Here is a 54,119-nt window from a genome sequence, read left to right as displayed (position 1 = left end):
TTCCTGCGCGGATGGATGGCGATCCGCCGCAATCTGGGCGTCGCCGCCTTCTGCTATGGCGCGCTGCACCTCGCCTTCTATTTCATCGACATGGGCGCACTCGCCTATGTGATCGACGAACTGCCCCTCCCCTCGATCTGGACGGGCTGGTTATCCTTTGCCTTCATGCTGGCAGCGGCGTCGATCAGTACCGACCGGGCCATGCGAAGGCTGGGCCGCAGTTGGAAACGCATCCAGCAAGGCGTTTATCCCGCATACCTTCTCGCCTGCATCCACTGGTGGCTGCTCGACCGCGATGCCGGGCCAGCGCTGGTTCACCTTGCACCTCTATTGATCGTCTGGACGCTGCGGCTGGACCTGCGCCGCATTCGCAAACATCGGAACAGGGAACAGACCGCATGAACCGCTTCTCCAGGAACAGCCTCGCGCTCGCCGCCGCGGCAAGTGCGCTCGCTTTCGCGCAACCGGCTCTTGCGGATGGCGACGTGACTTGCGGCGCCGGACCGCAGGAGAACTGGGAGCCCGAACGCGCCGTCAGCCGCAAGGCCTGGCAGCGCGGGTGGGAAGTGCTCGAAGTGCTGGTGCAGGGCGATTGCTACGAGGTCTATGCCCGCAACGAGCAGGGACAGGCGATCGAGGCCTTCTTCCACCCCGAGACGCTGGAGCTTCTGGTGATGTTCCGCCGCGGCCGCGAAATCTTCCGCAAGGACGGCTTCACCGGATAGGAACACCGCCTGAAAAGGGTGACCGTTTGCGGAAGCAGATGGCGGAGCGGGAAGCCGTGGGGCAGCTCGTCTCTTATGGACAAATCCCAGCTGGGGTCAGGGCTGTCGGCTGGCGCCAGACCAGGCCCAACGGGTATTTCGGGCGATTTTGGCCTCGACGGGAGAAACGACATCCATTCTTATATCTTTGTGTATATAATTTAGGTCCGGTCAGACCGTAGCTCTCCACCGGCCCGAAACCCAGATTCTGTGCACCTGCAGCATCTTATCTGTCGGACGATTTCCCTCTTGATATGCAGGGAATCGTGACCAAGAACACCCTCTATTGCTGCAACGCAACAGGTCGAACATTCTTGTCGATCACCACTTCCCGTCTTGAGCCCATCTGTATATACGCTCAGATATCATGCGTAGCACCGGCATACTGCCCTTCCTCCTTGCGCTCCTCCTCGCTGGCTGCAGCGCCGGGTCGCAGCCGCAATCGGGTCCGCTGATCCTGGCAGCGGCAAGCCTGCAGGAAGTGCTGGAGGAGGCTGCAGATAGCTGGGAGGCGCAGGGCCATCCACGCCCCTCCCTTTCCTTCGCCGCATCGTCCGCGCTGGCCCGCCAGGTCGAGGCCGGCGCACCGGGCGACCTGTTCATTTCGGCAGATGAGCAATGGATGGATGCGATCGAGGCTAACGGAAGCCTCGCTGCCGGCACGCGCGCCACGCTTGCCGGCAACCGTCTGGTGCTGATTGCTCCTGCAGCAGAGGCGCGATCGATCGCGCTTTCCCCCGGCTTCCCGCTCGCCCGCGAGCTGGGCGAGGGACGGCTGGCCATGGCCGATCCCGATTCCGTCCCCGCGGGCCGCTACGGCAAGGAGGCGCTATCCACCCTGGGTTTATGGGAGGAGGTTTCCGGCAAGCTGGCCGTGGGCGAGAATGTCCGCGTGGCGCTGACGCTGGTCAGCCGCGGCGAAGCACCGCTGGGCATTGTCTACGCGACCGATGCAAGGGCGGATGCAAAGGTGCAGGTCGTCGCGATCTTTCCGGCCGACAGCCACAGCCCGATCACCTATCCGGTCGCCCGCCTCGCCCAGTCGGCGCATCCAGATGCGGCGGCTTTCGAGGACTTTCTCCTTTCCGATGAAGGCCAAGCCATTTTCCGCCGGTTCGGCTTCGAGCCCGGCTGACGCGCATGGGCTGGCTGACACAAGAGGAATGGGCAATCGTGCTGCTCTCGCTGAAGGTCAGCGCGGTAGCCATGGCGGCTGCGCTGCCGCTTGCCTTTGCGCTGGCCTGGCTGCTCGCCCGCATGCGATTTCCGGGCAAGATCCTGCTCGATGCGCTGGTCCACCTGCCGCTGGTCGTGCCGCCGGTGGTGACCGGCTGGCTGCTGCTGATCGCTTTCGGCAGCAACGGTCCGATCGGACGCTTCCTCGAAGAGTGGTTCGGCGTGACGCTGATCTTCCGCTGGACCGGCGCGGCGGTGGCGGCGGCTGTCATGGCGTTGCCGCTGATGGTGCGCGCGATCCGGCTTTCGCTCGAGAATGTCGATCCCCGGCTGGAAGGCGTGGCGCGCACGCTGGGCGCCGGGCCATGGCGCACCTTCTTCTCGATCACCCTGCCCCTGGCGTTGCCCGGGGTGATAGCGGCGCTGGTGCTGGGCCTCGCCCGTTCGCTGGGGGAGTTCGGCGCCACGATCACCTTCGTCTCCAACATTCCAGGGGAAACGCGCACCCTGCCGCTCGCCATTTACACGGCCCTGCAAGTGCCCGGCGGAGAGGCTGCGGTGACACGGCTGGCGCTGATTTCGGTGGCGATCTCGCTAGCGGCGCTGGCATTGTCCGAATGGCTGTCGCGCCGGTCGGATCGAAAAGGTGGCGACCATGTCGTTTGAAGTCGATGTCGAGCTGCCGCGCGGCGGCCGCACGATTGGAGCCAGCTTCGCGTCCGATGCCGGGCTGGTCGCCCTGTTCGGCCCCTCGGGTGCCGGGAAAACCACGCTGCTCGACATGGTCGCCGGGCTCGTCAGGCCGAAGCGCGGGCGCATCGCGGTTGCGGGGGAAGTCCTGTTCGACAGCACAAGCGGGATCGACCTTGCGCCCGAACGCCGCGCCTGCGGCTATGTGCTGCAGGATGGGCGGCTGTTCCCGCACCGGCGCGTGCGCGACAATCTGCTGTTCGGCTGGAAGCTGGCCCCGCCCGAACGGCGCTGGCTGGCACTCGATGTCGCGGTCGGCTTCCTGGGGATCGGGCATTTGCTGGAGCGGATGCCGCATACGCTTTCGGGCGGCGAGGCGCAGCGCGTCGCCATCGGCCGGGCGCTATTATCCGGTCCGCGCTTCCTGCTGATGGACGAGCCGCTCTCCTCGCTCGACATGGCCCGGCGAGGCGAGATCATGGGGCTGATCGAGCGGATCCGGGCCGAACTCGCCATCCCCATCCTCTATGTCAGCCATGACCGGACCGAGGTCGACCGGCTCGCCGGCGAGGTTATCGAGATCGCCTGACTCAGGCCTTCTGGCTCGGTCTTGGCTCGGCCAGCAATTCAGCGCCCAGCCGCTCCCAGTCCCTGCCGCCCTGCGCGCGCCCAGCGGCCTTTTGCAGCATGCGGAAATGATGCAGCACCTCGTGCCCATAAGCGGTGACACGCGCGCCCTTCCCGCCCGCTCGCGTCTCGACCAGCGGCTCGCGCCAGCAGCGGTTCATCGCATCGACCAGCAGCCAGGCCCGGCGATAGCTCATCCCCAGCGCGCGCCCGGCGGCCGAGATCGACCCCTCATGCCCGATCGCATCGAGCAGGTCGGCCTTGCCCGGCCCCATTGCAATCTCATCCCCGCAGATGACCTGCAGCTTGATCTTCAGTGCATCTTCCCCGGCCATGACGCCTTTCTAGGCGTGTAGGGCCGGAAGGCGCAATCAGATCCGCTTCACCTCGATCCCGTATTTGCGGATCGCATAGCCGATCTGGCGCGGCGTGAGGTTGAGCAGGCGCGCGGCTTTCGCCTGCACCCAGCCCGTCCGCTCCAGCGCATCGACCAGTTCGCGCTTGCCGATCTTGGTATTGCCCTGCCCCTCCTCCGTGGCAGGGGCCGCCTCGTCGCCCGCCCGGCGCGTGAGCAGATCGCGCTCTGCCTGCTGCACTTCGGGTTCGGCCATGGGCTGGAAGACGGGCAATGGCGCCGAAATCGAGCGCTGGATCGCGGCCCGAAAAAGCGGAGCGGGCAGCCCGGCGACAACCTGAGCGCAGAACGCGAGCGCGGACCTCGGCAGCGATGAGCACCAGGCCTAACCTGGTGATCCCATGCCTCTCGCCGCCAGCACATGGATGGGCACGCATTGCCTCCGCTTCCTGGTAGGTGCGGCTTCGGTGCGCTTGTCGATGCACCCTGCGATGTCCTCCAAGAAAGCCCAGCCTATCGGCAAACTTCCGCTTTTGCTGGGCTCTCTCGCTCTATGCCCCCAAGCGTCGTCGCAGTTCCGCCGCCGATGCCCTGGAGACCGGAGTGGATTCAGGAAGACCCGTGACTAGCAGTTCCAGGTCCTGCCCCCCTTGCCGCCGCCTGAGCATCTCCACCAGCCGGACATTGATGAGCGCCGAGCGATGGACGCGCAGGAAGTCCTGTTCGGGAAGGACGGATTGCCACCATCGCAACGGGCGATCGTCGTCCAGCGTCACACCATCGCGCAGGCATACGATCGCACCGTCCCGGTCCGCGCGGATCGCGGCGATGGAGGCCAGCGGCACGCCGCGGATCGTCCTGCCCGAACGGAGATAGACCGGCACCGAGAAGTCCTCGCCCACTGGCCGTCGGCTCGGCGCGCCCTCGGTATTCGCCACGCCCATCAGCGCGGCGATCTGGATCAGCGCATGAACCTCATCGACAGTCCACCGGCGCTCGGCACGGGTTGAATCGAGCCCGATACAGGCGATCAGCCGCCCATCGTCATTGCGCACCGGCACCGTAAGGGTGCTCTGGATCTGCTGGTGCCTGAATTCGACCTGCATGCTGCGCAGGCTGCGCGGCAGCAGGGACACGTCGTTGACGGCGATGCTGCGCCCCTCCCGCAGCGGTGCAAGCATCTCGCCCAGTATGGTCACCGGCACGTTCTGCAGGTCCGCAACATGAGACGAGACGCCTTCCCGGCACCACTCGTTCGAATTGCGCAGCAGAGAGACCTCGTCATTGAAGCGCAGCATCCAGGCCCGGTCGGCCCCGGCCGCTTCACCGACGAATTCGAGCAGGCGCGGGACCGCCTCCTCATAAGGCAGCGAGAGCAGGTATCGCGCCGCCATAACTGCCCAGCAAGGCGGGCCCAGCGGGTCCGGCACCTCACCGATCTGCCAGATGTCCACGCCGCTACCGAACCTCTGGGCAGAGGTATCGATCACGATCAGATCGTCACTCCATTCAGTTGCAATGCTTGCCATTCACCGGAATCCGCTTGTTTCGATCAATCCGCACCTGTTGGGCTCCCACGTGAAATTACTTAGCCGTCCGGCCCGTCTCGGGGATCGCACACAAACAAGTAAATGAGGTGAACGAGGGGGGCAAATACTTGGGCGCTGCGGGGCAAGCCGCCGCCTGCCAGAACGAATTCCAACCAGCAAGCTCACCGCCCGTGCTGCCACGCCGGAGCGGCAACGCCTGTCGGCCACAACCATTCCAGTCTGACTATCTTGGGGGATAATCATGTCAATTTCATCCATCGCGCTGCGGCGCAGCCTTCTTGCCGCAGCCAGCTTCGGTGCAATCGCAATCGCCACTCCGGCAATGGCCGAGGATTGCCTGCTCGACCGGAACGACAATGGCACCATCGATGCCGGGACCGACAATGACGGCGGGGCCAACTCGAATGACAATGACGACAATGTCGCTTGCGGTGTCGGCGCGATCGCGACGGGCGCGGATAGCACCGCAACCGGGGCAAACAGCTCGGCAACCGGCTTCAGCAGCACGGCCACCGGATCGGAAAGCGTCGCCAACGGCACGCAGAGTACGGCAACCGGGCGGCAGAGCCAGGCCAGCCAGATCAACAGCACCGCCACCGGCTACTTCAGCCGAGCCACCGGCCAGAGCAGCACGGCCACTGGCGCGAACAGCACGGCAAACAACCAAGATAGCACCGCCACAGGTGAGGGCAGCTCAGCCACCGGACACTCAAGCACGGCGACCGGCCAGGACAGTTCGGCAGCCGGCACAGACAGCACAGCCACCGGCCAGAGCAGCTCTGCCGGCTATACGTACAGCACCGCGACAGGCGCCGGCGCCACTGCCAGCAATGTCCAGGCCACGGCAACCGGCGCTCACAGTCAGGCGAGCGGGTATAATGGCACCACGACGGGCGCCTACAGCACCGCTACGCAGCATAACGCCACGGCGACGGGTTTCAGCGCAGACGCCACCGGTATCGGTAGCACGGCCACCGGCGCATCCAGCCAGGCGAGTGGCGAGAATGCGACCGCTACCGGCATTACCAGCGAGGCCAGCGGCCAGCGCGCAACGGCAAACGGATATAACAGCAGGGCGACCGGCCAAGACAGCACAGCCCTGGGTTCGTCCAGCACGGCGAGTTCCACAAGGGCCACCGCTGCCGGTGTCAGCAGCGTCGCCAGCGCGGTACAAAGCACCGCCATCGGCTTTTCCAGCCAGGCCACCAAGCTAAACACCATCGCCGCCGGTGCATATAGCGTCGCCACCGGCACGCGCAGCGCGGCCTTCGGCGGCTATGCCGAGGCGACCGGCCAGGACAGCACCGCCGTCGGCTATGACAGCACCGCAAGCGCCGTAGCCAGCACGGCCACGGGGACCAGCAGCTCCGCCACCCAGTCAGACTCGACGGCGACTGGCGCCTTCAGCCAGGCGACCGGCCAAGGCAGCACAGCGACCGGCACGGGCAGCCTCTCCAGCGGAACCAACAGCACTGCTACCGGCGCAAGCAGCTTGGCCAGCGGCACTCAAAGCGCGGCCCTCGGCGCGGGCAGCAGGGCAACCGGCTTTGATGGAACCGCCATCGGCTTTGCCAGCCAGGCAACGGCCCAGTTCAGCACAGCAACCGGTGCCTTCAGCCAGGCGACCGGCACGGGCAGCACTGCCAACGGCACTTACGCCACGGCAAGCGGCGCTCGCTCGATCGCGATAGGCAGTGATGGCAGCGATAGCGGTTTCGATGGCGCGATCGCCTCGGCCAACGATGCCATCGCCATCGGTAATGATTCCGAAGCCGATGCCGCCGGCGCCATCGCCCTGGGCGGAAGTGCGCAGGCCACTGCGGCGAACTCGGTTGCGCTGGGCACCGGCTCGGTTGCCGACCGGGAGGACACGGTATCCGTCGGGAGCACCGGCAATGAACGGCAAATCGTCAATGTCGCGGCGGGCACGCAGGCGACCGATGCCGTGAACAAGGGCCAGCTCGATACCGTCGCAGCCACGGCGACTGCCGCGCAGACGACCGCCAATACGGCGCTTGCCAACGCGGCCGCGGCGCAGGACCGCGCCGATGCCGCTTTCAGCAATGCCGCCGCAGCGCAGACGACCGCCGATACCGCGCTTACCGAAGCGCGCGCAGCCCAGCTCGCCGCCGACAATGCCGGTGCCGGTGTCGCGGCAGCACAGGAACGGGCGGACGATGCCTTCGAAGCCGCCGTCGATGCGCAGGCCAACGCCAACCTGGCGCGCACCGCCGCGCAGCAGGCGCAGTCCGAAGCCAATACCGCGTTGGCTTTGGCCAATGCCAATAGCGAGGAATTGGCCTTCTTCGACGTAAACTCCACCGGCCCGGCGGCATCCGCCACCGGCACGGACGCGCTCGCCATCGGCCCCGGCAGCATCGCCAGTGGTGACCGCTCGGTTGCGATGGGATCGGACGCGCAGGCGATCAACGGCCAGGCCGTCTCCATCGGTGCCGGAAACATCGCTTCGGGCGATGGCGCGGTCGCGATCGGCGATCCCAATCTGGCGACGGGTACGGGCGCGGTCGCGCTGGGCGCGAACAACACCGCCACCGGCACCGGCGCGGTCGCCATCGGCAATGTGAACAGCGCGGTGGGCGACGGCGCCATCGCGCTGGGCAATGGCGCCTCGGCCACCGGCATCGGCACAGTCGCGATCGGCAATGGCGCTGTCGCGGACCAGGACGGGCAGATCGCGCTGGGCGGCAGTGACAGCACATACACCTTCGCCGGCCTGACTTCGGAGGAAAGCGCCGCACGCCAGTCCGGCCCGGTCTCCTTCGTGACCACAGATGCCGAAGGCAATCTCGGCGTCAGCTCGCTGGATGTCGGGGCGCTGCAGGGCATGGTCGGGCAGATCAATTCGCTCGAGGGCAATGTCGCGACATTGTTCGATCTTGCGGCAATCGAACGGCGCGAAACCAATCGCGGGATCGCCGCGGCAGTGGCGCTGACTCCGGCCCCGATGCCTTCCGAAGGCGGCAAGATCAGCTACGCGGCCAATGCCTCCGTCTATCGCGGCGAATTCGGGCTCGGCGCTTCGCTGGCGGCCCGCCTCAACACCGAAACGCCCTTCGCCGTGACTGCGGGCCTTTCCTATAGCGGCGGCAAGAACACCGCCGCGCGGGTTGGTGTGGCCGGAGAGTTCTGACCGAGAGGACAGGCGAGGCCGTTGCCGCTACTTGGCGGCAACGGCCTCGCCTTTTTTCCCTTCAACTCTGGCATCATCGGACAGGTGTGCGCCCTGCGAGCGAAGCGTCTTGCGAACATCCGCCACACCTACCGCACGCGGCTGCACGCCTTGGTCCGCCGCCAGCGCCGCGCCCACGCCCGCCGCATGGCCGGTCAGCCAGCATTGCGGGATCTCGCGCATGAAGCCGTGCGAATTGGCATCGCAGCTGATATGGCGGCCTGCCACCAGCATGCCGTCCAGCGCACGCGGGACCAGGCTGCCATAAGGCACCGAGACAATCGGGAATTTCGGGCTGATCGAGGGGCTGATGCCCACCTCGTCCGCCACCGGCGTGCCATTGCCCCAATCCTTGCGCTCGATCCGGCCGACGCCGCCCAGCCGCCGTGTGTGGCGCACGCCCAGCTGGCTGGCGCTTTGCAGGCTGTAGGCATTCTCGAAGCCGGGAGCGTTCTCGCGGAAGAAGCGGCAATGCCCCTCCATCAGGCGGTGGCTGCGGATCTCGACCTCGGTCATGTCATCCACGTCGAGCGCTGAGAGACCTGACTGGCGGGGCCCGAGGAACAGCGCGATATCCGGCCGCCAGCTGACATAGGGCGTCTGGAAGAAGCCCAGCTGTTCGCGGCCCTTGTTCATCAGCTCGGTCAGCTGGTCGGGATAGAGCACCTTCCAGTTGATCCAGCGGTCCATATTAACCCCGCCGATCACCCAGCTGGTGTTCATCGAGTGATGGACGTCGCCTTCCTCGATATCGGTATCGTAGTCAGCCCCCGCGCGGGCGAACATGTCGCCATCGCCCGTGGTGTCGACCACCACCTTTGCCATCAGAGCAGTGCGGCCCTGCTTGCTTTCGAAGATTACGCCCTTCGCCGCGCCATCCTCGATGATCGGGCGCGATCCCCATGCGTGGAACACGATGCGGACGCCCGCCTCCAGCAGCATTTCCTGCGCATTGAGCTTCATCCGCTCCGGATCGAGCGTCGGCGCCCATTGCACGATGCCGTGAAACGCCGTGGTGCGATTGCCCCAATAGGCGGTCTTCATCGGGTCCTTCGAACCCCAGTCGGTTTTGGGAGGCCCCGCCACGGCTTCGGGCGGCATGCGGTCGATGAATTCGCGCGCGAAGCCCTGGATTACGTGGTTGCCTTCCCAGTCGGTCATGCGGTCGATCCACATGACGAGGCCGCCGGTGGAAAGCCCGCCAAGGCAATTGTAGCGCTCAATCAGGGTCACGTCCGCGCCGGCCTTCGCCGCCGCCCATGCGGCAGCGCAACCAGCAGGCCCGCCACCGATCACGGCGACGTCGCACTTGTGATAGATATCGATATCGCGCGCTTCCTCGCGCACGGTGCCCCCGCCATTGGGCGGCGGGATATTGCGGCCCGAACTCTCGAACACGTCGGAGCCGAGGAAGCGGTCTTCGCTATGCCCCTCGACCCGCTGCATTTTCGGCTGATCGCTCACGCGCGACCCCCTTTCCAGATTTGAACTTCACCCTTGTCGGCATCGATGCGGACCCAGTCGCCCGTTGCGATCGCCTCGACCGGATCGCGGTCGAAATCGGTCATGGTCGGCACGCGCAGCACCACCGCGCCCAAAGCCGCCTTGGTGGTGGTGATGGTGAACAGCATGCCCAGCGGCGCACAGCCGGTCAGCTTGGTCATGTGAAACACGCCCGACCAGCCGGAAGAGCCTTTCGCGCCGGGAAAAACGAGGATCTTGTTCGCGAAGCTGACGCCTTTCAGCTCATGATGGCTCTCGATCACCTCGCCCTTCAGCGGATTGACCCCGCCCCAGCCGGAGATCGTCTGGCTCGTCACCAGCGCTTCGCCCTCGGTCACGCCGCCCACGACCTTGCGTCCGCGAATGACGATGTCGGGCGCCTTGAGTTCTGCTGTCGCCATCAGTTGAGCCTCCCTTCCCATTTGCCGGTACAGGCTACGTCGATACAGTCCTGCGTGGTGCCGAACCAGCCCTCAATGCCCATCATCGCGGGCAGGTAATGCGTCTGCTTGGCGCTGTCGAAAGCGGCGACCTTGGTGCCCGGCGGAACGGCCTGGCTGATCGCGGAGCAGGTGTCCGTCATCAGCTTCGCCCCGGCCTCGCGCAGGATACGGTCATAACCGCTGGCCATCGCGGTCGCCTTCACCGCACGGCTGGTGAAGATCCACAGCTCGGCATTTTCATGCACCTTGCGCCCTTCGAGCATGCGCGCTGCATCGGCGATCTGGTCGATCGAGTAATGCGGACAGCCGAGCATGACGTAATCGACATCGCGGCTCTCGCCGATGGAATTGAGCCGCTCGTAAACCGCCGCCCGCTCCTTCGCGCCATAGGTGAAGCGTTCGCCCTTGTCCGCGCCGCCGAAAGCGATTTCGCGGCTCGAAGCTTCTGGAGTGATGCCGACCATGTGGTACATCTCCACCCCGCCCGAGGAGGCCGCAGCCGCGCCGAAATGCTTGTGCTTGATCAGCGCCGCATCGGAGATCGCGCCGTCGAGAACGGGAATCGCATCCTCCACCGCAGCCCCGGTGAAATAGCCGAGCATGCCCCATTCGAAGATCGAATCCACCGGCACCTCCACGTCGATCGCGTGCTGGCCCTTGCGGAAATCGTCCGTGTGGAAGCCCCAGTTGGGAATGCGCTTGGCCAGCATGGCGGCGCTGGTGGATTCCCGCCCCTCGCAATTGGTCCGCCCGCCGATCACCGAATTGCAGAAGACCACGGCGGAGCTTTCCATCCACGCGCAATGCTCGCCCATCACGGGTACATTGCCGGCAAGGTAGGGCGTGCATGTCTTGAGAACCTGGATGCCGTGCGAGGCGACTTCCGCCTCGTCGCTGCGGAAATTGGCGAAGGCTTCCTCACTCATGCCCTGCTCGCGCCACATCTCCGGGTCCATGCCGCCCTGAAGGTGGCAGGAAAAGGCATTCATGCGCGGCACGTCCACCACTTCGTCCGAATCGAGATCGAAGCGGGAGAAGACCGCGCGATAATCGCCACCGTCTTCCTTGTAGTAGTCCTTCACCCATTGCGGGGAGGAGCCGGGCACGCCCGCGACATTGTTGGTCTCGACGAAATCCTCCGCGCCCAGCGCCTCAGCATAACGGATCAGCAGGTCCATCGCCTTGGCCACGGCCGGGCCATCGGCCCCGTCGCGCATCGCCTTTTCCGCATCGGTCAGTCTTACCATGGCGCTCAGTCCTCCCCGCGATCGACGTCGATCAGAACCGCGCCAGTATACATGGGCTGGACGTCGCGGCGATACATGCCGAGCCAGCCATCGGCGGGCACCGCATAGGTGCTGGCGGGGGCGAGCCTGCCCTCGAGTTCCTCGGGGGCAACCATCAGGTCGATGCGCCGCTCCGCCACGTCGATCTCGATGCGGTCGCCATTCTTCACCTTGCCGATCGGCCCGCCAGTCGCCCCCTCCGGCGCGACTTCAGCGACGGTGAGGCCCTTGAGGCAAAGGCCGGACAGCTGCCCGTCGGTCACGAAGGCGGTGTCCTGCGCCAGTCCCGCGGCATCGATGGCAAAGAGGACGAAGGAGGCACCGCCGCCCATTGCCGGGCCGCCTTTCAGCCCCTGCCCGCGCAGCACGACAACCTCGCCCTTCTGCACCTCCCCCGCCTCGATAGCGGCGAGCGCATCATTGGTGCTTTCAAAAACGCGCGCCGGTCCGGCGAAGCTTTCCGGGCGCGATCCGTCACGGATGCCCAGCTTCACGATGGAGCTTTCTGGCGCGAGCGAGCCCTTGAGGATAGCGATGGAGGGACCCGGCGAAATGGGCCGGTCGAGCGGACGGATGACTTCCGCGTCGCCCACCGTCACTGCATCCAGATCCTCGCCCAGCGTGCGACCGGAAGCGACGGTCACGCCAAGGTCGAGCACGGGCGCGAGCTGCTTGAGCATGGCCTGCGCGCCGCCCGCATCTTCGAATTCCTCGATCCGACGCTCGCCGCTGGGACGCACGGCGGCGAGCGTCGGAACCTTGCGGCCCATCTCCTCCCAGATGGCGAAGATGTCGATGTCGAGGCCGCCTTCCGTGACGGTAGCCTGGAGATGCTTGATAGCATTGATCGAGCCGGAGACCGCCAGCACCATCGCCGCCGCATTGCGGAATGCGCCGGGCGTCAGGATCTTGCGCGGCGTCAGGTCTTCGCTCACCATCTCCACGATCCGCGCACCGGCGGCGCGCGCGGCGTCGAACATCCTGTCGCTATTGGCGCGGACGGGCGCGGAGCCGGACATGCACATGCCCAGCGCTTCGACCACGGAGTGCATGGTGTTTGCGGTGGCCATGCCGGCGCAGACGCCCGGTCCCTTGATGGCTTCCTTCGCCATCGCGTCCACCGAATGCTTGCCCGGACGGCCCAGTGCCTCGCCCACACCGCCCGAAAACAGGTCCTCCACATCGACATGGTCGTCACCGATCATGCCCGATGCCTGGTAGCCGCCGATCACCAGCAGCGTGGGGATGTTTATGCGCATCGCCGCCATCAAATGGCCCGGCGGGGTCTTGTCGCAGCTGGTGAGGCAAACCATGCCGTCGAGCATGGCGGCCTCCACCTGCGCCTCGATATCGTTGGGAATGAGGTCACGCCCGCCGAGGATGTAGCTGCCCTGCTTGGCCGCGCCGGTGATGAAGTCCGAGACCGCCGTGGTCCGCACTTCGAAGGGCACGCCGCCGGCAGCGCGGATCGCCTCCTTCACCACTTTCGCCACGCCATCGAGATGCGAGAAGCAGCTGGCCAGTTCGGAGGAGGAATTGACCACCGCGATCTTGGGCTTGAGCAGGTCTTCCTCGCTCAACCCCAGCGCGCGCCACTGGGCGCGGCGGACGGGGGAATTCGCGGAAATGCTTCGAAGGGTCATGGTTCAAGCCTTGCAATCAGGTGGAAAGGACGGGTTCTTGTGTCTGCGCGGGCTGGCCGGTGTCGCGGCGGCGCACGATCACGCCGATACCGATTGCGCAGAGGACAAGAATGGCGGGACAGGCCGCAAGGATGGCGAAACTGCGCACCACGGGCAGGCCGCTCGCGAGGATATATCCGCCCACTATCGGACCGGCGATGCCGCCGACCTTGGCGACCGATGTCGCCCAGCCGCCGCCATTGGCGCGGATCGCGCTGGGGTAATAGACGCCAGCGATGGAGAGGATGCCGAAATGCGCGCCGCTCACCAGGCTGATCGCGACGACCGAGAGGATCAGGAAGGCATCCTGCCCCATCGCGGCCAACCCCGTTACCAGCAGCAGCGGCAGGGCAATCATCGGATAGACGGCGACCGAGAAAGGCCCCTTGCGATCGGTGAACTGCATCAGCAGAAGCCCCAGCCCGGCACCGAAGACCGAGGTGATCGAGCCGACATAGGCCGCGGTATCGCGCGAGAAATCGAGGTCCTCGAAGACGATCGGCCCCCAGTTGGAGGTGAAATACACCGCCATCGTGCTGGCGGTGTAGCCAAGCCAAAGCAGCGGGGTGAGGAGCTTCAGATCGCCCTTGAACAGCTTGGCGACATGGAAATGCGTGGTGTCGCGCTCCTCATCACCCAAGATGAAACGGTTATCGGCGCTCGCCTCAAGCCCGGGTTCGAGGCGGTTGAGCGTGGCGGCGGTGACTTCCGGCCGGATCGCCTTTGCCGCCAGGAAGCGGATCGATTCCGGCAGGGTGAAGACCAGCACCAGCGTGATCGCCAGCGTGCAGGCGCCGCCGAAGAAATAGACTGCGGGCCAGCCATGCTCGGGCGCCAGCCACACGGTGACCGGGCCCGCCAAGGCGGCGCCGATGGAATAGCCCATCATGATCACGGTCACGACGGTGGAACGCATGCGCTTGGGCACGAATTCGATATTGAGCGCCCAGATCAGCGGCAGCATGCCGCCAATGGCAAAGCCATCGAGGAAGCGCAGCGCCATGAGCATTTCGTAGCTGGTGGCAAAGCCCGTTGCGAAAGTGAGTATGCCGAAGGCGAAGGCGGACCAGATGATCGCCTTCCGCCGCCCGAACCTGTCCCCCAGATAGGCGAAGGCGAAACCGCCCAGCATCATGCCGAGCAGGCCGGCGGAAAAGACATTGCCCAGCATAAGCTCGTCCAACGCCAGCGTCTCACGCATATAGGGCGCGGTGAAGCCGATCATCATCATGTCGAAGCCGTCGAACACGGTGATCAGCCAGGACACGGCGATCAGCGTGAAGTTGAAGGCGCTAAGCTTGCGCACCTCAATGACCTCGGCGATGTCGATAGTGCGCGTGTCAGCACTCATGGCGGGGCCTCCTTGCCGTCGAAAATGGCCGCACGGGAACAGTGCCCCGCGAAGGGGCATGGGAATTCAGCTTCATGCCCAGGTCTTCCTGTAAGCAGAAAAGACTGGCCGGACCCCGGGAAGGTCCGGCCAGTGAGGAGGAACCCTAGAACCGTGCGCGCAGACCGCCCTTGAACATCCTGCCAACCGGGTTGAACAGGACATTGTTGCCGGCCCCGTTTGCACCAGGGAAGTTCGGGGGATCCTGATTGAAGACGTTGTCGACGCCCGCGTAGAATTCCAGCCGCTCGGCGAAATCGACCTGCAGCCGGTATGTCGCCATCAGGTCGACATAAGTGCGCGAGGGAACGGAATTGGTGTTCGCGCTGTTCGGATTGGCCAGCGAGAAACCCTCGTCGCCCGGCTCGATGAAGGACGGGAAGAAGAACCCGCTATTGATCCACCGGACATGGGCGTTGAAGGTGAAGCTCTGGCCAATGTCCAGGCTGGCGGTCGCATCGATCGTCCAGTCCGGAATACCGGCCGGCGTGCCGCCACGCAGGCCAGTCTGGCCCGCACGATCGGTGCTGCCGACCGAATCCACCGTGATCAGGTCGTTGACGTAGTTCGCCAGCAACACCAGCGAGAGCGCATTGTCGCTGCCCAGCGGCTGCGCATAGTTGAGCTGGAAATCCACGCCGCGCGCGATCAGGCGATTCACGTTCTGGACCGTATCGTTGATATTGGTCACGTTGTTGTCGCTGTCACGGGTGATCAGCGTACAGCTCAGCGCATCGCCGTCCTCGCAACGCTGGACGATGTTCTGCTGGCCCAGCACGCCGATCGCATCGGCAATATCGATATCGTAATAATCGATCGATGCGCGGAAGCGGCTGAGGAAGCCCGATTGCGGCTGGATCACCACGCCCGCGGTAAAGGTATCGGCCTTTTCCGGAAGCAGGTTGGGGTTCGAGCCGCTGGTGATGGGCACGATCACCTGCACGCCGCCATTGCCGACATCGGTCAGGATGCCGGTGCGCGTGGTCTGCGGGCCGAACAGCTCGGGGATGTTGGGCGCGCGGATGTCACGCGAACGCGTCACGCGGAAGCGCACCTCGTCGACCGGCGCCCAGACCGCGCCGACCTTCCAGGTGGTCGCATTGACGGTGGAGCTGGGCGTGAAATCGCTCGAGCGGCTGTAATGCGTCTGGCGGATCGCCGCGCTGAGGCCCAGCTCGCTGGCAAAGGCCACGTCGGCCAGCAGCGGAACGTCGATTTCGCCGTAACCCTCGGTCACCTCGATCTTGCCGGAGATGATCGAGCCATTGCCCGCATTGAAGAAGCCGCCCGCCTGCGAGATCGCATCGGTATCGCCGGTCAGGGAGTCGCTGCGATATTCCGCACCGAAGGCAACGCCGAGCGGTCCGGCCGGAAGCTCGACCAGAGAGCCGGTGACGTTTGCCGCCACCACGTGCTGCTTGGTGATGCTGGTCTGGAAGCCGTCCGCCGTGACATAGTCGGCAGCAGCCGCGAAAAGCGGGCCATTGGCATAGCCGAACGGGTTCAGCGGCACACAGGCCGGATCGTCATTGGACGGATCGGCATCGGCATTGACGCGGCAGACCGGCTCACCGCCGACACTGGTGGCATCCAGCGCCTTCACGATATTGGCGGTGATCGTGTTGTTGCGCAGGTCGCTGCGGAAGCTGTTGCGGCCGAACTGGTAGTAGACGTCCGCCGTCCAGTCGCTGCTCAGATCGTATTCGGCGCCCGCCACGATGCGGAACACGCGGTTGCGCGCATCGATCTGCACCGGCCCGACATCGTCGAAGCCCTTGCCCAGCGTGAAGCTGGTGTCGCCACTGTCGGCAAGGATGGTCGGAATATCGAGCGTCGGATCGTCCGAGCGCGGAATGAACGGGTTATCGTCCTGGATGGTGATCGCGATGCTGCGATAAGCAGTACTGCGATGCTTGCCGTCGCTGCCGCCCACGGTCACGCCCAGCTCGAACGACAGGTCCTCGGTAGCATCCATCGTGAGCAGGCCCATGGCGCTGTAACGCTCGGTGGGGGAGACGATGGGGAAGTCGAAATAGACATTCTCTTCCGCCGGCGTCGCGGTTTCGCCGCCGATCATCCAGATGCGGTTGGCATAGGAGCCGAGCTCATAACGGCGCGGCGTGCCGTCATCGTTGAAGGTGATGCCGTCGATCGGCCGCAGCACCGGCAGGTCCACGCCGGTATAGGCGCTGGCCGGCGGCGTAGTGATGCCGTGGAAGTCGGTGGTCCATACCGATCCGTTGGCGACCACATTGCTTGACGGGATGGTCGGCTCCTGCCCCGGCGCCAGCGGGTTGCGGCCGACAATGGTCATGCCGCCAACGCACCAGTCGCGGTCGCGGCAGGCATCCACGCCTTCGGCCTTTTCCCATTCCCCGCCGATCACGAGGTGCACATCGGGGCCAAGGTCCCAGCCACCGGCGGCGCCGACCTGCCGCGTGAAATTGTCATCCTCGTTCGAAATGCCCAGCTGGCCATTGACCTTATAGCCGGTGAAGCCGCGATCCATGATGAGGTTGACCACGCCCGAAACAGCGTCCGAACCATAGACGGCGGAGGCGCCGCCGGTGACTACTTCGGCGCGCGAGAGCAGAATCGAAGGGACCATGTTGGTGTCCACCGTCCCCTGCGTGGTCGAAGGCACGAAACGCTTGCCGTCCACCAGCGTCAGCGTGCGCAGCGAGCCAAGGCCGCGCAGGTCGAGGATGCGACCGCCGACATTCAGGCCGGGTCCCGGGCTGAGGCCAGCCGTCGCTGCGGATTCGCTGGCGCGGAAGGAGGGCAGCTCGTTCAGCGCATCGCCGAGGTTGGTCGCGCCGCGCTGGTCCAGCCGGGCGGTATCGAGCATGGTGACGGGCGTGGGCTGGTCGAAGCTGGAACGAATGCGCGAACCGGTGATGACGATCGTGTCGTCCTCATCCTCTTGCGCAGCTGATGATTGCGCAGCCTCTCCAGCTGCCTGTGCCTGTGCGGCACTCGCGCCGGCAAGGCTCGTCGCGATAGCGAAGACACAGCTCGTCGCTGCGTACATCACGCCCTTCTTCATGTTCTCTCCCCTTTTCTTATCCACCTCGATGGGTGCTTGTTATTGCGGTGGAAATTATGGGAGCTTGAGTAGGTCGACAATACACCTTAATGCGATATCAGCATTCTCGAAACGCGAATAATGGACACACTCGCCAACATCCGCACCTTCCTTGCCGCAGCGCGCCTGGGCAGCTTTGCCGCAGCGGCGCGATCGCAGGGTATCGCTCCTTCGGTGGTCTCCAAGCGGATCAGCCAGCTGGAGGACGAGTTCAAGGTCACGCTGTTCCATCGCTCGACCCGCGAAATCGCCCTGACGGTGGATGGCAACCGCATGCTTCCCCATTGCGAAAAGCTGCTGTTCCAGTTCGACGAGCTGCGCGATGTGCGGCCGGACCGGAAGGTGGGCGGGCACCTGCGCATCGATGCGCCGGGTACGGTGACCAGCCGCATCTTCGGCCCGCTATTCAGCGAATTCCTGGCGATCCATCCGGACGTAGACATGGACCTGCGCCTGATCGACCGGCTGACCGACCAGTTCGACCAGGATTGCGATATCACCATCGGCACGCGGCCTTCGCGTTCCGCGCAGATCAACGATTTCCCGCTGATGCCCTACAGCAATGCCACCTATGCCAGCCCGGAATACATCGCCGCGCATGGCGAACCGAAACATCCGGACGAGCTGGCCAAGCACACCTGCCTGGTATCTTTGCTCTACGGCAATACCTGGCATTTCTACGGCGATGCGGGCGACTTCGCGATCACCGTCCAGCCGCGCCTGCAGGTGAATGACGCGATCATCCTGCGAGAGGCGGTGCGGCAAGGCCTTGGCCTCGCCGTCCTGCCGTCGATCCTGGTGGAGGAGGATTTGCGCACCGGCAGGCTGAAAAGGCTGCTGCCCGATTTCCGCCCGCCACCGCTATGGCTGAAGGCGCTGGTGCCCAGCCACAAGCTGCTCAAGCCCAATGTCCGCACATTGCTGGACTTCCTGCATGAGAGGCTGTCCCCCAATGACAGTGGGTCGGACCGGCAATGGCTCACCAGGGTGGCGCTCGACGAAGACCTCGCGTTCTCGCCCTCTGTAAGGGAACGGACCTAGGTCACAGGATGAATGGCGGAGAGGGAGGGATTCGAACCCTCGGAACCCCATAAGGGCTCAACGGTTTTCGAGACCGCCCCGTTCGACCACTCCGGCACCTCTCCGCATAGTCGGGCGCAATCAGGCGGCAGGCCGCCCGGTCGATCAGGAGCAGCGCGGTTAGCCGATGGATTGCCGCTTGCCAAGACCTTGTTCGCGCCCTTTTTCATAAGGTCGGGGAAATGTGCCCTCCCCCGTCTTGTTATGCAGGGGCGAAGGCATATATTCGCGCCCATGGAACGGTCGGAATTCTTCCTTCCCCAGGCTGGACGTATGATCCAGGCCCCTCGCAATAGCTCGGCGCGGTTTTCGATTGGCGACGTGGTCACACACCGCCTGTTCGATTTTCGTGGCGTGGTGTTCGATATCGATCCCGTCTTCGCCAATAGCGAGGAATGGTACGAAGCCATCCCCGAAAACATGCGCCCGCGGCGGGACCAGCCTTTCTACCACCTCTTGGCGGAGAATGAGGAATCCTCCTACGTCGCCTATGTCAGCCAGCAGAACCTGCGGCATGACGAGGATGGCGGCCCGGTGGACCATCCGGGGATCGACCAGATCTTCGATCGCTTCTCCGACGGCCGCTATCGCCTGCGCCGCAGCCTGAGGCACTGATCCAGCGCCTCCCCTTCCCCGCTAAGGGAAATTCAACGTCGGTCTGGGATAATCCGCGCCATGGAAGCGCGTGAAACCCTCGGCGATCCGCTCGACCTGGCCCTGCGGCGCGAGCTGCAGCCGGGTGAGCGCGTGCTGTGGCAGGGAAAGCCCCTGCCGCGAGTGGCGCTGGGCGGCTTCGCGCTGTGGCTTTTCGCCGTGCCCTGGACTGCCTTCTCGGTATTCTGGACTGCCATGGCCTATGCCGGTGCAAGCAGCGACATGGCGGATGATGCGGGCCTGCTCGCCTATGCTTTCCCGCTGTTTGGCGTGCCCTTCATCCTGATCGGCCTGGGCATGATGTCCGTGCCGTTCCTGCCCCTGATCTTCGCGCGGCGCATGCTGTTTGCCGTGACCGACCGCCGCCTGCTGCAATTGCGGCTGGGGCGTAGCTCGCTGATAACCAAGTCGGTCGATGCGGATCGCATCGGCAGCATGGAGCGCCGCGAAGGGCGCGACGGCGCGGGCACGCTTAAGGTCGAAATCGGCTCCAGCATCGACAGCGACGGAGATCGCCGCACCGAACATTTCAACATCGGCGAAGTGCCGCAGGTCATGCAGGTAGAGGACCGGGTGCGCGAAATGCTCGAGCTTGCCGACCGCAGGCGCGCGCTCAGCTCTTGATCTTCCAGCCGCTCTTGAGGACGCGGTAGGTAATGAAGCCCAGCACGAGGTTGAGTACGCCCACCCCGATCGCGGCGCCCAGCACCGCCTCATTCGTATTGCCGATATCGCTCTCGCCCAGGAAACCGAAGCGGAAGCCCGAAATCATGTAGAAGAAGGGGTTCGCGCGGCTGATCGTCTGGAACAAGGGCGAAAGGTTGGAGATAACGTAGAACGTGCCCGACAGCAGGCTGAGCGGGGCGACCACGAAATTGGTGATCGCGGCATTGTGATCGAACTTCTCCGCCCACAGGCTGGCGAGCAGGCCGACGATCGCCAGCATGGTCGCCCCCATCAGGCCGAACCAGACGATCGCCCAGGGATGCGCGGCCTGTAGCTCCACGCCGGGATAGAGAGCCATGGCCAGCGAAACCGCCCCGCCCACCATCAATGCGCGGGTAATCGCGGCCATCACGATGCCGATCATCAGTTCGGCCTCAGACAAGGGAGGCATCAGCAGGTCGATGATCGTGCCCTGCAGCTTGCCCGACAGCAGGCTGAAGCTGGCATTGGCAAAGGCGTTCTGCATCATGCCCATCATGATGAGGCCCGGCGCGACGAAGGTCGCGAAAGGCACGCCCAGGATCAGCCGGTCCGACCGGCCCATCGCAACGGTAAAGATCACCAGGAACAGCAGCGTGGTGACGGCCGGGGCCCAGACAGTCTGCGTCTGCACCTTGAGAAAGCGCCGACACTCCTTAATATAGAGGCTCCACAGGCCGATCCGGTTGAAACCGGTGATCTGCGGCTGGCCCTGCGGCGGGAATTCCCGCCCGGTGGCACGCTGCGGAGCAGGGCTTGCCAGGGATTGTGTTGGGACTTGATCGGCCATGTGCTGCCGCCTATCGGCACCGGCACGGGCTGGCAAGATGCCAGGCGGGCATTTCGCCCAAGATGAAACGGATTTGTTGATGAGCTGGACTGAAGAACGCATCGCCACGCTGACCAAGATGTGGGAAGGCGGCTCCACCGCCAGCCAGATCGCGGATGAACTGGGCGGTGTCTCGCGCAATGCCGTGATTGGCAAGGCGCACCGCCTGGGCCTGAAATCGCGTCCCTCGCCGGTGAAGGCTGGCGAGAAGAAGGCTGCGGCCAAGAAGAAGGTGGCAGCTCCGGCGAAGAAGCCTGCTGCGGCCAAGCCCAAGGCAAAACCTGCCGCGCCGAAGGCTGATACAAAGCCCGTCGCGGCCAAGCCCGCGGGTTCGGCTGCGGCCAAGCCCGTGCCGCAGAACAGCCAGCCGATCCCGAACAAGCCCGACGCGCTTCCCAAGATCCACTCGGTGGGTCCGGGCGGCTTCGTGCGGCAGGGCCCCGGCGACCAGCAGGCTCCGATCCCGCCCGCGCCGCCGCGCCGCCTTGTGCCGGCCAAGCCGAGCCCCGATATTGCCGACAAGACCAGCCTGCTCGATCTTAACGATCGCGTCTGCCGCTGGCCGATGGGCCACCCGGGCGAACCGGACTTCCACTTCTGCGGTGAGAAGGTGAACCCCGGCTTCCCCTATTGCGTGCAACATTGCGGGCGCGCCTACCAGGCACAGCTGCCGCGCGGTGCGCGCAGACCCCCTCCGCCGCTGCCGTTCGGCGGGCCGCGGGTGCGCTAAGCAACCTGAGACATCATCGATTTTCGAGAGAAAAGCCGCGTTTGGCGGCCCGCGCGCGAGGTAATTAAAACGCGCGGGCACGCCTCGGCGCCGAATCTGTGATTCAGATCCAGAAGGTTACGTGCGACCCCATGCCACGAGAGGAAGGGGGGAGGAGATGGGGCACGAGGCCGCACGATCTGAGAAACCCTAAGGCGCCCCGGCTTGGGGTCCGGGACGCCGAGACCAGGAAACTCTTTCGACGCGACCCGAAGAGCCGTCGCTGGCCTCGGGCGCGCTTATATGCGGCTAGCTCAAGTTTCGCATGTAACGTGATTGCCCGACACTGACATGAATGTCAGCCTAACGGATCGCCCTGCATATCGCTCCGGCCGATCGTCTCCCGAACGAAGCGTTCATAATCGCCGGTAACCATAAGGCCTAGCGATACCGCCTTGATCGAGGCGGTGGTGCGATCGGTCACGTCGAGCTTGGCGAAGATCCGGCGGACATAGACATCCACCGAAGAGGGCGAGATGCCGAGGATGTCGGCGATTACCGAATTGCTCTTTCCCCGGCCGATCCAGTGCAGCACTTCCAGCTCGCGATTGGATAGCGCAGGCAGCTGGCGCGCGTTCTTGATGATGCGGCAATAGACCTGAAAGGAGGCCTGACCCACCGCATAGACGCGCTGCATGATCTTGAGCTCGGGAGGATCACCCTTCGGCGGCAGCACCGCACCCAGGAAGCCGCTGCGACCGTCGGGGCCGAAACAGGCAACACCGATCCCACGGCCGAGCCCGTATTGCGCGGCAATGGCAAGGTAGCGGCGCTGCTTCAGGTCGAGCTTCGCCTTGGGCAGCTCATCCGGCCAGTAGACCGGCTCCAACCGCTCCAGCGCAATACCGGGAATGGGATCGATCAGGTGCAGGCGGGCGCGATACTGCTTCTCCCACACCCAGGGCAGGCCGATATTGGTGATAATGCGGCCCACGCGCGGATCGCGGGTGAGCGGCGCGAGGTGGTAGGCCTTGGCAATGCCCAGCACAGCCAACGCGTCCATCGTGGCCTGCCTGAGGGGCACCACTTCCGTGCACGCCCCAAGCGCCTCTCGGCGGTGGGCAAATTCTTCGTCATCGAACGGCATGCCCCTACCCCAAGCAAGGAACTGCTATGTCGAACCGCCGCGAATGTGCCTTGTGGTCTGTCATCCTCAGGCGGCCCTGGGGGAAACTGCCACCAATCGCAACAATGCGCAACGGCCACGCGATCATACTGATCTTGCAGGGGGAACATGCCTGTCGACGATGAAGGCCGCAGCAAGGATTATTGCCGCGCTTGCCGTGAGTACGACGAAGAAGGGCACCACGCTTGTCCCGCCCACATCGAGCAGCCATCCACCGAAAGCCGTCGCGCTCACCGCGCCCACGCGGCTCATCAATATGCCGAGGCCGATGCCGGTGGAACGGATGCTGGAGGGATAGCCTGCCGCCATGATCACATACATGCCGGCAATGCCTGCGCTGAAGAAGGCGCCCGAGGCACCGATCAGCGCGGTCACCAGCGTCTTGTCCGAAGCCGAAGGCACTTCCGGCAGGCTCTCCACCGCCCAGGCCAGCCATACCAGCACGGCCATCAGCACTGTGCCAATAACCACCAGCACGGGCCGCGAGCCGAAGTGGCGCATCGCCGCACCCACGATGATCGAGCCGATCATGGAAGTGATCCCGCCGATCGACACCGCATTGCCCGCCTCGCCCAGCGTGAAGCCGGCGGCGGTCAGGAAAGTGGTCGACCAGCTGAGGATCGAATAGGCAACCATCGCCGCCGCGGCAAAGGCCAGGCCGATCCCGATATTGAGGCGCTTGTAGGAAGGATCGAGGATACCCTTGGTCTGAAACTCCCCACCCCCATGCTCATGGCCATCAGCCACCAGTGCAACATCGCCATCGAGCACATGCGCCGCATGCTTCTTGGCCTGTTCCGCCTTGCCCTGCCCCAGCAGGAAGGCCGGGCTGTCCTTCAGCACCACCAGCACGATGACGACCAGCGAGAGCGTGGCGAAGCCGAAGAAGGTAAAGGTCCCGTCCCACCCACGGGCGGCGGCAAGGTCCGGCCCGATCCAGCCGACAATCGTGCCGCCGATGGGCGTGCCGACCGACAAGGTGGAAACGGTGATCGGGCGCCATTTGTCTGACGTCCATTCGCTCGCCATGGTCAGCGCATTGGCATAGGCCGCGCCGAAGCCGAGCCCGCCAATAAGGCGCCAGAAAGCCATCGACCACACGCCCGTCGAGGTGCCTGCCCCGATGGTCGCCAGCGAGAACACCAGCGCGGCGAGCGCCAGCGCATAGCGCCGCCCCACCCTGTCACCGATCACGCCGCCTGCCGCGGAGCCCAGGCCGAAGCCCACCAGCGCCGCCCCCATGGCCAGGCCGAAGGTGCTGCGATCGACGCCGAAGTCCTCCATCACCAGCGGTGCGATGATGCCGAGCAGTTGCAGGTCGATGCCGTCGCACACCAGCACCAGCATGCAGGTGGCGACAATCAGCCACTGGAACGGCTTCATCGATGTCCGATTGAGCGCTTCGACGAACGAGATTCCGCCCGCAGGCGATTGAGTTGCCATGTTTGATCCCTTCTCCCGAAACGGATCATCACTGCATTTGCGCGAAAAGGCCAGCCCTCTTGCGAAGGGGACACCCCCTAGCGGACCGGGATCTCCTCCACCCAGCCCATGTCGAGCCGATGGAACACGTCCTGCCGCGCGGAGTGGTAGCGCAGCATCCCGTCGCGCTCCTCACCCGCATAGAGCGCGCGCAGGATCGATCCGGAAACGCCGTGGCCGACCACGATCAGATCGCGCTTTCCGGCCCAGCACAGCCAGCCCCACAAGCGCTCCACCGCCACGTCCAGCCCCTCGCCATCGGTGCAGTAGTTGGCCCAGGCGGAAAGGAAGCACGGCTCGTCCTCGACCAGCGGATCGCGCGCGCAGATGGAGGCGAAGTGATGCTTCTCCCACGATCCGCAGCCCACTTCCTGCAGCCGCGCGTCGGGGATCACGGGCCGGTCGATGCCCGCCGCATCGCGCATCAGCCGGGCGGAGGTCATCGCCCGTTCCTGCGGGCTGGCGATGATCTCGAACTCGTGCCCGTCTTCCAGCAGCTGGCGCAAAGTGCGGCCCATCGCCTCCGCCTGTTCGCGGCCCAGGCTGGTCAGCGGACTGTCCATCCGGCCCTGGATGCGGTGTTCGAGATTATACTCGGTCTGGCCGTGGCGCAGCAGGTAGATCATCGTGGCCGCGCCCCTTCGCTTACTGGCCGCCCGCGGGGGACTTGGAGCCAAGGTCGAGCGACATGTCCGCGCCATCTTCCGTCGGGACCGGACGATTGCCCGGCGCCATCAGATTGCGCACCTGCTCTGCCCGCATGCTTTCGAACTTGATGCGCCCCGGCGTCGCTTCCTCATCGGGGAAGGCCTCCTCGATCTCGCGGTGGCGCTGCTTCACCTCGTCGAGGAATTCGCGATTGGTGAAGATGTAGAAGCGGTTTGCCTTGATCGCATCGACCACGAAGCGGCCCGTATCCTCCGGGTCGATCGCCCCGCGCATCGCGTCCCACAAATCCTTGAGGAATTGCGGCGCATTCTCCTCGTCGATGGAGGGATCGTCCTCCGGCAGCGGCACCAGCGCAGTGCGCGTGGCACCGGGGAACAGGCAGGACACGCCGATACCCTTGGGCGCGAGCTGCATGCGCAGGCTCTCCGAATAGCCGCGCACGGCATATTTGGCGGTGGAATAGGCGGCAAGCCCCGGCAGCGGCACCACGCCTGCCATGGAGCTGGTGTTGACGATATGCCCGCCTTCGCCCTGCGCGCGGATGATCGGGGCGACGATCTTGGTCCCGTTGACCACGCCGCCGAGGTTGACGGAAATCGCCTTGTCCCAGCTGTCGAAATCGGGCGCAGCCGCTGTGCCGCCCCCATTCACGCCGGCATTGTTGCACAGCACGTGGATCTTGCCGAAATGGGCGAGAGTCTCATCGACGGCGGCCTTCAGGTTCTCGCGATCGGCGACATTGGCCTTCACGAAGAAGGCGGCATTATTGCCGGCCAGTTCGGCCTTCGCCTTGGCGATATGATCATCGCTCCAGTCCGCGAGCGATACCTTCATGCCTTCCGCCAGGAACGCCTTCGCCATGCCCAGGCCGATGCCGCTGGCACCGCCGGTGATGAAGGCAACCTTGCCGACCAGATCTTCCATTACGCGTCGTTCCCTCTCGTTGAATTCTCAGTCTGCGGCTGGTCGCAGGCCCGCAGCCGCAATCCCCGCTTCGCCGCAGGCAGTATCGTCCGCGCTGTCCGCTCCCGACACGCCGACGCCTCCCAGCGCCACACCATCGCCGGTGAAGAAGGGCACACCGCCTTCCCAGGTGGCGACGCCGGGGGCGCCCTGCCCCCAATTGGCGGTTTCCTTGGAGGCAACATGCACGGTAGCGGCGGAGCGGCCCTTCCACATGGCGAAATCGGTCACGGCGGTGGCGGTGCCGTCCATGAAGGCGAAGGTGATCAGCCGCCCCGCCTCATCATAGACCGCGACGGCAATCGTCAGCTCCCGCTCTTCCGCCCAGGCGATGCAAGTGTCGCGGATGGTTGCGGCAGTATCGTAATCGAGCATGGGGCGCGGCGTCTGCGCCTGCAGCGGCATAGCGAGTGTGAGGCCCGCTACGGCTAGTGATGCAAACCTTGCCAGCATCTCACCTTCCCCTGTCTTCCCACCCGCATCTCTGGCAGATTGCCGCAGCTGCGTCCATGCCCGCTGCGACCGTCGCCGGGCCGGATGCGACGAGGAGAACCCGATGCCCGTATCGCTTCACGCCGCCACCATTCCATCCATGCTGCAGATGATCGGTGCCGCCAAAGGCTGGCTCGACAAGGCCGAGGACAGCGACTTGTCCGAGGAGGAGATCGCCAGCGCCTGCCTGATCGAGGACATGCTGCCCTTCGCCTACCAGGTGAAGAGCATTGCGGTGCATTCGCAAGGTGCGATCGAGGGGGTGCGCAAAGGCGTGTTCTCGCCCGATCGCAGCGAACCGGCGGAAACGCTGGAAGGCATGCGCGAGCGGCTGGAGGAGGCCCGCGCCTTCCTCTCCGCGCTGACCGAGGCGGAACTGGAGGGCTTCATCGGGCAGGATATGCGGTTCGAGATCGGCGACAAGCGGCTCGATTTCACCGCCGAGGATTTCCTGCTGAGCTTCAGCCAGCCGAACTTCTATTTCCACGCTACCGCGGCCTATGCGATCTTGCGGCACAAGGGCGTGCCGGTGGGCAAGATCGATTATCTCGGCCGGATGCGGCTGAAGACGTAATCCAATGCGTCCCGGGAGCCATCGAGCCCCCGGGACCATCGGATCAGCCGGTAACTTCGAGCACCATGTTGGTGTGCGTTTCCGCCGCGCGGCGGACATTGGCGAAGCCTGCCTCGTTCATCACCTCGGTCAGGCGCTTCTGCCCGGCCTGTGCGCCAAGGCCCAACCCGACATCCTGCGCCAGCGATGCCGGAGTACAGGCGACGGTGGAGAAGCCGTAGAAGATCTGCCCCAGCGGATGCATGTTCTCCGCCATGCTGTCGCCCGCCATGGGCTCGACCAGCATGAAGGTCCCGCCATCGTTGAGCGTTTCGCGAATATGCTTCGCCGCGCCGACGGGATCGCCCATGTCGTGCAGCGCATCGAAAATGCAGGCGAAGTCGAAACCGTCGCCGGGATAATCCTGCGCGGTGGCGACTTCGAAGCTGACATTGCCGACGCCCGCTTCGGCGGCATTCTTGCGCGCCGCCGCGATGCTCGGCTCGTGGAAGTCGATGCCGACGAAGGTGGACTTGGGATAGGCCTTGGCCATCAGGATGGTCGAGGAGCCGTATCCGCAACCGATATCGGCCACCTTGGCGCCTGCTTCCAGCTTGTCGGTCACGCCTTCCAGCGCGGGCAGCCATTCGTCCACCAGGTGCGCGGCATAGCCGGGGCGGAAGAAGCGGTCGGTCGAACAGAACAGGCAGGGCGAATGGTCCGACCACGGCCGCCCCTTGCCCGACTTGAAGGTATCGACCGCCTTCTCATGCTGTTCGAACTGGGCGACGATCGCCTGGATGAAGCCCTGCATGCAGGCCGGCTGCCCCTCGCGGCCGAAGACCAGCGCCTGTTCGGGCGTGATCTCGAACGTGTCGCTTTCGGGGTCGAAATTGATGTAGCCCGCAGCGGAGACCGAACCCAGCCATTCATGCAGGTATTTCTCGTTCATGCCGGTCTTGGCGGCCAGCTGGGCGCAGGTCATCGGACCTTCGCCATCCATGGCGTCGAACACGCCCGCCTGGTCGCCCATATAGGCCATCATAAGGCTGACGGCGCCGGCCACGTCGCCGACGACCTTGCCGGCCAGTTCCTCGACCTTCGCCATATCGATCTGTTCGCTCATCTCGCTCTCTCCTTAAGAATCCCTTCGGCAACAAGAGTGACTGTCGCCGGGAACAGACGCAAGGGAAGCTTTGCAGGAGGAAAGGCGGCGCGCTTCTATTCCCAGAGCGCAGGGGGCAGGTATTCGCCGGTGTGTTTCATCACCCATTCCTGCACCATCGGCATGGGAATGGGCGCGCCCTTTTCGTTGGAATCGGGCTTCATCATCACGCCGAATTGCGGGAACATGAAGGCGGTTGTGGTCCGGCCATCGGCGAGCAGCACGTTGAACACCGTGCCCTTGACGCCCTCCGGTCCGTTGGTCGGCATGCCGCTCACCCAGCGTTCGATATGGAGCGGCTCATCCGCCATGAGGCCGAGATAATGGCAGGCCTGCCAGATCGGGTCGCTGGTCAGGGCCTTGTTCTCCACCTCCTCCCGCTCGCGCTTACGCTGTTCGAACAGCGGGTTGCGTTCGGAAAGGCCCTTCATCTTTTCCCCAATCTCGGAATCGGGAAGGACAAGCAGGCAATCGAGCGAGGCGATCCAGTCGCGGTTCGCCTTCATCAGCTTGTCGCCAAGGCCATCGTAGAAGACCTTGTCGGCCTTCTTGAAGAACTCCGGAAACTTGCCGAAACCGCGCGCATCCATGCCTTTACGGAACTCCTCGGGATGGCTGTCGGCAAAGGCGCACAGATCCTCGTAAAGCTCGATCGCATCGTCGATGCCGAGCTTCGCCAGCCCGGCGCGGATGTCGTCGATCTGGTACTGGTGCCAGCCGCTATTGCCGACATACTGGCTGTGCCCGCCATTATTGACCTGCGCGATGTAGTAATCGACGTGATAGGCCTGCATCGCCTCTGGCGGGATTTCGGTCCGCTCGAACATGGCGGTCCGCAGCACGTAATTGACATAGTCGACCACGGCAGACGGCAGTGCGTAGTCCTTCTCACTATCCCGCGCCGATTGCGGGATGATAATGACCGGCAGCTTGGCCGGACTGGTCGCCGTCTTCCTTCCGAACATTCTCGCCCTCCAATACGGAGACCGGGCTATCGGAAAGAGCTTTCAATTAGATTGAAAATATTTGCCGGGTAAACAAATTGGGCCGCGGTGGCTTTCGCCCCGCGGCCCTCTCTCCCTAGAGTGAGGGAAAGCCCCCGCAGCGCATGGCGCGGGGGTCTCCCAATCCAGTATCAGTCGTCCTTCAGGCCGCTGATCGCGGTGCGATCAGTCATCCTTCAGGAAAGCCGGCATGTGGTCGGGGCTGCCCCCGCCATTGTCATCACCGCCACGATCATCGCGATCCCGACGCGGGCCACGTTCGCCACGGCCACCGCGATCACCACCACGGCCACCGCGATCACCACGGTCGCCACGCGGACCACGGCGATCGCCGCGATCGCCACGGGGCTTGTCACCACGCGGTTCGCGCGGCGGGCGGGTGTCTTCCAGCTCTTCGCCGGTTTCCTGGTCGACGACACGCATCGACAGGCGGACCTTGCCGCGGTTGTCGATCTCGAGGACCTTGACCTTCACTTCCTGGCCTTCGGTGACGACATCGGTCGGCTTCTCGACACGCTCGTTCTTCATTTCGGACACGTGGACGAGGCCGTCCTTGCCACCCATGAAGTTCACGAAAGCACCGAAGTCGACGATGTTGACGACCTTGCCGTTGTAGATCTTGCCGACCTCGGCTTCCTCGACAATGCCTTCGATCCAGGCCTTGGCAGCCTCGATCTGCGACAGGTCGGAGGAGGAGATCTTGATCACGCCCTCGTCATCGATGTCCACCTTCGCGCCGGTTTCGGCCACGATCTCGCGGATCACCTTGCCGCCGGTGCCGATAACGTCGCGGATCTTCGACTTGTCGATCTGCATCGTCTCGATACGCGGAGCATGTGCGGAAAGCTCGGTACGGGCAGAGCCCAGGGCCTTCTGCATCTCACCCAGGATATGCGTCCGGCCGGCCTTCGCCTGTTCCAGCGCCTTTTCCATGATTTCCTTCGTGATGCCGGCGATCTTGATGTCCATCTGCAGGCTGGTGATGCCTGCTTCCGAACCGGCAACCTTGAAGTCCATGTCACCCAGGTGATCTTCGTCACCCAGGATGTCGGACAGGACCGCGAAGTCTTCGCCTTCCAGGATCAGGCCCATGGCGATGCCGGAAACCGGGCGTTCGATCGGAACGCCGGCATCCATCATCGACAGACAGCCGCCGCAGACAGTCGCCATCGAGGACGAGCCGTTGGACTCGGTGATGTCGGACAGGATGCGGATCGTGTAGGGGAAGTCGTCATGCGCGGGCAGCACGGGGTGCAGCGCGCGCCATGCCAGCTTGCCATGGCCGATCTCGCGACGGCCCGGCGCGCCGAAGCGGCCCACTTCGCCGACCGAATAGGGCGGGAAGTTATAGTGCAGCATGAAGTTCGAATAGGTCAGGCCGTCCAGCCCGTCGATCATCTGCTCCGATTCCTTGGTGCCCAGCGTGGTGGTGCAGATCGCCTGCGTTTCACCGCGCGTGAACAGCGCCGAACCATGGGTGCGCGGCAGGAAGCCGACCATGCTCTCGATCGGGCGAACCTGGTCGAGCTTGCGCCCGTCGATACGCGCGCCGTCCTTGAGGATGGCGGTACGCACGATTTCGGCTTCGAGCTTCTTCACCGCCTTGCCGGCAGTCATCTGCGTCTGCCCATCGGCCTCGGCATACTTTTGCTTGGCCTTGGCGCGTGCTTCGTTGAGCGCGTTGGAACGGGCGGACTTGTCGGTCAGCTTGTAGGCGGCGGCGATATCGTCGCCCACCACGCCGCGCAGCTCTTCCTTGATCGTGGCAAGCGCGTCGTTCGAGGCGACTTCCCACGGATCCTTGGCAGCCTGCTCGGCCAGCTCGACAATCGCGCCGACGACCTTCTTGGCTTCCTCATGCGCGAACATGACGGCGCCGAGCATCTCTTCTTCGGTCAGTTCCTTGGCTTCGGATTCGACCATCATCACCGCGTCCTGGGTGGCGGCGACCATCAGGTCGAGGCGGCCTTCCTCAAGGGCAGTTTCCTGCTTCGGGTTGAGGACATATTCGCCGTCGATATAGCCGACGCGGCAACCGCCGATCGGGCCCATGAAGGGCACGCCCGAAATCGTCAACGCTGCCGAAGCGGCGACCATGGCAACCACATCGGCCTCGGTCTCGCCATCATAGGAGAGAACCTGGCAGATAACGTTGATTTCGTTATAGAAACCTTCGGGGAACAGCGGGCGGATCGGACGGTCGATCAGGCGGCTGGTCAGCGTTTCCTTCTCGGTCGCGCCGCGTTCACGCTTGAAGAAGCCGCCCGGGATACGGCCGGCGGAGGAGAACTTTTCCTGATAATGGACGGTCAGGGGGAAGAAGTCCTGGCCTTCCTTCACGCCCTTCGCGGCGGTGACCGCGCAGAGCACAACGGTTTCGCCGTAAGTGGCGAGGACCGCGCCGTCAGCCTGACGGGCAATGCGGCCGGTTTCCAGAGTGAGGGTCTTTCCGCCCCACTCCAGCTCTACTTTCTTGGTGTCGAACATATTTATCCTTCGAACCCGCCCAGCCCTATTGCGAGGCGGGGTTTTCTGCCGGGGATACCGTCCCGGTCCGGTGCGGGGCCTTTTTCCTGCCCCAAGGCCCCTTCACCGAATTGTGAAGGATGCCTGTTTTTTCTGCGATGCCGCTGTGGCGATCGCCTGAAAGCGAAAGGGCGGCCCCGTTGGAGCCGCCCCTCGAAACTCTTACTTACGCAGACCCAGCTTCTGGATCAGGTTGTTGTAGCGCTGCAAGTCCTTCTTCTTGAGATAGGCAAGCAGGCTGCGGCGCTTGTTGACCATCTTCAGCAGGCCACGGCGGGAATGGTTATCCTTGTGGTGGTCCTTGAAGTGATCGGTCAGGTTGCGGATACGCTCGGTCAGGATGGCGACCTGGACTTCGGGGGAACCGGTGTCGCCCTTTGCCTGGGCATTGTCCTTGATGACTTCAGCTTTCTTTTCGGCGGTAACCGACATCTTTCATCTACTCCGCAGTATCTTTCAAACGTTGAACCCCCGCACGACCTTGGCCGTGCCTGCAGAGACTTCCATCAGCGCAACGGGAACATCCTCCAGTTTCGCCAGATAGAGCCCGTCTGCATGGGGCAATCCGGAAATGACCCGGCCCTGGCGGGCCGCCTGCGCGCTTTCCGGATCGAGAGACAAGGCCGGGATACCGTCCAGCCCCGCCTCCAGCGGCAGGAGGTGGTCTTCAAGTGGCGCGCCCTTACCGATTTCGTTCAGTTTGTCCAGCGAAATCGCCTGATTTTCGGTGAAGGGACCGGCCGTCACGCGGCGCAGATAGGTGACATGCCCAACCGTCCCCAGCGCATGGGCGATATCGCGCGCCAGGCTGCGGATATAGGTGCCCTTGGAGGCATGCGCCACCAGCGTGACGCTGTCCGCCAGCTCCAGCGGAGCGGAGGGGTCATAGGGATCGGGGCGGCCGGCGGTGGTCTGGAAGGATGACGCGATTTCCACACCGTCATTCCCGCGAAGGCGGGAATCCAGCTGGCCATGTGCTGCAGCCGTCTCTGGATCCCCGCCTTCGCGGGGATGACGAAGTAAGTGCAGGTCATGGATCGTCACCGCCCGGGTCACCATCTCCACCTCTTCGCCCGCCCTTGCCCGGTCGTAGGCCCGTTTTCCGTCCACCTTGATGGCGGAATATTTGGGCGGAACCTGCTCGATATCGCCGGTGAAATACTCGCAGATCGCGGCGATGGCGGCGAGCGGCGGGCGGCGGTCCGAGGTCGCGACAACCTCGCCCTCGGCATCGAGCGTGTCGGTTTCCTCGCCGAAAGCGATGGTAAATTCATAGGTCTTGCTGGCGTCGAGCATGCGGCCCGCCAGCTTCGTCGCCTCGCCCAGCGCGATCGGCAGCACGCCCTCGGCCAGCGGGTCGAGCGTGCCGCCATGCCCCACCTTGACCTTGCCATACCCCGCCTCGCGCAAATTGCGCTTCACAGCACCCACGGCCTGCGTGGAGCCGAGGCCGCGCGGCTTGTCGAGGATCAGCCAGCCATGGGGGTGGGGTTTGTCGGTCATTGCGGCATCCCATGGGGATTTCGGGGACATTGGTAAAGACCCGCGCGAAAAGGCATGCTAGCCATCGTGGTTTCAGGTGAAAGGGGATCGCAGGATGAGCGAAGCGGCAACGCAAAAGGGCTTTCTCGGCATGATCGAGCGGACGGGCAACAAATTGCCCGATCCGGTGTTCCTGTTCTTCTGGCTGATCGCCGGGCTGGTGGTGATCTCTATAGTCGCCTCGCTTGTGGGCTGGAGCGCGGTCCATCCCACCGAGATCGACGAGGCGACCGGCGCACCGCGGATCATCTCTGCCGTCAGCCTGCTATCGGCAGAGAATATCCAGCGCCTGTGGGTCGATATGCCCACCACTTTCACCCATTTCCACCCGCTCGGCTATGTGCTCGTCGTGATGCTGGGCGCGGGCGTGGCGGAGCGTGCGGGCCTGTTCGGCACCGCCATGCGCGGCGCGGTGCGCTATGCCCCCAAGGCGCTGCTGACGCCCTTCGTGGTGCTGGTGGGCATGATGGGCAACCTTGCCGCCGATGCCGCCTACGTCGTGCTGATCCCGCTCGCTGGCATAGTATTCCATGCCGCCGGCCGCCATCCGGTGGCGGGGATTGCTGCGAGCTTTGCGGGCGTTTCGGGCGGCTTTTCTGCCAACCTCCTGCCCGGCCAGCTCGACGCGCTGCTGTTCGGCATTACCGAGGCTGCGGTGGAGACCGTGTTCGGCGATTTCACCGCCAATATCGCGGGCAACTGGTATTTCATCGCCGCCATGACTTTCGTCTTCCTGCCGGTCATCTGGTACGTCACCGACAAGATGATCGAGCCGCGCCTTGGCACATGGGACCCGGCGCGCGCGGGCCATGCCCCGGTGGGTGAGCAGACCGATGCGCCGCTGACCGATGGCGAGCGCAAGGGCCTTCGCTGGGCGGGCCTCGCCATGCTGGCGGTGGTCGCGCTGTGGCTATTCTTCACCTATGGCCCCGGAACGCCGCTGATCGACGAGGACGCGACGCCCGAGGCGCGCTGGTCCCCCTTCTACCGCAGCCTTGTCGCCGCCTTCTTCCTGCTCTTCCTCCTTGCCGGCTGGGCCTATGGCAAGGGCGCTGGCGTGATCGCAAACCACCGCGACCTGGTGCAGATGATGTCGGGCGCGATGGAGGACCTGGCCTATTACCTCGTCCTCGCCTTTGCCGCGGCGCATTTCGTGGCGATGTTCAGCTGGTCGAACCTCGGCCTGATCCTGGCGGTGAACGGGGCTGACGTGCTCGGCTCCTCCGGCCTCCCCGCATGGGCGCTGCTGGCGGCGATCATTATCGTCTCGGGCATCCTCAACCTCTTCGTCGGGTCGGCAAGCGCCAAATGGGCGCTGCTCAGCCCCGTGCTGGTGCCTATGCTGATGCTGCTGGGGATCACGCCGGAAATGGCCACCGCCGCCTATCGCGTGGGCGACAGCGCAACCAATATCATCACTCCGCTGATGGTCTATTTCCCGCTGATCCTGATCTTTTGCCAGCGCTGGCAGAAGGATTTCGGCCTTGGATCGCTGGCGGCAACCATGCTGCCCTATTCGATCGGGTTGATGGTGGTCGGCCTCGCGCTGACGATTGGGTGGGTAGTGCTCGACCTGCCGCTGGGTCCCGGCGCGCAGGTGTTCATGGATATGCCGGTGGCGGAGACGCCCGTAAGCTAGCGATAGAGGCCCAGCGCTTCGGCGAAATGCTGGCGGCATAGGGCGACATAGCGCTCATTGCCGCCGATCTCGGTTTGCGCGCCCTCGCCCACCGGCTGGCCTGCTTGATCGGTGCGCAGGTTCATCGTCGCCTTGCGCCCGCAATGGCACACGGCCTTCAGCTCCACCAACGTATCGGCAATGCCCAAGAGCACGGCGGAACCGGGGAAGAGGTCGCCGCGAAAATCGGTCCTCAGCCCATAGCAGAGCACCGGGATATTCGCCTCATCCGCCAGCCGCGCGCATTGCCAGGCCTGCATGGCGGTGAGGAATTGCGCCTCATCGATCAGCACGCAGGCGAGCGGGGTCTCGTCATGCTGCATCATCACTTCGCGCCAAAGATCGGTGCCGGGTGAGAAGCGCCGCGCATCGGCGCCGAGGCCGATGCGGCTGGCGATGGGCTGGTCTGCCCGGTCGTCCAGAGCAGCGGTCCACAGCATCGTTGCCATGCCGCGCTCGCGATAATTGAAATCGGCCTGCAGCAGCGTGGTCGATTTCCCCGCATTCATGCTGGCATAGTAGAAATAGAGCTTGGCCATGGCGTGCCGCGCTAGTCGTCTTCGTCGAGATCCCGCCGCACGCGCGGATCGTCGAGCAGCTGGTCGATCCGGCTTGCCTCGTCGAAGCTTTCGTCGGCGCGGAATTGCAGCTTGGGAGCGAACTTCAGGCCGAGGCGCTGGGCAACCTCGCGCTGAAAGAAGGCGGTGTTTTGCTGCAGTGCCTTCACCACCACGGCCTCGTCCTCACCCAGCAGCGGCTTCACATAGACCTTGGCGTTGCGCAGGTCGGGCGACATGCGCACTTCGGTGACGCTGACCGTATGCGCGGAAAGCGTATCGTCATGCACCTCGCCGCGCGCGAGCAGTTCGGAGAGGATATGGCGCACACGCTCACCCACCTTGAGCAGGCGGACGGACTGGTCTTCTGGGGCGGAATGACGGGCCATTACTCTTCCATCTTCTCTAAAATACGCTGCAGGGACCGCATGTTGCGCGCCGTGCCGCGGCAGTCGATCTTGCGTTCGATGAAGGCGCCGGTCAGCTTGCTGGTGCCGACACCGTCCACGTAATCGATATAGAGGCAGCGGTCGCCCAGCGCGATCTTCTCCGGCCCGCGTCCTTCATAGGCGGCAAGCATGACCTTGAACTGGTCCGGATCGGTCTGCTTCTCAAGGAAAAGGGTATGGACGAACTTGTCCTCCCCTTCTGCGCGGAACGGATTGTCCTCGATCGCGGAGCGCACCTCATCGGCGTTGCGCACTGCGGCGAACGTATCGAAGCCGAAGCGGTCCTTGACGATCCAGGCGAGCATTTCGGACATGCCCTCGCTGGGTCGCTCATCGAAGGAAAACAGCACGTTGCCGCTGGCGACGACGGTTTCGACGTCCTCCAGCTCCTCGCGCTCCAGCGCCTCGCGCAATTCGGCCATTTTCAGCCGATTGCCGCCGACATTCATGCTGGCGAAGAAGGCGCAATAGCGGGTCATTTGCTGTTGTCGCCTCCTCCGGAGCCAGCCGGTTACAGCGTCCGTTCACGCTCCTCGACTTCGAAGACTTCAAGCTGGTCACCCGGCTTGATGTCGTTCGTGTCGGCCAGCACCACGCCGCATTCGAGGCCGGCGCGGACTTCGTCGACATCGTCCTTGAAGCGCCGCAGCGAGGCGATGGTCGTTGCCGAAACGATGACGTCTTCGCGCGTGAGGCGGGCATGGAGACCCTTGCGGATGACGCCTTCTTCCACCAGCAGGCCAGCTGCCTTGTCCTTCTTGCCGGACTTGAAGACTTCCTTGATCTGCGCACGGCCGACGACATGCTCGATCCGCTCGGGACCCAGCTCGCCCGCCATCTCCTTCGCGATTTCCTCGGTCAGGTGATAGATCACGTCGTAATACTTCATCTCGACGTTATCGCGCTTCACCAGTTCGCGCGCCTTCGCATTGGGACGCACGTTGAAGCCGATGATCGGCGCCTTGGACGCGTTCGCAAGCGATACGTCGCTTTCGGTGATCGCACCCACGCCTGCATGCAGCACGCGGACCTTGATCAGGTCGTTCGAGAGGTTGTGCAGCGCCGAGTTGATGGCCTCCACCGAACCCTGCACATCCGCCTTCACCAGCACGGGGAATTCCACCACATCGCTGGTGTTGAACATCGTGTCGAAGTTGGTCGGGGCCAGCGCGGTGCGCTTTTCGGTCGCCTTTTCCTGGCGATACTGCGCCACTTCGCGGGCACGCTGTTCGTTTTCGACAACGGTCAGCATGTCGCCAGCCTGCGGCACACCGCCGAGGCCCAGGACTTCGACCGGCGTGGCCGGGCCAGCTTCCTTCACCTGCTTGCCGTGATCGTCGATCAGGGCGCGCACGCGGCCGCTTTCGGTGCCGACGACGAAGGTGTCGCCGCGCTTCAGCGTACCGCGATTGACCAGCACGGTGGCAACGGGGCCGCGGCCCTTGTCCAGCTGCGCTTCGACCACGGTGGCCTCGGCAAAGCGCTCGGGATTGGCCTTCAGCTCCATCAGCTCGGCCTGCAGCAGGATCTTCTCGAGCAGATCGTCGAGACCTGCGCCGGTCTTGGCGGAGACTTCCACGTCCTGCACATCGCCCGACATCGCCTCGACGATAACCTCGTGCTCCAGCAGGCGCTCGCGCACCTTCTGCGGGTTCGCTTCCGGCTTGTCGCACTTGTTGATCGCCACGATCATCGGGACGCCGGCGGCCTTGGTGTGATTGATGGCCTCGATGGTCTGCGGCATGATGCCGTCATCGGCGGCCACCACCAGCACCACAATGTCGGTGACGTTGGCACCGCGCTGGCGCATCTGGGTGAAAGCCTCGTGCCCCGGCGTATCGAGGAAGGTGACTTTCTGCTTTTCCTTGCCCTTGGTGGTGATCTGGTAGGCGCCGATATGCTGGGTGATGCCGCCGGCTTCGCCCTTGGTGACATTGGCACCGCGCAGCGCATCCAGCAGGCTGGTCTTGCCGTGATCAACATGGCCCATGATCGTGACCACCGGGGGACGCGGCTTCAGCGTCTCTTCCGGATCGACGTCCTCCTCGGTGGAGATATCGACATCGCTTTCGGACACACGGGTGATGTTGTGGCCGAATTCCTCGACCAGCAGCTCCGCCGTATCCTGGTCGATCGTCTGGTTGACGGTGACCATCATGCCCATGTTGAACAGCGCCTTCACCAGGTCGGCGCCCTTCTCGGCCATGCGGTTGGCGAGTTCCTGCACGGTGATCGCCTCGGGGACGACCACGTCGCGGACCTGCTTTTCACGCGGCTGGCTGGAGCCGCCACCCTGGGCGCGGCGTTCCTTCTCGCGCGCACGCTTCAGCGCGGCGAGGCTGCGTGCACGGCGGCCCTCATCCTCGTTCAGCGCGCGGTTGACGGTCAGCTTGCCCGAACGGCGCTTGTCGCTTTCGCTAGCACCACCGCCGCCGCGCTCGGCCTTGCCCGTCTTGCGCTCCTGCTTCTTTTCGGGGCGCTTGATCTCAGGGCGTTCGACCGGCGTGAACTTGCGCGGGCTGGGAGTGGGCTTGGGCGAGTCCGCCGCAGCCGGCTCCGCTTCGGCCTGTTCGGCAGCGACCTTGGCGGCCTCTTCCTCGGCCTTGCGCTGCTTCTCGGCCTCTTCCTCGGCCTTGCGATTCTGTTCCTCGCGGCGCTTCTGCTCCTCGGCCTCCTGCTTGGCCTGCTGCTCGTCACGCTTGCGCGCTTCCTCGGCCATGCGCAGCCGCTCTTCCTCGGCCTCGCGCTGCATGCGGGCGACGCGTTCCTGCGGCGTTTCACCGGCGGGCGCAGCCTTCTTGGCGGCAGGCTTCTTGGCCGCCGGCTTGGGCTCGGGTGCGGGAGGCGGCGGAGGCGGAGGCGGCGGGGCCGCTTCCTCGGGCGCAGCGCCGGGCTTGGTCAGCTTGCGGCGACGCTTCACCTCGACCGCAACCTTGTTGGTGCGCCCGTGGCTGAAGGTCTGCTTGACCTCTCCCGCATCGACCGAGCGCTTGAGTCCCAGCGGCTTGCGGGTGCGCTTCGGTGTGTCTTCGTTCTCGCTCATACGCCTCTAATATTCCTTCAAATTCAATCTAATGCTGCGGCATCATGCGCAGCGCCATCCACCGCAGCTTCGCCACCATCACCGGCCGGGGCTCCGGCCCCCAGAAAGGTCTGCAAACGACGCAGCGGGACCAGCACCCGCTTTGCCGATGCGTGATCGGCCAGCGCCAGGTGAACGACATTGTCGCGGCCCAATGCCACAGACAGGGCCATGCGGTCCAGTGGCAGGACTTCGCCCGCCATTCCGCTGCCTTCCGCATCCATGCCCACGCGCCAGGCCTGGTCGAGCTTTTTCGACCCGTCCTCGCTCGCATCTTCGGCATGGAACAGCGCGGCGACCTTGCCCATCCGCGCTTCATTGGCGATCCGGTCCGAACCCAAGATAAGACGTCCGGCGCGCATTTCGAGGCCCAGCCGTTCCAGAAATGCGCGTGAAAGCGCATTTTCCAGCAGGACAGGCAGATCTTGAGGAACCGAGAGGCCGCCTTCCTTGAAGGAGCGGGCAAGCGCGCCTTTCAGCTGGCCGCTCGCAATCGCCTGTTCCAGCTGCGCCTTGTTGCAACCGATCCATGCGCCCCTCCCCGGCGCGCGCGCCAGCGCATCGGGCAGCACATCGCCATCGGGAGAGACGGCAAGGCGCAGCAGGTCGTCCCGGCAGGCAGTCTCGCCCGACAGGATGCAGCGCCGCTCGGGAGCGTCGCCACTCCCGTCACGCTTACGCGATCGGTTCTGCCTTAGGCTCTCATTGCGAGGATTCCGCATCGGCGGCCTCCTCTGCTTGGGCTTCGGTGTCGGCAGCCGGAGCGGCCTTTTCCTCGTCCTCGGACCCCGGAGCGGACGCGACATCTTCGTCTTCGAACCAATGCGCGCGAGCGGCCATGATGATCTCGTTGCCCTGCTCTTCCGTCAGGCCGTAGGTGCCAAGCACGCCGCCCTTGTCCTCGGAACGCTGCGGGCGACGCAGCGGCGGGCCATCGGCATTCTGGCGACGACGCGGCGCTTCACGCTTCTTGGCGATCAGCTCGTCGGTGGCGAGATCGGCCAGGTCGTCCAGTGTCTTGATCCCGGCCTTGCCCAGCACCACCAGCATTTCCTCGGTCAGGTGCGGGATATCGGCCAGCGCGTCTTCCACGCCCAGTTCCTTGCGCTGCGCGCGGTGAGCTTCTTCCTGCCGTTCCAGCGCCTCGCGGGCGCGGCTCTGCAGTTCTTCGGCCAGATCCTCGTCGAAGCCTTCGATGCTGGCGAGTTCGGCCAGCTCGACATAGGCGACTTCTTCCAGCTCGGCGAAGCCTTCGGCCACCAGCAGCTGCGACAGCGTCTCGTCGACGTCGAGTTCTTCCTCGAACATCTTGGAACGTTCGGCGAATTCCTTGGAGCGCTTCTCGGAAGCCTCTTCCTCGGTCATGATGTCGATCTGGTGACCGGTCAGCTGGCTGGCGAGGCGCACATTCTGGCCGCGGCGGCCGATGGCGAGCGAGAGCTGGTCATCGGGAACGACAACTTCGATGCGGCCCTCTTCCTCGTCCAGCACAACGCGGCTGACGGTGGCCGGCTGCAGTGCGTTGACGACGAAGGTCGCGGTATCTTCGGACCAGGGGATGATGTCGATCTTCTCGCCCTGCAGTTCCTGCACCACGGCCTGCACGCGCGAGCCCTTCATGCCGACGCAGGCGCCGACCGGGTCGATCGAGCTGTCATGGCTGATCACGCCGATCTTGGCGCGGCTGCCCGGATCGCGGGCGGCGGCCTTGATCTCGATAATGCCGTCGTAGATTTCGGGCACTTCCTGCGCGAACAGCTTCTTCATGAATTCGGGATGCGCGCGGGACAGGAAGATCTGCGGACCGCGATTGTTGCGTTCCACCTTCATGATCAGCGCGCGGATACGCTCGCCCACACGGGCGGCTTCGCGCGGGATCTGCTGGTCGCGGCGGATCACGCCCTCGGCACGGCCGAGATTGACGATCACGTGGCCGAATTCGACCGACTTGATCACGCCGGTGATCACTTCGTTCGCGCGGTCCTTGAATTCCTCGTACTGACGCTCACGCTCGGCATCGCGGACCTTCTGGAAGATCACCTGCTTGGCGCTCTGCGCATCGATACGGCCGAGATCGACCGGCGGCAGCGGGTCGACGATGAAGTCGCCTACGGCAGCGCCCTCTTCCAGCTTCTGGGCCTGCTTCAGGTCCACCTGCTTGAAGTAGTCCTCGACCTCGTCAACGACTTCCACGACGCGCCACAGGCGCAGGTCACCGGTCATCGGGTCCAGCTTGGCGCGAATATCGTTCTCGGCGCCGTAACGGGCGCGCGCCGCCTTCTGGATCGCCTCCTCCATCGCCTCGATAACGATCGCCTTGTCGATCATCTTCTCCGAGGCGACCGCATTGGCGATCGCGAGCAGTTCTGCCTTGTTGGCGGAAATGGGACTGGCCATCAGTCGTCAGCCTTTTCTTCTTCGTTGAACTCTTCGATTTCGTCGGCGCCCTCGATGTCGAGGGGCTGTGTAGCGGCGATCAGCTTGTCTGTCAGGACGAGCTGCGCCGAGTGGATCTTTTCGAGCGGCACGGCAATATTGCCCGCCTTCTTGTCCGCAATGGTGACGACATCGCCTTCGATGCCGACAAGCTCTCCGGCCAGGTTGCGATGATCGTCGATCTTTTCGGACAGCGCGATCTTCGCCTCATACCCGGCCCAGTTGGCATAATCCTTCGGGCGGGTCAGCGGACGGTCGATGCCGGGACTGGAGACTTCGAGCAGGTAAGCGCCCTCGACCAGCTCCTCGCCGCCTTCCTCGATCTCGTCGATCCTGGCGGAAATGGCGCGCGACAGCTGGGCGCATTGCTCCATGATCAGCTGCCCGGTGGCGGGATCTTCCGCCATCACCTGCAGCGTACGCTCCTCACCCGAACCGGTCATCTTCACGCGCACGATTTCGAAGCCGAAAGCTTCGGCTTCATGTGCGAACAGATCGGTCAGGCGGGCGAGATCGGCCATGCCACTCCAGTAATAATGCGTCTTGCCGACTCCATCGTGACAAAGCGGTTTGGTGCCGGCCCCTTGCGGCGCCAGCATCCGGATATTGTCACGACAATTTCGGGATGGCGGTCAAATAGGCGCGTTGGCCCGGTTTGGCAAGTCTATTCGCTTCCCCAGCCGCCCGTATCTTCCATGTAGGGATCGACGTCACCGTAGTTGCCATCATCAAAGCCGGTCTTCGAAGCTGCGGAATAGCCCCAGCCCTCATCGGCCAATTGCTCCGCCCGGCGTTCCTCGCGTGCAGCCTCGATAGCCTTTTCGCCAAGAGCCTCGGCGCGCTCGCTTACCTGCTCAGCGACGACCGGTGCGGTGAAGTGAAGTCCAAGCATGATGATGGCAACAAGACTCAGCCCGGCGAAAATCAACATTCCTACGAGCCGCTGGACATTACCCACCATACCATCGACAAAATCGACCAACCCCCGCATTCCATCCTCCAGTCAAAAAGGCGGAAAGAGCATAAAAAGGGCCTGACAAAGGAAGGGTAAACACGGCCCCGATCGCGCGCCGGCTAACCGTCGGTGTTGATCTCATGCTTCTTTATACAGTGCCGCAGCTGGTCATAGCTGAGGCCGAGCGCCTTGGCGGTCTGGCGCTGGTTCCAGCGATGGCGGCCCAGCGCCTGCAGCACGATGGCCTTTTCATGTGCGTCCACCGCCGCGCGCAGATCGTCGACGTGCGAGAAATCGCTGGCCGGCGCCTTGGCCGGAGCAGGAGAGGCCGGCGACGACTGGCCGCCACCATTCGCTGCGACCGCAGAAGCGGCCGGCTTCCACGGCGAGTCGAAAGGATCGAACACGGCGTGGGCAATCGGCTGGCTCCAGTCGTCCCAGCGGTAGACGGCGCGCTCCACCACATTGCGCAATTCGCGCACATTGCCCGGCCAGGGGTGGTTCTCCATCGCTTCCGCCACGTGCTCGGCAAAGCCGGGCCATTGCTCCCACCCCAGCTCCGCCGCCATGCGCCGCCCGAAGTAATCCACCAGTACGGGGATGTCGCCCTCGCGCACGCGCAGTGGCGGCAGGGTGATAACCTCGAAGGTCAGCCGGTCGAGCAGGTCGGCGCGGAAACGGCCTTCCTCTGCCAGCTTCGGCAGGTCCTCATTGGTGGCGGCGACGATGCGCACGTCAACACGGGTGGGGCGCGAGGCGCCGATGCGCGTCACCTCACCATATTCGACCGCACGCAGCAGCCGCTCCTGCGCGCCCATGGAAAGCGTCCCCAGCTCGTCAAGGAAGAGAGTTCCGCGATCCGCCTCCTCAAACCGCCCGGCGCGCGCCCTGGTGGCGCCGGTGAAGGCGCCTGCCTCATGGCCGAACAGCTCCGCCTCGATCAGCGTTTCGGGCAGCGCGGCGCAGTTCATGACGACCAACGGTTCTTCCCAGCGGTCCGACAGGCGGTGAAGTCGTTCGGCGATCAGTTCCTTGCCTGTCCCGCGCTCTCCGATTACAAGAACAGGGCGCGCCATGGGCGCAGCGCGGCTGGCGCGTTCGACCGCGTCGAGGAAGGCGCCGGACTGGCCGATGAACTGGTTTTCACGCTCCATGCCCAACATATAGTGAATTTCACCAAGGTTTGGCAATACAGGCGATATTCATCTATCTGAACGGCAGATAAACGGCTGATTTTCTCCCGATTTTCCAAACTGGCATGCTGCTTGCAAAGTTTGGGGTAACTGAAGGATTAGGAGAAACCCACATGTTCGATCATCGCTTCCTTGTCAGCAAGACCGGCATTGCCGCGCTGATCAGCGTTGCGGCCATGGTCGTGTTCAACGTGTATGCGGCATCGCAGCAGTTCGGCCTTGACCATGTCGGTCCCGACCTGATGCTCGTCGCTACCCCGATGGTGGGTCTCGCGTGAGCCGCGACGGCAACAATTCTCTGACGCCGGTGGGACTGACGGCGGACAGCTCCGAGGGATCGCGGCTCGACCGCGAGATCGAGAGGCTGCGCACCAGCCCCACTCCGACCCAGTCGAAAGGCGACCGCGGTTTTTTCGATTTTGACGTCAAATCCAATTTGAACGGAGTGCCCTTGATGGGAATTTTCTCGCGTACCCGAGACATCATCGCCGCCAATTTCAACGAGCTGCTGGACCAGGCCGATGATCCTTCGAAGATGATCCGCATGATCATCCTCGAAATGGAGGAAACGCTGGTCGAGGTTCGCGCCAGCGCAGCCCGGACGATTGCCGACCAGAAGGAAATGCACCGCCATGCGGTGAAGCTGGACAAGCTGCAGTCCGACTGGGCGGAAAAGGCGCAGCTGGCGCTGTCGAAGGATCGCGAGGACCTGGCCCGCGCCGCGCTGCTGGAAAAGCGCAAGGCGGGCGACATGGCCGAGCAGCTGAAGACCGAGATCGCCATACTCGACGATGCACTGCGCGCTTACGAGAAGGACATCCAGAAGCTGCAGCACCGCCTGCGCGAAGCACGCAGCCGCCAGAGCCAGATCGCCGCAAGGCTGGAGAGTGCGGAGAACCGCTACAAGCTGCGCAGCCTGATGACCAATGAGCGGGTGGATGAGGCGCTGAGCCGCTTCGACCAGCTGGAACGCCGCGTCGACTATGCCGAAGGCCGCGCCGATGCGCTGGGCATGCAGAACGAGACGCCCTCGCTCGCCGACGAATTCGCCGCGCTGGAAGGCAGCGACAAGGTCGACGAGGAACTGGAAGAAATGAAGCGCGCCCTGGGGATGGGCGGCGACGAGAAGAAGGAAGGGTAAATCTTGGAACAGATCATTATCATACCGGCAATCTTCATCGGGTTGCCGTGGCTGATCCTCCACTATGTCACCAAGTGGAAGACCGCCGGCAGCATCACCTCCGATGACGAAGTGCTGCTGGAGGAGCTCTACCAGCTCGCCAAGCGCCTCGACGAACGGATGGACACGGTCGAACGGCTGGTGGCCACCGACAACCCCGATTTCCAGACCGCGCGCATCATGCACGACAAGGAAATCGACAACGCACCGCTGCAGGAACTGGAAGCCCTGCTGGCCGAGAAGAAGGGAGCCCGCAAGTGAACAGCCCGCGTACCAGCCTTTATCGCGACAAGCAGAATGCGAAGCTGATGGGCGTATGCTCCGGCATCGCCGACTATACCGGGGTCAATGCCCTGTGGGTCCGCCTTGGCGCGCTGATGATGATCGGCCTCACGGCCGGATGGATCATCCCGCTCTATTTCCTCGCCGGCCTGCTGCTCAACAAGAAGCCGCCGCATCTCTATCGCGACGCCGAGGAGCAGAAATACTGGCAGGGCGTGCGGCAGAGTCCGAAGCGCACCACGCGCGAAATCCGCGCCCGCTTCCGCGATATCGACCGCCGCCTGGCCGAAGTCGAAACCTATTACGTCAGCAGTAATCCGCGCCTGTCCGCGGAAATCGAAGACCTGCGCTGATCCACACGAATCGAGGGGGAAGTAGAATGGAACCGGGAGTAATCGGCGTATTCATCCCGATCGTGGGAACAATCATGGGTTGCGGCATTGCCATGGTCGCGATCTGGACGAAGCACCGCGAAAAGGTCGTCAAGATCCAGGTGGATGCCACGGCCGAGCATACGGCTGAGAAAGCCGCGCAATATGCCAGCCATGTGAAGGAGCTGGAGGAGCGCGTGCAGGTGCTCGAACGCATCGTCACCGATCGCGGCTATGACATCGCCACCCAGATCGAAGCTCTGCGCGACACCAAGAAGGTGGAAGACCAAGGCAGCGGCGTGCCGCTCGGCCTCTCCCGGGAGAACGCATGATGGGCGCGGGTGAGACCTTTGCCGCCATCGCCTTTGCCGGCGTGCTGATCGCCTTGATCGTTGCAGGCACGGAGATGTTCCGCCGCTTCATGAACTACAAGGAACGCCAGCTGGAGATGAGCGAACAGAGCGCGCGAAGCACGGCGCAGAACAAGGCGATCGAGGATCGGCTCCGCGCGCTGGAAAGCATCGTCACCGATGGCGGCTATGACGTCGCCAGCAAGATCGAGGCGCTGCGCGATACGCGCAAGGTGGAAGACCAGGGTAGCGGCGTGCCGCTCGGCCTCTCGCGGGAGAACGCATGATGAGTTGGGGTGGTCCGGGCTTCGTAATTGCAATCATTGCCTTGTCCATGGGCGCCTGGGTGATCACCACCTGGATTCGCGCCAAGCACGGCTACCCGCTGGAAGACGAATGGGGCGGCAAGACAGTGCACCCCAGGCACAATAATGCGGACAGCCAGAAGCTGATTGCCGACAATCGCGCCCTGTCCGAACGGCTCGAGAATGCCGAGGATCGCCTTGCCGTGCTCGAGCGCATCGTGACCGACCAGGGCTATCTCACATCGCGCGAGATCGAGGCGCTGCGCGACAAGACGGAGACGAAGTGATGGACCCCACTGTTGCGGTCATACTCGACTACATTCCACTGGTCGTCGGCGGTGCCGTGCTGATCTCGCTCGCCGGTGTATGGGCCTCGGTCCACAACACCAAGCTGAAGATCAAGAACGGCTATCCGCTGGAAGGCATGTGGGGCCAGTCGCTGAAGCCCGAGGTCTCTTCCGAAGGGATGGAGCGGGTGCGCATGCTGACGCAGGAAAACGCCGCGCTGCGCGCAGAGCTCTCCGCGATCAAGGAACGCACCGCCAACCTGGAGAAGATCGTAACCGATAGCGGCTTCCAGCTGACCCACCAGATCGATCGCCTGCGCGATAGGGAGGAGATGCAGTGAGTTTCTGGACTGCTGCGGTCGTGATCGTGGCCATTTGGGCCTTCGTCACGATCTATTCGCACCGGCATGACGGTACGCTTGGCGTCACCCGCGACGAGGACGGCAATCCCGTCTTTCCACCGCGCGACGAGAGCGAATTGCAGCGCGAGGTGAAGGAACTGCGCGAGCGCGTCAAAGTGCTTGAGAGAATTGCCACCGATGACCGGGAGGCCAAGCGCCTGTCCTCGGAAATCGACAGGCTCCGGGACGAATAAGGCCGGGATAGACGAGGGAAGAAGGGAATGATGAGCGACCAATTTCTGATGGCTGCCTGTTCGCTGCTTGGCCTGATGGTGCTGGCGATGGCAACGCTGAAGGGCTGGCAGGGCTGGCTGGCGCTGAAGGAGCGCGAGCTGGACATGCGCGGCGGTCATGCGCCGGAAATCGAAGGCGGCGCCCGTGAAGGCGCGGCGCGGATCGAGATCGCCGACCTCAAGGAACGCATCCGCAAGCTGGAAGCAATTGCCAGCGGGGTGGATTTGTAATCGCGCCTTGCTACATGCGCCTTGTTCCCCAGGGTTCGTCATTGCGAGGAGCGCAGCGACGAAACAATCCAGGGCGGCAGCGCGCAAGGCCCTGGATTGCTTCGCTCCGCTCGCAATGACGGGTTGAAACGCAGTTGCGATCCCTCCACGACATCCTTGAAGAATACGAATTCCTCGAAGGCGACGAACGCTATCGCCTGCTGATCGAGCTTGGCCGCGAGCTGGAGGACATGCCCCAGCCGCTCAAGACCGACGCCACGCTGGTGCGCGGGTGCTCTGCGCAGGTCTGGGTCTATCCCACCGGCGATGCCGGCCAGCTGCACTTCCTGGCGGACAGCAATGCGGCGATCACCAAGGGCATTGTCGCGCTGGTGATTTCCGCCGTGCAGGACAAGCCCGCCAGCGAAGTCGCGGCAATGGACGTGACGGCCGCGCTGGAGCCGTTCGACCTCAAGAACCAGCTCTCCTCCAACCGCACGCAGGGAGTGCCCAACATGATCGCGCTGGTGAAGGAACACGCCGCGCGGATCGCGACTGCCTGACATGAAGCGGCCGCTATGGTCTGCGGCGGGCCTGTCATGCGTGGCTTTGGGCGCGGTGGGGGCCTTCCTGCCGATCCTGCCCACCGTACCCTTCCTGCTGCTGGCCACCTTCTGCTTTGCGCGCGGCAATCCGGCGTGGGAGCAGCGCCTGCTCGATCACCCGCGCTGGGGACCGCCGCTGGTCCAATGGCGCGAGAGGCGGGCGATTTCGCGCCGGGCCAAGATCTCTGCCGTTACCGCCATGGGGGCAGGCGTCCTCATCACCGCGCTCACCGCCGGATGGCCGTGGTGGCTGCTCGTGCTCGGCATTGTCAGCGTCACCGGAAGCTGGATCTGGACCCGCGCGGAATAGGTGCTTGAGGCACGCAGGCGGAGCATGCAAAGCTCTGGCTCAACGCGACAGGAGGCCCGATGCGCGAACATGAATTGCGGCGCCAGGTGGTGGCCGAAATGCACTTGCGGCGCTGGCCGGTCCTCGCCGTCCCCTCGCTCATCACACAGTGGCTGCTCATCGTCGACGAGGATGAGCGCGAGGCGGAATACGCCTTCCTCGACGGATTGTTCGGAGCCCAGGGCGGCAGCCACCGTCCCGCCCATCGCTCGGGCGAAGTCGCGCACGGCATTTCCTGCGTCTGGGAACGCCATAGCGAGGGGAGCAGCATGGCGCTGTTCTCCCCGCCCACCAGTCCCGAGCTGGAAGCGGCCTACAAGCGCGTTCTGGACATGCCCGGCGCAATCCTGAGGGCGACGCAAATCCACGTCGTGGCGAAGGACACAGCGGCGCAGAAGCTGCTGCCCTCCATGCAGTTCGAGCCGGGCGAGACGATCTCCTGCCATTTCGCAGGCAAGGCGCGGCTCTGGGCCGACTTCCGCCTGAAGGAGGACGGGTTCGGCCACGTGGTCGCCGCCGCCAACGGCCTCGACCAGCGCGATTTCACCCGCGCGGTTCAGCGTGTTCAGGAGCTGGGCAATTACCGCAACAAGGCACTGCTCGGCCTGCCCGTCGCGCAGGAGGCCTGGCCCCGGCTAGACGCCGCTGAACAGCAGTTAGCCACCCTCTCGACCCGCGTAGCCGGGGCCGAGGAGCGCGACGACGAGCTGATGGAGGAGCTTTCGCGCCTCTCGCTCGAATTGACGGCGATCGCCACCGCCATCGGCTATCGCATGAGCGCGACGCGCGCCTATGCCGCGTTGGTGCGAGAGCGGCTGGAGCAGCTGCATGTGACGCCGCTCGAAGGTTATGCCTCGCTTGCCAATTTCACCCAGCGCCGCTTCCAGCCCGCAGTGCGCACCTGCGCAGCGGTGACCGCACGCGAGGAGCAATTGTCGGAACGCGCCAGCCGCCTCGCCAGCCTGCTGCGCGCGCGGATCAACACGCGGATCGAGAACCAGAACGCGCGGCTGCTGCGCTCGATGGAGCGCTCCTCCAGCCTGCAATTGCGCTTGCAGCAGCTGGTCGAGGGCCTCTCGGTCGTGGCGCTCAGCTACTACCTGATCGGCCTCGTCGGCTATGTGCTGAAGGGCATGAGCCATTCGTGGCCCGGCCTCGATCCCGAGCTTGTGATGGCTGTGCTGGTGGTGCCGGTGGTTCTGGGCGTGTGGCTGGCGCTGCGGGTGGTGAAGACGCGGGTACTGGGGGAGAGCTAGCGCTCAGGCGCCGGCACTCTCGCGAACCACCGCAATCCCCGCCTCGCGCTGGGCTTTCAGCTCTGCCTTCAGCACCGCCGGATCGCGCGCGAAGACGAAGCCGAAGCTGACGCCGCCTTCCTTGCCGATGGTCGCATGATGCAGCTTGTGCGCCTGCACCAGCCGCTTGGCGTAACCCTTCTTCGGCACCCATTTGAAATAGCGCTGGTGCACCAGCCCGTCATGGATGAGCGTGTAGATCACGCCGTAGAAGAGGATGCCGAGGCCGATCCACGTGCCCGGCCACCAGGCATTGGCGCCCATCACCATGGGACTGCCGACAGCGAACATGGAAATGCTCATCACCGCGCCGACGACGCCGTAAAGATCGTTCTTTTCCAGGATCTTGTCGTGGGGCTCGTGATGGTCGCGATGCCAGGCCCAGCCCCAGCCATGCATGATGTATTTGTGGCTCGCCCAGGCGACCCATTCCATCGCCAGCACGCTGGCAAGGACGATCAGCAGGGGGGCAAGGAAATCGGGCATGTGCGCCATATAGTCCCGTGCGCAGCGGGACGCAAAGCAAGTCAATCGTCCGTATGGCGTTCCTGCTTGCGCGGCAGGCCGAAATAGGTCTCGGCAATATCGCGGCTCACGCGGACCGGACGCATGCTTTCGCTGTCGATGCAGCACCACATGCTTTGCACTTCGGCCAGCACTTCCTCGCCGCGCTGGATCACGGTGTTGTAGAAAGCGCGCGCACCGGCGATCTTTTCCAGCACGGTGTTGGCCACCACGTCCGTATCCTTGAGGAAAGCCGGCCGGCGATAGGTAATCTCATGCTTCAGCGCGACCCACAGATGCGCTGCCACCGCATCGGGCGGAGCGACAGCCTGCCAGTGGCCAAGCACCACGTCCTGCACCCAGTTGAGATAGCGCGAATTGTTCACATGGCCCATGAAGTCGATATCTTCGGGCTGGATGGTGATCGGAATCGCGTGGCGGTTCGTTGACATTCCTGTCAGTTAGCGTGGATGTGTTAATTTTCCAAGGCAATTGCGAGAGCTTTTGTGCGCGAAAAGAATTCCTATGTCCCCTGACTGCTTGCCCCCGCCATGTCACTGGCGCTAACGGGACCGCATCATGTCGAATACGCCACGCACACTGTACGAGAAAATCTGGGATGCCCATGTCATCGAGCAACGCGATGACGGCACCTGCCTGATCTTTATCGACCGCCATCTGGTGCACGAAGTCACCAGTCCGCAGGCCTTCGAGGCCCTGCGCATGACCGGCCGCAAGGTGCGCCGGCCTGAGCTGACGCTGGCGGTTCCCGACCACAATTTGCCCACCACGGCACGTGTCGATGAAGCTGGCAAGCGCGTGCCGATCGCCGATCCGGAAAGCCGCAACCAGCTCCAAGCGCTGGAGCGCAATGCACCCGAATTCGGCGTGAAGTATTTCGGCGCCACCGCCGCGCAGCAGGGCATCGTCCATGTCGTGGGCCCGGAACAGGGCTTCTCCCTGCCCGGCACGACCATCGTCTGCGGCGACAGCCACACCGCCTGCCATGGCGGCGTGGGCGCGCTCGCCTTCGGTATCGGCACGAGCGAGGTCGAGCATGTGCTCGCCACGCAGACGCTGCAATTGCGCAAGTCGAAGACCATGGAAGTGCGCGTTGAGGGTGATCTCGGCCCCGGCGTCACCGCCAAGGACCTGATCATGCATATCATCGGCACCATCGGCACTGCCGGCGGCACCGGCCATGTGATCGAATATCGTGGGCGTGTGTTCGAGGAGATGAGCGTCGAAGGCCGCCTGACCGTCTGCAATATGAGCATCGAGGGCGGCGCCCGCGCCGGCCTGATTGCCCCGGACGACACCACCTTCGCCTATATCAAGGGCCGCCCCTATGCGCCCAAGGGCGAGGATTGGGACAAGGCCGTCACCTATTGGAAGACACTCCACACCGACGAAGGCGCGAGTTTCGACAAGTCGGTGGTGATCAATGCCGCCGATGTGGAACCCACCGTCACATGGGGCACCAGCCCGGAAGACACGGTGGCGATCGGCGGCGTGGTGCCCGATCCGCAGAGCTTTGCCGATGCTTCCAAACAGCGCGCCGCGCAGGCGAGCCTCGATTATATGGGCCTGACCCCCGGCCAACGCATGGACGAGATCGAGGTGCAGAACATCTTCATCGGCAGTTGCACCAACAGCCGCATCGAGGATCTGCGCGCCGCGGCCGAAGTGCTGAAGGGCCGCAAGAAGCACCCCAACATCAAGTGGGGCATCATCGTCCCCGGCTCGGGCCTGGTGAAGATGCAGGCCGAGGAAGAGGGGCTGGACAAGGTCTTCACCGACGCCGGCCTCGAATGGCGCGAGCCGGGCTGTTCGGCCTGCCTCGGCATGAATCCGGACAAGGTGCCCGCGGGTGAGCGCTCCGCCTCCACCAGCAACCGCAATTTCGTCGGCCGCCAGGGTCCGGGCGCGCGCACCCATCTCGTCAGCCCCGCCATGGCCGCCGCTGCGGCGGTGACCGGCAAGCTGACCGATGTCCGCACCCTCGCCTGAGCTGCTGCATTCGCCGCTGGAGCCGGTCGTCGGTGCCGACACGCGCGTCCTGGTCCTCGGCAGCCTTCCCGGCGTAAGCTCGCTGGCGGCAGGCCGCTACTACGCCCATCCGCGCAACCGGTTCTGGCACCTGGCCGGGCAGGTGATCGGGCAGGACCTGGAATCGCTCGATTACGACGCGCGCCTCGCCGCCCTGCTTTCCGGAGGAATCGGTCTGTGGGACACGGTGGCCAGCGCCCGGCGCAAGGGCAGTCTCGATGCGGATATTCGCGATGCCGTGCCAAGGGACCTGAACGCTCTGTGCGACACGCTGCCCGCTCTGCGCGCGGTCGCCTTCAACGGCAAGACATCGGCGCGGATCGGCACCGGACAGGTCGATCACGAACGCTACAGCCTCGTCACCCTCCCTTCCTCCAGCCCGGCCAATGCTGCCGTGCCGCTGGCGGAAAAGGAGCGGCAATGGCTGGAATTGCGCAAATTCATCTAGCCTTGCATCTTGCCTTGCAGCCCCCCCGCGCCCATTGAGGATTACATGACCGACGATACGAAAAAGCTGATTGCTGCCGGTGCCGCCATCGGTTCCGCTGCCGTTGCCGCGGCGCTTCTCTATGCGACCAAGCGCAAGAAGAAGAACGAGCCGACGCAGCTGCCTCCCATCCCCTCTGGCGAAGCGCCGGAAACCGATTGATGGACAAGGTCAGCACGGTTGAAGGGCGCGCCTATCCTTTCGGCATGAAGAATGTCGACACCGACATCATCATCCCCGCGCACTTCCTGAAGACGGTGACGCGCGAAGGTCTTGGCAAGGGTGCTTTCGAGGCTCTGCGCAAGAATCCCGACAACGTCTTCGACGATCCGAAGCATGCGGGCTCCCCGATTATCGTTGCCGGTGACAATTTCGGCTGCGGGTCCAGCCGCGAACACGCCGCCTGGGCGCTGCTGGACATGGGCGTCAAGGCGGTGATCGCGCCGAGCTTCTCCGACATCTTCTCCGGCAATGCCTTCAAGAACGGCATCCTGACCGTCGCCCTGCCGCAGGAAGCGATCGACCGGCTGATGGAAGTGGCGGAAACCGATCCGATCACCATCGACCTCGAAGCGCAGACCGTGACGACGCCCTTCCAGGACCGCTGGTCTTTCGAGATCGATCCCTTCCGCAAGCATTGCCTGACCGAAGGGCTCGACGAAGTGGGCCTGACGCTGCAAAGCAATGACGCAATCGACGCCTATGAGGCACGCCAGCAGGCCGACCAGCCCTGGCTCGCCAAGGGCACCGGCCTTGCCGCCTGAGCGGCCAAGACCTATTTCAAGATTATCCGGATAGAGGGACACGCCATGACCGATTTCAAGGACCGCGAACGCGGCGAAGAAGCCAAGTTCGCAATGGACGAGCAGACCGCCTTCCGCGTCGCTGCCCGCCGCAACCGCCTGCTGGGCGAATGGGCCGCAGGCCTGATGGAGCTGACGCCCGAGGAAACCGAAGCCTACAAGAAGGCGGTCGTGCAGGCCGATTTCGAGGAAGCGGGCGATGAGGACGTGATCCGCAAGGTGCTGGGCGACCTCACCTCCGCAGGGTGCGACGTGGACGAAGCCACCGTGCGCACTACGCTGGAAGAAAAGGCCGTCGAGGCCAAGCGCCAGCTGATGAGCGAGTCCTAAGTCTCATGCCCATGCCTGCTGCGGATATCGAGGCCTTGATCAAGGCGGCGATCCCCGATGCCGTTGTCGAAATCGAAGCGCTGGTGGACGATGGCGACCATTATCGCGCCACCGTCACCTCCGCCTCCTTCGCCGGCAAGCTGCGCGTTGTGCAGCACAAGATGGTCTATGAGGCGCTCGGCGGCCGGATGGGCGGCGAACTCCACGCCTTGCAACTGAGCACCGCCGTCCCCAACTGAGGGATCGTAACTTACAACGACTGGTGGGACCCATGTCTGACGTCAACGAACGTATTTCCAAGATCGTGAACGATAGCGATGTCGTGCTCTTCATGAAGGGCACGCCGCTGTTCCCGCAATGCGGCTTCTCCAGCCGCGCCGTGGCCATCCTCGACCATTGCAACGTCGCTTTCGAAAGCGTGGACGTGC

General features: G+C 64.2%; 63 protein-coding genes and 1 tRNA gene (2 of these 64 only partly in view). 32 read left to right on the top strand and 32 right to left on the bottom strand.

What is annotated here, in order from left to right:
- From E5222_RS03275 to E5222_RS03255, 5 genes are all read left to right on the top strand, one after another.
- On the top strand, positions 1-402 hold the 3' portion of the coding sequence (locus tag E5222_RS03275; RefSeq protein WP_136692277.1) for a ferric reductase-like transmembrane domain-containing protein. 186 nt of this gene lie to the left of the window's left edge; only the last 402 of its 588 coding nucleotides appear in the window; its start codon lies beyond the left edge, outside the window; its stop codon occupies positions 400-402.
- On the top strand, positions 399-725 hold the full coding sequence (locus tag E5222_RS03270; RefSeq protein WP_136692276.1) for a PepSY domain-containing protein: 327 nt from the start codon (positions 399-401) through the stop codon (positions 723-725). The genes E5222_RS03275 and E5222_RS03270 overlap by 4 nt, the downstream gene beginning before the upstream one ends.
- 406 nt (positions 726-1,131) lie before the next feature.
- Positions 1,132-1,899, top strand: coding sequence for a molybdate ABC transporter substrate-binding protein (gene modA, locus E5222_RS03265; protein WP_136692275.1), 768 nt, complete (start codon positions 1,132-1,134; stop codon positions 1,897-1,899).
- 5 nt (positions 1,900-1,904) lie between these two features.
- A complete protein-coding gene (modB, locus tag E5222_RS03260) occupies positions 1,905-2,606 on the top strand; it encodes a molybdate ABC transporter permease subunit (RefSeq protein ID WP_136692274.1) in 702 nt (233 codons plus the stop codon).
- Positions 2,596-3,219, top strand: a complete 624-nt coding sequence (locus E5222_RS03255; protein ID WP_136692273.1) for a molybdenum ABC transporter ATP-binding protein — start codon at positions 2,596-2,598, stop codon at positions 3,217-3,219. Before modB ends, E5222_RS03255 begins: the two co-directional genes overlap by 11 nt.
- 1 nt (position 3,220) lies before the next feature.
- Here E5222_RS03255 and E5222_RS03250 read toward each other — a convergent pair whose 3' ends face one another.
- The 3 genes from E5222_RS03250 to E5222_RS03240 all read right to left on the bottom strand — a co-directional run bounded on the left by E5222_RS03250 (position 3,221) and on the right by E5222_RS03240 (position 5,141).
- Complete coding sequence (locus E5222_RS03250) at positions 3,221-3,592, bottom strand: winged helix-turn-helix domain-containing protein (RefSeq protein WP_136692272.1); 372 nt, start codon at positions 3,590-3,592, stop codon at positions 3,221-3,223.
- Positions 3,593-3,628: 36 nt separating this feature from the next.
- Positions 3,629-3,868 (bottom strand): helix-turn-helix domain-containing protein, encoded by a 240-nt coding sequence (locus E5222_RS03245; protein WP_136692271.1) that lies wholly within the window; start codon positions 3,866-3,868, stop codon positions 3,629-3,631.
- Between the two features lie 295 nt (positions 3,869-4,163).
- Positions 4,164-5,141 carry a GAF domain-containing protein gene (locus E5222_RS03240; protein ID WP_136692270.1) on the bottom strand — a complete coding sequence of 326 codons (978 nt, stop codon included), beginning with the start codon at positions 5,139-5,141 and terminating at the stop codon, positions 4,164-4,166.
- A gap of 262 nt (positions 5,142-5,403) precedes the next feature.
- Between E5222_RS03240 and E5222_RS03235 the strand changes: the two genes are divergently transcribed.
- Entirely contained in the window at positions 5,404-8,313 is a 2,910-nt protein-coding gene (locus E5222_RS03235) for a hypothetical protein (RefSeq protein ID WP_136692269.1), read from the top strand.
- A 27-nt stretch (positions 8,314-8,340) separates the two neighbouring features.
- Here E5222_RS03235 and E5222_RS03230 read toward each other — a convergent pair whose 3' ends face one another.
- The 6 genes from E5222_RS03230 to E5222_RS03205 all read right to left on the bottom strand — a co-directional run bounded on the left by E5222_RS03230 (position 8,341) and on the right by E5222_RS03205 (position 17,702).
- A complete protein-coding gene (locus E5222_RS03230) occupies positions 8,341-9,816 on the bottom strand; it encodes an FAD-dependent oxidoreductase (RefSeq protein ID WP_246021523.1) in 1,476 nt (491 codons plus the stop codon).
- Positions 9,813-10,256 carry an aconitase X swivel domain-containing protein gene (locus E5222_RS03225; protein ID WP_136692268.1) on the bottom strand — a complete coding sequence of 148 codons (444 nt, stop codon included), beginning with the start codon at positions 10,254-10,256 and terminating at the stop codon, positions 9,813-9,815. Before E5222_RS03225 ends, E5222_RS03230 begins: the two co-directional genes overlap by 4 nt.
- Positions 10,256-11,545, bottom strand: a complete 1,290-nt coding sequence (locus E5222_RS03220) for an aconitase X (RefSeq protein ID WP_136692267.1) — start codon at positions 11,543-11,545, stop codon at positions 10,256-10,258. Before E5222_RS03220 ends, E5222_RS03225 begins: the two co-directional genes overlap by 1 nt.
- Before the next feature lie 5 nt (positions 11,546-11,550).
- Entirely contained in the window at positions 11,551-13,227 is a 1,677-nt protein-coding gene (locus E5222_RS03215; protein ID WP_136692266.1) for a dihydroxy-acid dehydratase, read from the bottom strand.
- A gap of 16 nt (positions 13,228-13,243) precedes the next feature.
- Complete coding sequence (locus E5222_RS03210) at positions 13,244-14,617, bottom strand: MFS transporter (RefSeq protein ID WP_136692265.1); 1,374 nt, start codon at positions 14,615-14,617, stop codon at positions 13,244-13,246.
- A 145-nt stretch (positions 14,618-14,762) separates the two neighbouring features.
- Positions 14,763-17,702 carry a TonB-dependent receptor domain-containing protein gene (locus E5222_RS03205; protein WP_136692264.1) on the bottom strand — a complete coding sequence of 980 codons (2,940 nt, stop codon included), beginning with the start codon at positions 17,700-17,702 and terminating at the stop codon, positions 14,763-14,765.
- Between the two features lie 120 nt (positions 17,703-17,822).
- Here E5222_RS03205 and E5222_RS03200 point away from each other — a divergent pair, with 120 nt between their 5' ends.
- Entirely contained in the window at positions 17,823-18,782 is a 960-nt protein-coding gene (locus E5222_RS03200; RefSeq protein ID WP_136692263.1) for a LysR family transcriptional regulator, read from the top strand.
- A 13-nt stretch (positions 18,783-18,795) separates the two neighbouring features.
- Here E5222_RS03200 and E5222_RS03195 read toward each other — a convergent pair.
- Positions 18,796-18,886, bottom strand: a tRNA-Ser gene (locus tag E5222_RS03195).
- 169 nt (positions 18,887-19,055) lie between these two features.
- Here E5222_RS03195 and hspQ point away from each other — a divergent pair.
- Together hspQ and E5222_RS03185 are read left to right on the top strand one after the other, a co-directional pair.
- Entirely contained in the window at positions 19,056-19,436 is a 381-nt protein-coding gene (gene hspQ / locus E5222_RS03190; protein ID WP_136692262.1) for a heat shock protein HspQ, read from the top strand.
- 60 nt (positions 19,437-19,496) lie between these two features.
- Positions 19,497-20,099 (top strand): hypothetical protein, encoded by a 603-nt coding sequence (locus tag E5222_RS03185; RefSeq protein WP_136692261.1) that lies wholly within the window; start codon positions 19,497-19,499, stop codon positions 20,097-20,099.
- Here the strand turns inward: E5222_RS03185 and E5222_RS03180 are convergent.
- Positions 20,089-20,970: an ABC transporter permease gene (locus tag E5222_RS03180; protein ID WP_136692260.1), complete on the bottom strand. Its 882-nt coding sequence runs from the start codon at positions 20,968-20,970 to the stop codon at positions 20,089-20,091. The two genes, E5222_RS03185 and E5222_RS03180, sit on opposite strands and share 11 nt — an antisense overlap.
- Positions 20,971-21,049: 79 nt before the next feature.
- Here E5222_RS03180 and E5222_RS03175 point away from each other — a divergent pair, with 79 nt between their 5' ends.
- On the top strand, positions 21,050-21,739 hold the full coding sequence (locus E5222_RS03175; RefSeq protein ID WP_136692259.1) for a GcrA family cell cycle regulator: 690 nt from the start codon (positions 21,050-21,052) through the stop codon (positions 21,737-21,739).
- 337 nt (positions 21,740-22,076) lie between these two features.
- Here E5222_RS03175 and E5222_RS03170 read toward each other — a convergent pair whose 3' ends face one another.
- The 5 genes from E5222_RS03170 to E5222_RS03150 form a co-directional block, all read right to left on the bottom strand.
- On the bottom strand, positions 22,077-22,781 hold the full coding sequence (locus tag E5222_RS03170) for a helix-turn-helix transcriptional regulator (RefSeq protein ID WP_169053458.1): 705 nt from the start codon (positions 22,779-22,781) through the stop codon (positions 22,077-22,079).
- 207 nt (positions 22,782-22,988) lie between these two features.
- A complete protein-coding gene (locus E5222_RS03165) occupies positions 22,989-24,347 on the bottom strand; it encodes an MFS transporter (RefSeq protein ID WP_136692257.1) in 1,359 nt (452 codons plus the stop codon).
- A 77-nt stretch (positions 24,348-24,424) separates the two neighbouring features.
- Complete coding sequence (locus E5222_RS03160) at positions 24,425-25,012, bottom strand: histidine phosphatase family protein (protein WP_169053457.1); 588 nt, start codon at positions 25,010-25,012, stop codon at positions 24,425-24,427.
- 19 nt (positions 25,013-25,031) lie between these two features.
- Positions 25,032-25,979, bottom strand: coding sequence for an SDR family oxidoreductase (locus tag E5222_RS03155; protein ID WP_136692255.1), 948 nt, complete (start codon positions 25,977-25,979; stop codon positions 25,032-25,034).
- Positions 25,980-26,006: 27 nt separating this feature from the next.
- On the bottom strand, positions 26,007-26,471 hold the full coding sequence (locus E5222_RS03150) for a GlcG/HbpS family heme-binding protein (protein ID WP_136692254.1): 465 nt from the start codon (positions 26,469-26,471) through the stop codon (positions 26,007-26,009).
- Positions 26,472-26,574: 103 nt separating this feature from the next.
- Here E5222_RS03150 and E5222_RS03145 point away from each other — a divergent pair, with 103 nt between their 5' ends.
- A complete protein-coding gene (locus E5222_RS03145) occupies positions 26,575-27,084 on the top strand; it encodes a DUF1993 domain-containing protein (protein ID WP_136692253.1) in 510 nt (169 codons plus the stop codon).
- A 43-nt stretch (positions 27,085-27,127) separates the two neighbouring features.
- Here the strand turns inward: E5222_RS03145 and E5222_RS03140 are convergent, their stop codons facing one another.
- The 5 genes from E5222_RS03140 to truB all read right to left on the bottom strand — a co-directional run bounded on the left by E5222_RS03140 (position 27,128) and on the right by truB (position 33,261).
- A complete protein-coding gene (locus tag E5222_RS03140) occupies positions 27,128-28,189 on the bottom strand; it encodes a class I SAM-dependent methyltransferase (RefSeq protein ID WP_136692252.1) in 1,062 nt (353 codons plus the stop codon).
- A 95-nt stretch (positions 28,190-28,284) separates the two neighbouring features.
- Positions 28,285-29,193: a DMP19 family protein gene (locus tag E5222_RS03135; RefSeq protein ID WP_136692251.1), complete on the bottom strand. Its 909-nt coding sequence runs from the start codon at positions 29,191-29,193 to the stop codon at positions 28,285-28,287.
- Between the two features lie 204 nt (positions 29,194-29,397).
- Entirely contained in the window at positions 29,398-31,719 is a 2,322-nt protein-coding gene (gene pnp / locus E5222_RS03130; protein WP_136692250.1) for a polyribonucleotide nucleotidyltransferase, read from the bottom strand.
- 201 nt (positions 31,720-31,920) lie between these two features.
- Complete coding sequence (gene rpsO, locus E5222_RS03125; RefSeq protein ID WP_136692249.1) at positions 31,921-32,190, bottom strand: 30S ribosomal protein S15; 270 nt, start codon at positions 32,188-32,190, stop codon at positions 31,921-31,923.
- A gap of 24 nt (positions 32,191-32,214) precedes the next feature.
- Positions 32,215-33,261, bottom strand: coding sequence for a tRNA pseudouridine(55) synthase TruB (gene truB, locus E5222_RS03120; RefSeq protein ID WP_136692248.1), 1,047 nt, complete (start codon positions 33,259-33,261; stop codon positions 32,215-32,217).
- 94 nt (positions 33,262-33,355) lie between these two features.
- On the opposite strand from truB, the gene E5222_RS03115 reads away from it, so the two are divergent.
- Positions 33,356-34,939 carry an AbgT family transporter gene (locus E5222_RS03115; RefSeq protein WP_136692247.1) on the top strand — a complete coding sequence of 528 codons (1,584 nt, stop codon included), beginning with the start codon at positions 33,356-33,358 and terminating at the stop codon, positions 34,937-34,939.
- Here the strand turns inward: E5222_RS03115 and E5222_RS03110 are convergent.
- The 9 genes from E5222_RS03110 to pspF all read right to left on the bottom strand — a co-directional run bounded on the left by E5222_RS03110 (position 34,936) and on the right by pspF (position 43,611).
- Positions 34,936-35,517 (bottom strand): thymidine kinase, encoded by a 582-nt coding sequence (locus E5222_RS03110; RefSeq protein ID WP_136692246.1) that lies wholly within the window; start codon positions 35,515-35,517, stop codon positions 34,936-34,938. The two genes, E5222_RS03115 and E5222_RS03110, sit on opposite strands and share 4 nt — an antisense overlap.
- Positions 35,518-35,528: 11 nt before the next feature.
- Entirely contained in the window at positions 35,529-35,924 is a 396-nt protein-coding gene (rbfA, locus tag E5222_RS03105) for a 30S ribosome-binding factor RbfA (RefSeq protein ID WP_136692245.1), read from the bottom strand.
- Positions 35,924-36,463 carry a DUF1697 domain-containing protein gene (locus E5222_RS03100; protein WP_136692244.1) on the bottom strand — a complete coding sequence of 180 codons (540 nt, stop codon included), beginning with the start codon at positions 36,461-36,463 and terminating at the stop codon, positions 35,924-35,926. The genes rbfA and E5222_RS03100 overlap by 1 nt, the downstream gene beginning before the upstream one ends.
- 32 nt (positions 36,464-36,495) lie before the next feature.
- Entirely contained in the window at positions 36,496-39,027 is a 2,532-nt protein-coding gene (infB, locus tag E5222_RS03095) for a translation initiation factor IF-2 (RefSeq protein WP_136692243.1), read from the bottom strand.
- 23 nt (positions 39,028-39,050) lie between these two features.
- Entirely contained in the window at positions 39,051-39,788 is a 738-nt protein-coding gene (locus tag E5222_RS03090) for a DUF448 domain-containing protein (protein WP_136692242.1), read from the bottom strand.
- Positions 39,769-41,463, bottom strand: a complete 1,695-nt coding sequence (gene nusA, locus E5222_RS03085; protein ID WP_136692241.1) for a transcription termination factor NusA — start codon at positions 41,461-41,463, stop codon at positions 39,769-39,771. Before nusA ends, E5222_RS03090 begins: the two co-directional genes overlap by 20 nt.
- Complete coding sequence (rimP, locus tag E5222_RS03080) at positions 41,463-42,023, bottom strand: ribosome maturation protein RimP (protein ID WP_136692240.1); 561 nt, start codon at positions 42,021-42,023, stop codon at positions 41,463-41,465. The genes nusA and rimP overlap by 1 nt, the downstream gene beginning before the upstream one ends.
- A 143-nt stretch (positions 42,024-42,166) precedes the next feature.
- A complete protein-coding gene (locus tag E5222_RS03075) occupies positions 42,167-42,484 on the bottom strand; it encodes a hypothetical protein (protein WP_136692239.1) in 318 nt (105 codons plus the stop codon).
- A 92-nt stretch (positions 42,485-42,576) separates the two neighbouring features.
- On the bottom strand, positions 42,577-43,611 hold the full coding sequence (pspF, locus tag E5222_RS03070; RefSeq protein WP_136692238.1) for a phage shock protein operon transcriptional activator: 1,035 nt from the start codon (positions 43,609-43,611) through the stop codon (positions 42,577-42,579).
- A 152-nt stretch (positions 43,612-43,763) separates the two neighbouring features.
- On the opposite strand from pspF, the gene E5222_RS16490 reads away from it, so the two are divergent.
- The 13 genes from E5222_RS16490 to E5222_RS03005 all read left to right on the top strand — a co-directional run bounded on the left by E5222_RS16490 (position 43,764) and on the right by E5222_RS03005 (position 49,479).
- Complete coding sequence (locus E5222_RS16490) at positions 43,764-43,928, top strand: hypothetical protein (protein WP_169053456.1); 165 nt, start codon at positions 43,764-43,766, stop codon at positions 43,926-43,928.
- The gene (gene pspA / locus E5222_RS03065; RefSeq protein WP_425456231.1) at positions 43,925-44,791 is read left to right on the top strand and encodes a phage shock protein PspA; all 867 of its coding nucleotides are present in this window, start codon (positions 43,925-43,927) and stop codon (positions 44,789-44,791) included. Before E5222_RS16490 ends, pspA begins: the two co-directional genes overlap by 4 nt.
- Positions 44,792-44,794: 3 nt before the next feature.
- Positions 44,795-45,091 carry an envelope stress response membrane protein PspB gene (gene pspB / locus E5222_RS03060; RefSeq protein WP_136692237.1) on the top strand — a complete coding sequence of 99 codons (297 nt, stop codon included), beginning with the start codon at positions 44,795-44,797 and terminating at the stop codon, positions 45,089-45,091.
- On the top strand, positions 45,088-45,465 hold the full coding sequence (pspC, locus tag E5222_RS03055; RefSeq protein ID WP_136692236.1) for an envelope stress response membrane protein PspC: 378 nt from the start codon (positions 45,088-45,090) through the stop codon (positions 45,463-45,465). The genes pspB and pspC overlap by 4 nt, the downstream gene beginning before the upstream one ends.
- Before the next feature lie 26 nt (positions 45,466-45,491).
- Positions 45,492-45,815, top strand: a complete 324-nt coding sequence (locus tag E5222_RS03050; RefSeq protein WP_211196077.1) for a hypothetical protein — start codon at positions 45,492-45,494, stop codon at positions 45,813-45,815.
- Complete coding sequence (locus E5222_RS03045) at positions 45,812-46,120, top strand: hypothetical protein (RefSeq protein WP_136692235.1); 309 nt, start codon at positions 45,812-45,814, stop codon at positions 46,118-46,120. The genes E5222_RS03050 and E5222_RS03045 overlap by 4 nt, the downstream gene beginning before the upstream one ends.
- Entirely contained in the window at positions 46,117-46,425 is a 309-nt protein-coding gene (locus E5222_RS03040; protein WP_342773160.1) for a hypothetical protein, read from the top strand. The genes E5222_RS03045 and E5222_RS03040 overlap by 4 nt, the downstream gene beginning before the upstream one ends.
- Positions 46,425-46,766, top strand: a complete 342-nt coding sequence (locus E5222_RS03035) for a hypothetical protein (protein WP_136692234.1) — start codon at positions 46,425-46,427, stop codon at positions 46,764-46,766. Before E5222_RS03040 ends, E5222_RS03035 begins: the two co-directional genes overlap by 1 nt.
- On the top strand, positions 46,763-47,020 hold the full coding sequence (locus E5222_RS03030; RefSeq protein WP_136692233.1) for a hypothetical protein: 258 nt from the start codon (positions 46,763-46,765) through the stop codon (positions 47,018-47,020). The genes E5222_RS03035 and E5222_RS03030 overlap by 4 nt, the downstream gene beginning before the upstream one ends.
- A gap of 27 nt (positions 47,021-47,047) precedes the next feature.
- Positions 47,048-47,290 carry a hypothetical protein gene (locus E5222_RS03025; RefSeq protein WP_211196076.1) on the top strand — a complete coding sequence of 81 codons (243 nt, stop codon included), beginning with the start codon at positions 47,048-47,050 and terminating at the stop codon, positions 47,288-47,290.
- A gap of 134 nt (positions 47,291-47,424) precedes the next feature.
- On the top strand, positions 47,425-47,832 hold the full coding sequence (locus E5222_RS03015) for a SufE family protein (protein WP_136692230.1): 408 nt from the start codon (positions 47,425-47,427) through the stop codon (positions 47,830-47,832).
- 1 nt (position 47,833) lies between these two features.
- Positions 47,834-48,184 (top strand): YbaN family protein, encoded by a 351-nt coding sequence (locus tag E5222_RS03010; RefSeq protein WP_136692229.1) that lies wholly within the window; start codon positions 47,834-47,836, stop codon positions 48,182-48,184.
- Positions 48,185-48,243: 59 nt separating this feature from the next.
- The gene (locus E5222_RS03005) at positions 48,244-49,479 is read left to right on the top strand and encodes a DUF3422 domain-containing protein (protein ID WP_136692228.1); all 1,236 of its coding nucleotides are present in this window, start codon (positions 48,244-48,246) and stop codon (positions 49,477-49,479) included.
- A gap of 3 nt (positions 49,480-49,482) precedes the next feature.
- Here E5222_RS03005 and E5222_RS03000 read toward each other — a convergent pair whose 3' ends face one another.
- Both E5222_RS03000 and E5222_RS02995 read right to left on the bottom strand, forming a co-directional pair.
- Positions 49,483-50,013, bottom strand: a complete 531-nt coding sequence (locus E5222_RS03000) for a sterol desaturase family protein (RefSeq protein ID WP_246021522.1) — start codon at positions 50,011-50,013, stop codon at positions 49,483-49,485.
- A 32-nt stretch (positions 50,014-50,045) separates the two neighbouring features.
- A complete protein-coding gene (locus E5222_RS02995) occupies positions 50,046-50,474 on the bottom strand; it encodes an acyl-CoA thioesterase (protein ID WP_136692226.1) in 429 nt (142 codons plus the stop codon).
- A gap of 127 nt (positions 50,475-50,601) precedes the next feature.
- On the opposite strand from E5222_RS02995, the gene leuC reads away from it, so the two are divergent.
- The 7 genes in view from leuC to grxD are tightly spaced (at most 45 nt apart) and all read left to right on the top strand, a layout consistent with a single transcriptional unit that may run on beyond the window.
- A complete protein-coding gene (gene leuC / locus E5222_RS02990; protein ID WP_136692225.1) occupies positions 50,602-52,032 on the top strand; it encodes a 3-isopropylmalate dehydratase large subunit in 1,431 nt (476 codons plus the stop codon).
- Complete coding sequence (locus E5222_RS02985) at positions 52,013-52,519, top strand: DNA-deoxyinosine glycosylase (RefSeq protein ID WP_136692224.1); 507 nt, start codon at positions 52,013-52,015, stop codon at positions 52,517-52,519. Before leuC ends, E5222_RS02985 begins: the two co-directional genes overlap by 20 nt.
- 45 nt (positions 52,520-52,564) lie before the next feature.
- Positions 52,565-52,720: an LPXTG cell wall anchor domain-containing protein gene (locus tag E5222_RS02980; protein ID WP_136692223.1), complete on the top strand. Its 156-nt coding sequence runs from the start codon at positions 52,565-52,567 to the stop codon at positions 52,718-52,720.
- A complete protein-coding gene (leuD, locus tag E5222_RS02975; RefSeq protein WP_136692222.1) occupies positions 52,720-53,322 on the top strand; it encodes a 3-isopropylmalate dehydratase small subunit in 603 nt (200 codons plus the stop codon). The genes E5222_RS02980 and leuD overlap by 1 nt, the downstream gene beginning before the upstream one ends.
- 45 nt (positions 53,323-53,367) lie before the next feature.
- Positions 53,368-53,691 (top strand): DUF1476 domain-containing protein, encoded by a 324-nt coding sequence (locus tag E5222_RS02970; RefSeq protein WP_136692221.1) that lies wholly within the window; start codon positions 53,368-53,370, stop codon positions 53,689-53,691.
- A gap of 5 nt (positions 53,692-53,696) precedes the next feature.
- Positions 53,697-53,930 (top strand): BolA/IbaG family iron-sulfur metabolism protein, encoded by a 234-nt coding sequence (locus E5222_RS02965; protein ID WP_136692220.1) that lies wholly within the window; start codon positions 53,697-53,699, stop codon positions 53,928-53,930.
- Positions 53,931-53,962: 32 nt separating this feature from the next.
- On the top strand, positions 53,963-54,119 hold the beginning of the coding sequence (grxD, locus tag E5222_RS02960) for a Grx4 family monothiol glutaredoxin (protein WP_136692219.1). 173 nt of this gene lie beyond the right edge of the window; 157 of the gene's 330 nt are visible here — the first part of the coding sequence; it begins with the start codon at positions 53,963-53,965; its stop codon lies off the right edge, out of view.

Origin of the sequence: Alteraurantiacibacter aquimixticola (assembly GCF_004965515.1) — a bacterium.
GTDB classification, from domain to species: domain Bacteria; phylum Pseudomonadota; class Alphaproteobacteria; order Sphingomonadales; family Sphingomonadaceae; genus Alteraurantiacibacter; species Alteraurantiacibacter aquimixticola.
The sequence above is the reverse complement of the archived record's forward strand: the minus strand, read 5'-3'. Positions and strand labels throughout refer to the sequence as shown.

What these genes read in the sequence shown, in the direction of transcription:
- E5222_RS03150 (WP_136692254.1), bottom strand. Translation starts at nt 26,471, where the DNA reads ATGCTGGCAAGGTTTGCATCACTAGCCGTAGCGGGCCTCACACTCGCT.
- E5222_RS03225 (WP_136692268.1), bottom strand. Translation starts at nt 10,256, where the DNA reads ATGGCGACAGCAGAACTCAAGGCGCCCGACATCGTCATTCGCGGACGC.
- truB (WP_136692248.1), bottom strand. Translation starts at nt 33,261, where the DNA reads ATGACCGACAAACCCCACCCCCATGGCTGGCTGATCCTCGACAAGCCG.
- E5222_RS03110 (WP_136692246.1), bottom strand. Translation starts at nt 35,517, where the DNA reads ATGGCCAAGCTCTATTTCTACTATGCCAGCATGAATGCGGGGAAATCG.
- E5222_RS03100 (WP_136692244.1), bottom strand. Translation starts at nt 36,463, where the DNA reads ATGACCCGCTATTGCGCCTTCTTCGCCAGCATGAATGTCGGCGGCAAT.
- E5222_RS03235 (WP_136692269.1), top strand. Translation starts at nt 5,404, where the DNA reads ATGTCAATTTCATCCATCGCGCTGCGGCGCAGCCTTCTTGCCGCAGCC.
- modB (WP_136692274.1), top strand. Translation starts at nt 1,905, where the DNA reads ATGGGCTGGCTGACACAAGAGGAATGGGCAATCGTGCTGCTCTCGCTG.
- E5222_RS03115 (WP_136692247.1), top strand. Translation starts at nt 33,356, where the DNA reads ATGAGCGAAGCGGCAACGCAAAAGGGCTTTCTCGGCATGATCGAGCGG.
- E5222_RS03165 (WP_136692257.1), bottom strand. Translation starts at nt 24,347, where the DNA reads ATGGCAACTCAATCGCCTGCGGGCGGAATCTCGTTCGTCGAAGCGCTC.
- E5222_RS03220 (WP_136692267.1), bottom strand. Translation starts at nt 11,545, where the DNA reads ATGGTAAGACTGACCGATGCGGAAAAGGCGATGCGCGACGGGGCCGAT.
- E5222_RS02985 (WP_136692224.1), top strand. Translation starts at nt 52,013, where the DNA reads ATGTCCGCACCCTCGCCTGAGCTGCTGCATTCGCCGCTGGAGCCGGTC.
- leuC (WP_136692225.1), top strand. Translation starts at nt 50,602, where the DNA reads ATGTCGAATACGCCACGCACACTGTACGAGAAAATCTGGGATGCCCAT.
- E5222_RS03180 (WP_136692260.1), bottom strand. Translation starts at nt 20,970, where the DNA reads ATGGCCGATCAAGTCCCAACACAATCCCTGGCAAGCCCTGCTCCGCAG.
- E5222_RS03045 (WP_136692235.1), top strand. Translation starts at nt 45,812, where the DNA reads ATGATGGGCGCGGGTGAGACCTTTGCCGCCATCGCCTTTGCCGGCGTG.
- hspQ (WP_136692262.1), top strand. Translation starts at nt 19,056, where the DNA reads ATGGAACGGTCGGAATTCTTCCTTCCCCAGGCTGGACGTATGATCCAG.
- E5222_RS03270 (WP_136692276.1), top strand. Translation starts at nt 399, where the DNA reads ATGAACCGCTTCTCCAGGAACAGCCTCGCGCTCGCCGCCGCGGCAAGT.
- E5222_RS03145 (WP_136692253.1), top strand. Translation starts at nt 26,575, where the DNA reads ATGCCCGTATCGCTTCACGCCGCCACCATTCCATCCATGCTGCAGATG.
- E5222_RS03200 (WP_136692263.1), top strand. Translation starts at nt 17,823, where the DNA reads ATGGACACACTCGCCAACATCCGCACCTTCCTTGCCGCAGCGCGCCTG.
- infB (WP_136692243.1), bottom strand. Translation starts at nt 39,027, where the DNA reads ATGAGCGAGAACGAAGACACACCGAAGCGCACCCGCAAGCCGCTGGGA.
- E5222_RS03175 (WP_136692259.1), top strand. Translation starts at nt 21,050, where the DNA reads ATGAGCTGGACTGAAGAACGCATCGCCACGCTGACCAAGATGTGGGAA.
- E5222_RS03160 (WP_169053457.1), bottom strand. Translation starts at nt 25,012, where the DNA reads ATGATCTACCTGCTGCGCCACGGCCAGACCGAGTATAATCTCGAACAC.
- E5222_RS03210 (WP_136692265.1), bottom strand. Translation starts at nt 14,617, where the DNA reads ATGAGTGCTGACACGCGCACTATCGACATCGCCGAGGTCATTGAGGTG.
- E5222_RS02980 (WP_136692223.1), top strand. Translation starts at nt 52,565, where the DNA reads ATGACCGACGATACGAAAAAGCTGATTGCTGCCGGTGCCGCCATCGGT.
- E5222_RS02965 (WP_136692220.1), top strand. Translation starts at nt 53,697, where the DNA reads ATGCCCATGCCTGCTGCGGATATCGAGGCCTTGATCAAGGCGGCGATC.
- E5222_RS03140 (WP_136692252.1), bottom strand. Translation starts at nt 28,189, where the DNA reads ATGAGCGAACAGATCGATATGGCGAAGGTCGAGGAACTGGCCGGCAAG.
- nusA (WP_136692241.1), bottom strand. Translation starts at nt 41,463, where the DNA reads ATGGCCAGTCCCATTTCCGCCAACAAGGCAGAACTGCTCGCGATCGCC.
- E5222_RS03170 (WP_169053458.1), bottom strand. Translation starts at nt 22,781, where the DNA reads ATGGACGCGTTGGCTGTGCTGGGCATTGCCAAGGCCTACCACCTCGCG.
- E5222_RS03010 (WP_136692229.1), top strand. Translation starts at nt 47,834, where the DNA reads ATGAAGCGGCCGCTATGGTCTGCGGCGGGCCTGTCATGCGTGGCTTTG.
- E5222_RS03250 (WP_136692272.1), bottom strand. Translation starts at nt 3,592, where the DNA reads ATGGCCGGGGAAGATGCACTGAAGATCAAGCTGCAGGTCATCTGCGGG.
- E5222_RS03025 (WP_211196076.1), top strand. Translation starts at nt 47,048, where the DNA reads ATGATGAGCGACCAATTTCTGATGGCTGCCTGTTCGCTGCTTGGCCTG.
- E5222_RS03005 (WP_136692228.1), top strand. Translation starts at nt 48,244, where the DNA reads ATGCGCGAACATGAATTGCGGCGCCAGGTGGTGGCCGAAATGCACTTG.
- E5222_RS02970 (WP_136692221.1), top strand. Translation starts at nt 53,368, where the DNA reads ATGACCGATTTCAAGGACCGCGAACGCGGCGAAGAAGCCAAGTTCGCA.
- modA (WP_136692275.1), top strand. Translation starts at nt 1,132, where the DNA reads ATGCGTAGCACCGGCATACTGCCCTTCCTCCTTGCGCTCCTCCTCGCT.
- pspF (WP_136692238.1), bottom strand. Translation starts at nt 43,611, where the DNA reads ATGGAGCGTGAAAACCAGTTCATCGGCCAGTCCGGCGCCTTCCTCGAC.
- E5222_RS03035 (WP_136692234.1), top strand. Translation starts at nt 46,425, where the DNA reads ATGGACCCCACTGTTGCGGTCATACTCGACTACATTCCACTGGTCGTC.
- E5222_RS03155 (WP_136692255.1), bottom strand. Translation starts at nt 25,979, where the DNA reads ATGGAAGATCTGGTCGGCAAGGTTGCCTTCATCACCGGCGGTGCCAGC.
- E5222_RS03215 (WP_136692266.1), bottom strand. Translation starts at nt 13,227, where the DNA reads ATGACCCTTCGAAGCATTTCCGCGAATTCCCCCGTCCGCCGCGCCCAG.
- E5222_RS03000 (WP_246021522.1), bottom strand. Translation starts at nt 50,013, where the DNA reads ATGGCGCACATGCCCGATTTCCTTGCCCCCCTGCTGATCGTCCTTGCC.
- E5222_RS03240 (WP_136692270.1), bottom strand. Translation starts at nt 5,141, where the DNA reads ATGGCAAGCATTGCAACTGAATGGAGTGACGATCTGATCGTGATCGAT.
- rpsO (WP_136692249.1), bottom strand. Translation starts at nt 32,190, where the DNA reads ATGTCGGTTACCGCCGAAAAGAAAGCTGAAGTCATCAAGGACAATGCC.
- E5222_RS03050 (WP_211196077.1), top strand. Translation starts at nt 45,492, where the DNA reads ATGGAACCGGGAGTAATCGGCGTATTCATCCCGATCGTGGGAACAATC.
- rbfA (WP_136692245.1), bottom strand. Translation starts at nt 35,924, where the DNA reads ATGGCCCGTCATTCCGCCCCAGAAGACCAGTCCGTCCGCCTGCTCAAG.
- rimP (WP_136692240.1), bottom strand. Translation starts at nt 42,023, where the DNA reads ATGGCCGATCTCGCCCGCCTGACCGATCTGTTCGCACATGAAGCCGAA.
- E5222_RS03205 (WP_136692264.1), bottom strand. Translation starts at nt 17,702, where the DNA reads ATGAAGAAGGGCGTGATGTACGCAGCGACGAGCTGTGTCTTCGCTATC.
- pnp (WP_136692250.1), bottom strand. Translation starts at nt 31,719, where the DNA reads ATGTTCGACACCAAGAAAGTAGAGCTGGAGTGGGGCGGAAAGACCCTC.
- E5222_RS03255 (WP_136692273.1), top strand. Translation starts at nt 2,596, where the DNA reads ATGTCGTTTGAAGTCGATGTCGAGCTGCCGCGCGGCGGCCGCACGATT.
- E5222_RS03090 (WP_136692242.1), bottom strand. Translation starts at nt 39,788, where the DNA reads ATGCGGAATCCTCGCAATGAGAGCCTAAGGCAGAACCGATCGCGTAAG.
- E5222_RS03040 (WP_342773160.1), top strand. Translation starts at nt 46,117, where the DNA reads ATGATGAGTTGGGGTGGTCCGGGCTTCGTAATTGCAATCATTGCCTTG.
- E5222_RS02995 (WP_136692226.1), bottom strand. Translation starts at nt 50,474, where the DNA reads ATGTCAACGAACCGCCACGCGATTCCGATCACCATCCAGCCCGAAGAT.
- E5222_RS03185 (WP_136692261.1), top strand. Translation starts at nt 19,497, where the DNA reads ATGGAAGCGCGTGAAACCCTCGGCGATCCGCTCGACCTGGCCCTGCGG.
- E5222_RS03135 (WP_136692251.1), bottom strand. Translation starts at nt 29,193, where the DNA reads ATGTTCGGAAGGAAGACGGCGACCAGTCCGGCCAAGCTGCCGGTCATT.
- E5222_RS03245 (WP_136692271.1), bottom strand. Translation starts at nt 3,868, where the DNA reads ATGGCCGAACCCGAAGTGCAGCAGGCAGAGCGCGATCTGCTCACGCGC.
- E5222_RS16490 (WP_169053456.1), top strand. Translation starts at nt 43,764, where the DNA reads ATGTTCGATCATCGCTTCCTTGTCAGCAAGACCGGCATTGCCGCGCTG.
- leuD (WP_136692222.1), top strand. Translation starts at nt 52,720, where the DNA reads ATGGACAAGGTCAGCACGGTTGAAGGGCGCGCCTATCCTTTCGGCATG.